Origin of the sequence: Knoellia altitudinis, from assembly GCF_042666355.1 — a bacterium.
Taxonomy (GTDB): Bacteria; Actinomycetota; Actinomycetes; order Actinomycetales; family Dermatophilaceae; genus Knoellia; species Knoellia altitudinis.
The window spans coordinates 1,486,353-1,543,093 of record NZ_JBHTDK010000001.1 but is presented as its reverse complement, the minus strand read 5'-3'; the positions used below and the strand labels follow the sequence as shown (position 1 = coordinate 1,543,093).

Here is a 56,741-nt window from a genome sequence, read left to right as displayed (position 1 = left end):
GGGGGCAACATCCAGCGCGTCATCCTCGCGCGGGCCTTCGCCCACGACCCCAAGCTGCTCCTGCTGCACAACCCCACCCGCGGTCTCGACATCCGCTCCACCCAGTTCGTCTACGACCGGGTGCGACGGGCGGCCGCGGGGGGCTGCGTCGTCATCGTCATCTCCGAGGACCTCGACGAGGTGCTCGCGCTGTCCGACCGCGTGACCGTGGCCTACTCGGGCCAGCTCGTCGGCGAGTTCGCGCGGGGTGAGGCCAACCCCTACGACCTCGGCCGCCTCATGACGGGGGTGGGCGCGTGAGCACCGACGTCACCGATCGCGGCGACGCGACCGAGGTGACCGACGTCGCTGTCGCCCCGCCGCTGGGACAACGAGCCAGATCCATCGCGTATGCCGCCGTCCCCTACGTCATTGCCGTGCTCGCTGCGTTCGTGGTCGTCGGAGTGCTCATCGCGCTCCTGGGGCACGACCCGGCCAAGGCGTTCCGGGCGGTGCTCACCAACTCGTTCCGCAACGAGACCGGCATGGTCCAGACGCTCCACAAGTGGGCGCCCCTGACCCTGCTCTCACTGGCCTTCGCCATCCCGCTCGGCGCCGGACGGTTCAACATCGGTGGCGAGGGGCAGATGATCCTCGGCTCCGTAGGGGCGGCCGCTGTCGGCATCACGATGTCGGACCTGCCGCTCGTCGTCCTGCTTCCGCTCGTCATCGTGGCCGGGGTCCTCGCGGGAGCCGTGTGGGCGGCCATCTCGGCCTGGCTGATGGAGTCGTTCCACATCAACGAGATCCTCTCGACGGTGCTGCTCAACTTCGTGTCGTTCGAGGTGCTCGACTACATCGCGTCGGTCGTCTGGTCCGACCCGGGTGCCGGCGGCGCCGTGACCCTGCCCGTCGGCGAGGGCGCCGTGCTCCCCGGCATCGGACGCCCTCCCATGCACACGGGCGTGCTCATCGTCGTGCTCGTCTCCGTTGTCGCCGCCGTCATGGCCAAGCGCAGCGTGGCGGGCTTCGAGCTGCGGGCAGTGGGTCTCAACGAGCGCGCGTCCAAGCTCCACGGAATCCGCACCGGTCGCGTCGCGGTGACGTCGATGGTCGTGGCCGGCGCCCTTGCCGGTCTCGCCGGCGCGATCGAGGTCGCCGGGGTGCACCAGCGCACCCTCGAGGGCATCCAGTCCAACTTCCTCCTGCTCGGCATCATCATCGGACTCATTGCGCGTGGCTCCCTCACGGCCGTCCCGTTCGTCGCGTTCGGCATCGCCGTCCTCGAGGTCGGTGCCGGGTCGATGCAGCGCGTCTCCGGCGCACCGGTCGAGATCGTCCTCATCCTCGAGGGCCTCATCCTGCTCTTCCTGCTCATGTCCGACGTCGCAACCGAACGCCTGCGACGAGCCCGGGCCAGTCGCTCGGCCCGCCGGGTCAGCGCCGATGCCGGTCCCACCGCGACGACTGGAGCGGCAGCATGACCGAGTTCCTCACCCTCACCGTCACCGCGATGGTCCCGTTCCTCTTCGTCGCGCAGGGCACGATGCTCAGCGGACGTGCGGGCGTCTTCAACGTGGCCCAGGAGGGCCTCATGCTCCTCGGTGCGGCCGTGGGCTACGTCGTCTCGCTCAAGGCGGGCGGCAACCTCGTCGGCCTCGTGGTCGCTGCCCTCGCGGGGGCGGCCGTCGGGTTCGTCCTCTCGTGGGCCACGACCTCGCTGCGGCTCGACCAGTTCGTCGTCGGGCTGGCGCTCTTCTTCCTGGCCGGCGGCACTGCGTCCCTGCTCTACCGCGTCGTCATCGGCGACGACGAGCCACCGCGGATCGCCCCCCTCCCCGACCTCGTCCTCGGCCAGGACGCACTCGTCTTCGTGGCGATCGGGCTGTCAATCTTCCTCTGGTGGTGGCTCTACAAGACCGACGCCGGTATGCGGCTGCGTTCCGTGGGTGAGAACCCCAAGGCTGCCGACTCTCTCGGCATCAACGTCAACCGCACACGCATGTGGGCCGGCACGGTCGGCGCCGCCCTCATGGCCGTCGGCGGCGCCTACCTGCCGATGGTGTTCTCCGGGGTGTATGCCGACGGCATCGTCGCCGGGCGCGGCTGGCTGGCCATCGCCCTGGCCTTCTTCGGTGGCTGGCGGCCACAGTTCATCCTCGCCGGGGCGGCCTTCTTCGCCGGCATGGAGGTGCTTGCCCAACGCGCTCAGGTCAGTGGCATCGGCATCCCGCACCAGTTCGTCGCGATGCTCCCCTACGTCGCCACCCTGCTCGTCATGGGCTTCGCCTTCAGGTGGGCGCTCGTGCCCCAGTTCCTGGGCAAGAACTACGACCGCGAGTCGCGCATCGTCGGCTGACTCCAGGAGCTGGGGCGGACCGGCTCAGCCCAGGGCGGCGTCGGTCAGCTGGTCGGCCACCTTGGCGAAGAAGTCCTGCATCTCGCCCTCGCGATAGCTCGCCGACAGCTCGGCCGCGGCCAGCGCGCCACCGAGGAGGGTCTCGGGGATCGCCTGCTCGCGCAGGTGGGCGTCACGAGCCGGCGGTGACGGCTGGGGCCAGCGCCGCGGCCAACCCGTCCCGCACCAGTCCTCGATGTCCGCCATGAACGCCTCACGGGCGTCACCGTCGCGGCCACCGATGACGATGATGCCGCGCGCCATCACCTGGAGCAGCAGCCGTCCGGCGTCGACCGGCGGGAGTGGCTGGGGGTTGAGGGCCACGGGGCTGATGCGGTCGCGAAGCCCGCGGGGCCCGCCACCGGCGAGCTCCCAGATCCTGTCGTCGAAGTGCGCCAGGTACTCGAGGCGGTCCGACGACGAGCTGATGCGGGCACGAGCGATCACCCTGACGGCGTCATGTGCAGTGGGCATGCTTCCTCCTGCGAGTCATGGCGTCCGGGTCCGGACGTCACTCTGGAGGAGGTCGCATGCGCGGTCCAGATACCGCGCCGCGTCAGTCGCGTGTGGGCAGGCGCTCGTCCAGCCACGCGAGCACGTCGGCGGTGACCTCGTCACTGTTGGTCTCGTTGAGAAGCTCGTGGCGAGCCTCGGGATAGATCGTCGTGGTGACGTCGGTGACGCCGGCCTGGCGGTACTTGTCGCCGACCTCGCGCGGACCCTTGCCTTCGTCGCCCACGGGGTCGAGCTCGCCCGACATCAGGAGGATGGGCAGGTCCCGGGGGACGGCGGCGAACGCACCTCTGCCGTTGACCTGCTGGACCCCACCGAGCAGGTCTGCATAGAAGGCAGCCGTGAACACGTTGCCGCACAAGGGGTCTGCGACGTACTTGTCGACCTCGGCCTCGTCCCGCGACAGCCAGTCGAAGTCGGTGCGGTTGGGCTTGAACCTCGTGTTGTACTGGCCGAAGGTCAAGGTGTTCATGAGGCCGGACGGGTGGCGTCGCCCACGGAGCCGAGCCTGGACGGCAGCCAGCCGCTTGCCGACGGAGGCCAGGGGACCGGGGTCGCCCGCGGTGCCACTGAGGACGAGGGCTGCCAGCCGCGCGCCGTGCTGGGCGGCATACGCGCGGCTGAGGAACGACCCCATGCTGTGCCCGAAGAGGACGAGCGGCACGCCGGGGTGCTCGGCCTGGGCGAACTCGCTCACCGAGCTCAGGTCGCTGACGGCCGTCATGAACCCGTCGCGGTCGGCGAAGTAGCCGTGGTCGGCAGCCGAGGCCGTCTGGCCGTGACCGCGGTGGTCGTTGGCGTAGACCGCGTAGCCGGCGCCCGTCAGCGCCACCGCGAACCGCTCGTAGCGCGCGGCGTGCTCGGCCATCCCGTGCACGACCTGCACGACGCCGCGTGGCGGCCTGTCCGGCAGCCACCGGTGGGCGTGCAGCGGGGTACCGTCCTGGGCGCTGACGGCCAGGGTGCTCGACTCCATTGAAGGCTCCTGTGAGTGAGGCGGGTTCGCGGGGCCGACGCTACCCGTCGGTTCTGGTCGCAGGGCCGGGATGTGAGGAGTCCGGCCGTCAGGCGAGGCGCGTGAGGTCGCCCCAGGACTGGCTCCACGGCCGCACGAGTCCGCGACAGAGGCGCACCGGGGCGCCGTCCTCCTCGTTGTCGATGTCGGCGGGTGACTCGAGCCGGGCAGTGATCGTGCACGTCTCGAACGTCGACGCCAGCTCGGGCTCGGGCCAGAATCCGATGACGATCGCCGTCGTCGCCACGGGGGGAGGTGGCCCCCACTCCGCGTAGCCGTTGTGTCCGGAGTAGGCCGGCGGCAGCAGCTCGCGATCGGCGTCGCTCTGCCGCCGCGCCAGGCTGATCGCGCCGGCCTCACCGTAGTTGCGGGCGAGGACGATGGCGTTCCCACGGTCCGGGAGCGCTCGGCTCACCTCGCGGATCGTGTCGACGTATGCCGGCCAGCCCACCGTCTCGCCCGTGTCCGGGTTGACCGCGGTCGCCACCTCGAACACCGGCGAGCCCGGCGGCGCGAGAGGCAGCGAGAAGAACGCGGTCGGGATGGACACGACGGCGAGGGCCACGGCTGCAAGGCGGGTGCGGTGGCGCGCGTCGAGCCAGTCGAGGGCGGGCATGACTCCGGCCGCGAGGACAGCAGGGAAGAAGCCGGCCGGGTAGTAGGCCTTACCACCGGAGACGACGACGAAGGCGAGGAACACGGCATACGCGATCGTCAGCCACCGAAGGTGCGGCCGCCTCCAGAGATGGACCAGTCCGAGCACGAAGGGGATCGAGACGAACGGCCCCACCATGAGGAACGACAGCGGGATGACGGTCGCGCGCTCGGCCGACGAGGTCGATCCGCCGGCCGCGACACTTGCCGCGACCTCGTTCATGGGCCAGCCGTGAGACGCCTGCCAGAGGAGGAACGGTGCTGCCAGGAGCACTGCGAGGGCGGCGGCCAACCACGGACCGGGTGCGAGCAGGGCCCGACGTCGCCCGGTGACCACGATGCCAACGGCGCAGGCCGCGAGCACCGTGAGGACGAGAACCTTGACCTCGGCCGTGATGCCCGCGGCGAGCCCGACGAGGAGCCAGGAGGAGAGTCGCGGGTTCTGGAGGGCGCGGATGAGCAGCCAGATCGTGGTGGCCGTGCCGAGCAGGTCGAACGTCGTCGTCGAGAACAGGTGTCCGGTGCCGGGGACGATCGAGGTGACGGCCGTGACGACGGCGGCCGCGACCTGGTGACGGTTGCTGCCGCCGAGCTCGCGGCAGGTGAGTGACGCGATGACCGTCGTGAGCGCGGCGGCGACGGCCGGGAGGATGCGGAAGGCCCACAGGTGCCCGCCGACGACGGCGTGCCAGGCCGCGGCGAGGATCGGGACGAGGACCGGCTGGTCGGGTTGCCCGGGGGCGAGGTGATGCCCGGCCTCGATGAAGTAGAGCTCGTCGCGGTGGTATCCGTAGCGGCCGCCCACGGCGACGAGGACCACGCCCAGCACCAGGGCCGTGACGAACGCACCCCGCGGGACTCTCACCAGCTCATGCTGGCAGGTCCCTCCGTCCCTTCGTCACCCAATGGGGCGGTTGGGCACGCAATGACACAGGTATGCCGTCCGCGCCGGGTCCCACGCTCTGCGTGGGTGTGCGCGGACGGCATGCCGAAGGGTTCGTGCTGGGGTCAGCCGCGGTAGCCGCGGGACTGCGACGAGAAGGTCGCTGCGCCGCCACCACTGCGACCACCGGACTGGCCGCCGGAGCGACGGGGCCCGCCGGAACGCTGACCGCCGGTTGCACCCTGGCCGCCACCGGTGGACGAGCCACCGCGTGCGGCACCAGAGCGAGGGGCACCGGAGCGAGGGCCGCCGGTGCGGGGGGCGCCTGAGCGACCGCCACTGCGAGGGCCGCCGGAACGCTGACCGCCACCACCGCCGCTCCGCTGACCGCTGCCCTGGGTGGAGGCGCCGGGGACGATGAACGCGCCCGGGAAGGTGCGCTCGCCCGGAGCCAGCTCGGTGAGCAGCGGGTGGGTGGCGTTGACCTTGGTCGTGGTCGGCTTGATGCCGGCCTTGCGGGTGAGGTCGCGGACGTCGCGGATCTGGTCGTCCATCATCAGCGTCACGACGGTGCCCGAGTTGCCCGCGCGAGCGGTGCGACCGGATCGGTGCAGGTAGGCCTTGTGCTCGACCGGCGGGTCGGCGTGGATGACGAGGCTGACGTCGTCGACGTGGATGCCACGGGCGGCGATGTCGGTCGCGACGAGCGTGTGGGCCGTGCCGGCGTGGAACGCGTCCATGGTGCGGGTGCGGGCGTTCTGGCTGAGGTTGCCGTGCAGCTCGACCGCGGGAATGCCCTCGGCGTTGAGCTGGCGGGCGATCTTCTTGGCGCGGTGCTTGGTGCGGGTGAAGACCACCTTGCGGCCGGGGGCGGCGACGAGGTCGACGAGCACCTGCAGGTGGCCGTCGGAGGTGACGTGGAGGACGTGGTGGCTCATCGTCGAGATGGGCGACTGGGCCGAGTCGGCCTCGTGCGTCACCGGCGAGGAGAGGTAGCGCTTGACGAGGGTGTTGACCCCCGCGTCGAGCGTGGCCGAGAAGAGCATGCGCTGGCCCTGGCTCGGGGTGCGGTCGAGGATGCGCTTGACGACCGGGAGGAAGCCGAGGTCGGCCATGTGGTCGGCCTCGTCGAGGATCGTGATCTCAACGGCGTCGAGGTTGACGTGACCCTGGTTCATGAGGTCCTCGAGGCGACCCGGGCAGGCGACGACGACGTCGACACCGCGCGAGATGGCCGAGACCTGGGGGCCCTGGCCGACGCCACCGAAGACCGTCTTGGACGTGATGCCCAGCGGCTTGGCCAGCGGGGCGAGGGCCTCGTCGATCTGGGTGGCGAGCTCACGGGTCGGCGCAAGGATCAGCGCACGAGGGCGCTTCGGCTGGCGACGACGGCCGCCCTCGGCAGCGAGCCGCGCCAGCATCGGCAGGAGGAACGCGTAGGTCTTGCCCGAGCCGGTCCGGCCGCGTCCGAGGACGTCGCGCCCGGCGAGGCTGTCGGGGAGGGTCGCGGCCTGGATCGGCGTGGGCGACAGGATGTCGCGCTCGGCGAGGACGCGGACCAGGGCTTCGGGGACGCCGAGACGGCCGAAGCCGGCGGTGTCGTCGGCGGCGTTGTGGCCCGAGTTCTGGGCAGGGGTGTTGCGGGTGTCAGTGGACACGAAGGAAGACTCCAGAGAGTTCTGATGCAGTCGGTTCTGCCCGGCGCGTTCCGAGTCGCGACGAAGGACCAACATCAGTGTTGTCCCCGTCGATCTCTGAAGTCGCGGCGCATCGGCATCGACAGTGAGAAAGGAGAAGCAGATCCGAGGCAGAACAGTGCGGACCGCTGAGACGACTCTAGTGCCTCGGCGTGCAATCTCTTGCATCGCCCGGGCTGGCCACGGTGCGGAAGGCGGCGCGGAGCGCCGTGACGTTGACCCTAGTATTGCGCCGTGGCAATGAGGCTGGTGGCGGGCGTCGACGTCGGGGGAACCCGCGTCAAGTCGATGCTGTGCGACTTCGACGGCTCAGTTGTGTTGTCCCACACCGCTTCCACACCCGAGCGGCCCGGCGACGGCATCGTCGACGTCATCACCGACACGGTGTCGGCGCTCCTCGAGCTGGCGCGGGCCGACGGCGTCGACGGAGCCCTCACTGCCATGGGTGCGGTCGTGCCGGGGCTCGTCGACGAAGCGACCGGCTCGGCCACGTGGTCGGCCAACCTGGGCTGGCGTGACCTTCCGCTGCGACAACGACTTCAGGACCGCTTCGACGTGCCGGTGGCCATGGGGCACGACGTCAGGGCGGGCCTGCTCGCAGAGTTCCACCTCGGCGCCGCGATGGGTGCACCGGACGCCCTCTTCGTCCCCTTGGGCACGGGTATCGCGAGCGCGCTCCTCGCCTCCGGGCGCGTCGTGGCCGGGTCGGAGTGGACCGGCGAGATCGGCCACGTCATCGTCGAGCCCGACGGGCCGCTGTGCGGCTGTGGACGTCATGGCTGCCTCGAGGCCGTCGCCAGCGCCGCAGCCCTGGGGCGGGCCTGGCGCGAGCTGGGGCGCGACGGTGACGCCGAGATCCTGAGCCGCGCCGTCGACGCCGGAGACCCCGAGGCCATCCGCATCTGGCAGGGCGCGATCGACGCCCTCGTCCGGGTCATCGGTCCGGTCTGTGCGGCCGCCGGAACTCGCCTCGTCCTCATCGGGGGCGGCCTTGCGCTGTCCGGTGCCACCTTGCTGGACCCGCTGCGCGACAGGCTGGTCCACGCCATCGGCCATGAACGCGTCACCGTCACCCAGGCCGCCCTCGGCGACCGGGCCGGTGCCCTCGGAGCAACCCTTCTCGCCATGGAGGCGGCCACGTGATCTTCACCCTGACCCCCAATCCGGCCATTGACATCACGTATGCCGTGCCGAGACTTCACGTCGGAGAGAGCCACCGCGTCTCGGTCACCGGCACCCACGCCGGGGGCAAGGGCCTCAACGTGGCCGGGGTACTGGCCTGCATGAGTGTCGAGCACGTCGCCATCGCGCCCGTGGGCGAACGCCACCGCGGGTTCTTCGCAGAGGACGCCGCCCAGCGTGGGGTGCGCCTGCGGGTCGTCGACTCGCCCGTGACCACGCGGCGATCGGTGGCCGTCTTCGGCGCGGACGGGCTCGCGACCGTCCTCAACGAGCAAGGGGCCTCCCAGCCCCAGCAGGTCTGGGACGAGCTGACCGCAACGGTGCGCAGCAGCTGCCGCCCGGGCGATGTCCTCACCATCTCGGGCAGCCTGCCGCCGTCCACTCCGGACGACGCGATCGTCGAGCTGTGCACTGCGGCTGCCGGAGCCGGGGCCGAGCTCGTCGTCGACGGACGGGGCCGGTGGGTGAGCGAGGTCCTGGCCGCGACACCGGCCTTCGTGAAGCCGAACGCCTCGGAGGCCGCGTCCATGACCGGCATCGACGACCCGACCGAGGCGGCGCACGCCCTGGTCGCCGAGGGAGCCTGGGCGGCACTGGTCTCGCGCGGGGCCGACGGGCTCATCCTCGTGACGGCGACCGGGCGGGTCATCGAGGCCCGACCCCGCACGCCTGAGGCGGGCAACGCGACGGGGGCCGGCGATGCCCTCACCGCCGCCATCTCGGCCGGACTCGACGGCACGCCGCGCGACGAGGTCGACTGGCCCGAGGTGCTGCGTGTGGGCGTCGCCTGGTCGGCAGCAGCCGTGCGTCAGACGGTCGCGGGTGTCATCGACCGCGCCGACGTCGAGAGCCTGCTCGGCGACGTCGACATCACCGAGCTCGCCTGAGGGACTGGTGGCCCGCCAGGAGGCGGAGGAGGCGCTCGGCCTCGTCGGCGACGGCATCGCGCGCCGCACCGAGGTACTTGCGGGTGTCCACCGTCGCGGACTGCTCGAGCCGGGCCACCATCGCCTCGGTCCACACCTGGTTCAGGTGGGTCGCGATGTTGACCTTGGTCATCCCGGCGGCCACGGCCGACACCAGTCCGTCGTCGGGCACCCCGCTCGACCCGTGCAGCACGAGCGGCACCGGCACCCGGGCCGCGATGGCAGCGATGAGGTCGGTGTCGAGGACGGCGACGCGCTCGGTCATCGCGTGTGAGGAGCCCACGGCGACAGCGAGTGCGTCCACGCCGGTGTCGGCCACGAACCGCGCGGCATCGCCCGGGTCGGTCCGCACTCCCGGGGCGTGAACCCCGTCCTTGCCGCCGACCTCCCCGAGCTCGGCCTCGACACTGATGCCGGCCGCGTGACACTGCTGGACGACGCGGCGCGTCGTCTCGCGGTTGGCGTCGTCCGAGAGCTTGGACCCGTCGAACATCACCGACGTGAGCCCGAGCCGGACGGCCTCGTCGACGAGGGCGACGTCCTCGGCGTGGTCGAGGTGCACCACGACGGGCTGCGAGCAGGCCCGCGCGATCGCCAGGGTCGCGGCCGCGATGGGGGCCAGCGAACCGTGGTAGCGCACGCAGTTCTCACTGATCTGCATGACGACCGGCAGCGAGGAGCGCTCTGCCGCAACGGCATACGCCTCGGCATGTTCGATCTGGATGATGTTGAAGGCGGCGAGGGCGCGGCCGGCCACCCGCGCCTCCGCCAGGAGGGGAGTGAGTGGTGAGAGGGTCATCAGCCGACGGCGGCCGCGTCTTCGAGGATGATCGACCGGGTGAGGTTGCGCGGCTCGTCGGGGTTGATGCCGGCGGCGAGAGCACGCGCGAGGCAGAAGCGGTGAAGGCGCACGAGCTCGGCCATCGGGTCGATGTCACGGTGCTCGAAGTGCCCGCCGGTCGCGCGGACCTGCTCGGCGAGTCCCTCGGGCACGTCACCGATCGCCCAGGTCGCCCGACCCGGTGCCGCGATGCTGATCGGACCGTGGCGGTACTCCATCGCCGGGTAGGCCTCGGCCCAGAACTGCACGGACTCGCGGAGCTTGAGGGCGGCCTCGTTGGCGAGCCCGTTGGTCCAGCCCCGCCCGAGGAAGCTCACCTGCTCGACGTCGAGAAGACCGGCGTATGCCGTGGAGTCCGGCTCGGCGAGCACCTCGCGTGCGTCGCTGATCGCCTGGTCGAGCGACTCGCCGAGAGAGGCGCGGAGCAGGGCGAGCACGGTGGTGGCGAAGCGGGTCTGCACGACCGACTGCTCGTCGACCTCGGGCAGGAGGATCGTCGACTCGGCAGCGTCGGCGACGGCGGTCCCCGCGGTGGCGACCAGGGCGACGTGGGGCGTGCCGGCGGCCTTGAGCTCCTCGACGACCTCGATGACCTCGGTGGTCGTGCCCGAGCGGGTGATGACGACGACCCGGTCGTAGCCGCGCGCCAGCTGGTGCTCGCTCGCGGCGAACGCGTCGGTGACGCCCTGTCCCAGGGACTCGCGCAGGACGGCATACGCCTGACCCATGAACCATGAGGTGCCGCAGCCGATGGTCGCGACGCGCTCACCCGCCCGGGGCAGCACATCGGCCACCTCGGGCAGTCGCGTGACCACCGCGGCCCAGTTGTCGGGTTGGGTGGCGATCTCCTGCTCGAGAAACGTCATGGAATGTCCTCACGTCAGATAGGGGTGCGCGAAACTGCTTGAGTCCTAGCGTAAGTGTGCAAAGTCATGCACCACAACCCCACGTGAATGCGTGAAGTGCGCGCTACAGTCCAGCCATGTCCTCGCGCACTGCAGCGGTCGGCGATGCACCCCGCCAACGAGCCTCTCGCCTGTCGGCCATTCTCGACCTGCTCGCCACCGAAGGACGCCTCAGCGTCACCGACGCGGCTGCCCAGCTCACCGTGTCCGAGGCCACGATCCGGCGCGACTTCGCCGAGCTCGCCCGCCGTCAGCTCGTCACCCGCAACCACGGTGGCGTGGTCGCGACGTCCGTCGCCTATGAGCTGCCCTTCCGCTATCGCACGAGCCAGAACGACTCCGACCTCGACCGCATCGCCGCAGCCGCGGTGGCGCTGGTGGAGCCCGGCGCCGTTGTGGCGATGAACGGTGGGACGACGACGACGACGGTCGCCCGCAGCCTCACGGCGCGTGAGGACCTCAGCTCGCGCGGCCTCACCCTGGTCACGAGTGCCCTCAACATCGCGGTCGAGGCCGTCCTGCGCCCCCACGTCCGCTGCGTCTGCCTCGGCGGCATCCCACGGCCCGAGTCCTACGAGGTCACCGGACCCCTGGCCACCGCCGGCCTGAGCCAGCTGTGGATCGACGTTGCCATCCTCGGCGTCAACGGCCTGTCCGCGCGGGAGGGCGCGACCTGCCACCACGAGGACGAGGCGGCTGTCTCCCGGCTCATGGTCGAGCGCGCGCGCGACGTCATCGTCGTGGCGGCCGAGTCCAAGCTCGGTGAGCGCGCCTTCACCGAGATCTGCGACGCCGCGCAGATCACCCACATCGTCACGACCGCCGATGCCAAGGACCCGCGGGTGGCCGAGCTGCGCGAGAGCGGTGCCACCATCCACTGCGTCTGAGGTGCGTCGCGTCGTGAAGGTGCGTCGCCGGGAGAACCGTGGGCTGCGGCTAGGGTCGGTGCATGACTGAGCAGACCTTGTCCGACTTCTCCGCGACCACCCTCGAGGGGCAGCCGCAGGACCTGAGCGACTACGCCGGCCAGGTCGTGCTCGTCGTCAACACCGCGTCGGAGTGTGGTTTCACCCCACAGTTCGAAGGGCTCGAGCAGCTCTGGCAGGCGCACAAGGACCAAGGACTCGTCGTCCTCGGCTTCCCGTGCAACCAGTTCGGCGGCCAGGAGCCGGGTGAGGCGGCCGACATCGGCGCCTTCTGCCAGCGCAACTACGGCGTGAGCTTCCCGATGTTCGACAAGGTCGAGGTCAACGGCGACGACGCCCACCCCCTCTTCGAATGGCTGCGTCACGAGAAGGGTGGCCTCCTCGGCAGCAAGATCAAGTGGAACTTCACCAAGTTCCTCGTCGGTCGTGACGGCCAGGTCATCAAGCGCTACGGGTCCACCACCAAGCCCGAGTCCCTCACGGCCGACATCGAGAAGGCCCTCGCGGCGAGCTGATCCGCGGCACCTCGCAGCCGAGTCCTAGGCTGAGGAGCATGGCCACTCCTCCTCTTGTCGACCTGCACTGCCACGGCGCCCTGGGGCACGAGTTCGGGCGCGACACGGACGGTTCGTCGAGAGCTGCCGCGCACCACCGGGCGGGGGGTGTCGGCACCCTCGTGGCCTCACTCGTGTCGGGCCGACCCGACACCCTCATCGGTCAGGTCGCGACCTTGGCGCCCCTCGTGGCCTCGGGTGAGCTTGCCGGCATCCACCTCGAAGGACCGTTCCTCTCCGAGGAGCGCCGGGGAGCGCACGACCCCTCGGTCCTCACCGACCCGGATCTCGCCCTGGTCGAGTCACTCGTGGCTACCTGCGCCGAGGCCGGTGCCCCGAACGCGTTGGTGCAGTGGACCTTTGCTCCTGAGCGGACCGGCTCCGGTGAGCTGGTCGCGGCACTCGCGCGACACGGCATACTCCCCGCTGTCGGCCACACGGACGCTTCCGCCGAGGTGGTGACGTCGATGCTCGCGTCGATCGCGGACACGTGCGGTCGTCCGCCGCTCGTCACGCATCTCTTCAACGGTATGCCGCCCTTCCACCACCGTGCCGGTGGTCCCGTTGCCGCTGCCCTGGCCGCGGCGGGCCGGGGAGAGTGCGTCGTCGAGCTCATCGCCGATGGAGTGCACCTGTCGGCCGACGTCGTGCGGATGGTCTTCGAAACCGTTGGGCCGCAGCACATTGCGCTCGTGTCCGACGCCATGGCGGCGACGGGTCTCGGCGACGGGGCCTACACGATCGGCACGCTCGAGGTCGAGGTGGCCGACGGTGTGGCGCGGCTCGCTGACGGAGGTTCGGGCCGAGGGTCGATCGCCGGCTCGACGTCGACCCTGGCCGACTGCGTCCGCTGGGCCGTCGAGGTCGCGGGGCTGCCCGAGGCCGACGTCCTCACCGCCGCGACGACGACTCCGGCGTCGATCCTGGCCTCCTGAGGTCTTGCGCTGGCTCGAGTGAGGCGCTGCCCCGACTCAGCCGGGACCGACGCCGTGCTCTGCGAGCCACGCGTCGGCTCGCCGCCGTGACGCCTGGGCGAGCCACGCCTCCTGGACCAGCTCGACGATCTCGTCGCGCGACACGTCACCGAGCCGGCTGGCGCGCACGAGCACGGACGGGTGTCCGTCGAAGTGCGACGTCGTGAAGAAGGGGCCGTCAGCGTCCTGGACGAGCGCCTGCTTGTCACCCTCGCCGCCGACCCAGATGACGATGACGTCGTCGTAGGGCTCACCCGTCACGGGGTCGAGTGCGTCCTTGCGGGGGTTGCGGAAGAAGACGAAGGACTTGCCGCCCACCTGGTAGACGGGGTTGTCCCTGGCCCATTCGACCCTGACGTGAGGCATCGCCAGGGCGGCCTCGTGCACGTCATCCGCGGTGGCCGGGCGGGACTTCTGGGTCATGACCCGAGTCTGGCACCCGGGCGGGAACAGCCGGGGTCAGGCGGCGGGGTCAGGCGGGGGTGAGGATGCGCAGCGACGACTCGATCGCGACCTCGTTCCACGCGCTCGCACCGCTGATCATGTAGTGGCCGCGTGGGCCCATGTCCACGAGCTCCGCGTGCTCGGCCACCGAGCGGGCCCGCTCGACGAACAGCTGTGTCTGGGCGAACGACGTGAGCCGGTCACGTCGTCCATGGGCTGCGATGAGGGATCGCCCGGCGAGGGTCTTCACGGGTTCCGACCTCGACCACCACGGTGCCAGCCCGACCACACCCACGACCGACGGGTCGTCGGCGACGTGGACAGCGACCCGTGCGCCCATCGAGTGCCCCAGCAGGATGACCGGCCGGTCGCCGTGCGCGGCTCGCACCTCGGCGAGCGCCCAGCGGGTGTCGGAGAGGCGGTCGGCACCGCCGTTCCATCCGCGCTGGCGATAGCGCAACAGCCACACGTCGGCGCCACCAGCGTGGGCCCGTCCGGCGATCGCACGTGCCATCCAGGCCGTGCGCTGCCACGACGCGCTGCGGTCGTCGACGATCTCGCGCGAGCTCGGCTTGCCGCCGTGGAGCATGAGGATGGTCGCGCTCGAGGTATCAGGTGCGTCGAGACGCATCAGCGAGGGTGCTTCGGTGGCCACGGATCCTCTTCGGAGTCGGGACGGTGGGCGGATGGGTCGCCAAGGACTTGGCACTCCTGAGGTTGAACGAACAGCCCTGCGTTTTGATTGCCTGAGACTTCTGGGCCACGCTGAGCGCGCGGGTTCCGTAATGGCCCTCGCAGCTGTGCGCCCGAACTGTCTGCTGAGGAGACTGCGATGACCGAGCTCGTCCACCTGTCCACCGACGATGCCGTCGCGACGATCACCCTCGACAGCCCGCACAACCGCAACGCCCTGAGCCGGCAGCTCGTCACGGAGCTCACTGCCCACCTCGAGACGGCCGACGTCGACCCTGCGGTCCGGGTCATCCGCCTTCGCTCGGCGCATCGCGTCTTCTGTGCCGGTGCCGACCTGTCGGAGGCGGCGCAGGGCCAGAGCGGTGCCACGGCTGCCCTCGTCGCGATGCTGCGACGCATCGTCGCGGCGGACACGCCGGTCGTCGTCGAGCTCGCTGGTCCGGTCGTTGCCGGGGGTCTCGGCATCGTGGGCGCGGCCGACATCGTCGTCGCCTCGGACGACGTCACGGTGCAGCTGACCGAGGTTCGCTTGGGCCTCGCGCCAGCCGTCATCTCGTTGACCCTGCTGCCCAGGCTCACCTCTCGTGCCGCGTCTGAGCTCTTCCTGTCGGGGCGCCGCATCTCGGCGGCCGAGGCGGCAGCGGCCGGCTTCATCTCCCGCGTCGTCGCGCCCAAGGACGTCTTGGTAGAGGTCGACAGCGTCGTCGCTGACCTGGCACGCGGCACGGCCCAGGGGCTGCGCGAGACCAAGCGGCTGCTCAACCGCAACCTGCTGGCCCACATCGATGCCGAGGGCGGCGACATGGCCGAGCTCTCCGAGCGCCTCTTCAACAGCGACGAGGCCAAGGCCGCCATGAGGGCCTTCCTCAAGCGTTGACGCGGCGTCCGCGGAACCGGCCGGCTGTACCGCCCGGCGCTCGACTGAGGCACGAGTGCGCCGAGGCTCTGGGCGGCCGACTGAGAACTAGGGTCACCTCATGCCCGACTTCACGTGGCTCCCGGCCAACCAAGCGGCGACGGAGGACGTCGAGGCGGTCTTCGCCACGGGTGGGGCGCACAAGTGCCGGTGCCAGGCGTTCAAGGTGCCGGGCTGGATCTGGCGCGACACCACGCAGGAGCAGAGGGACGTCGCGTTGCTGGAGCAGACCGCCTGTGGCACCGCCGGGCCGACCTCCGGGCTGATCGGCTACGTCGACGGGGAGCCAGCCGGGTGGGTCGCGGTCGAGCCGCGCGAGAGCTACCCCAGGCTGTGGAGCCGGAAGCAGGCATGGATGCGGATGGACCCCGAGCTCGAGGGCGTCTGGTCGGTCACCTGCTTCGTCGTGCGCAAGGGCTGGCGGAAGTCAGCGCTGACCTACGAGCTGGCCGCCGCCACCGTCGAGTACGGCCAGCACGTCGGTGCCCGCGTCCTGGAGGGGTATCCGATCGAGCCGCCGCCAGGCAAGGCAGTGATCTGGGACGAGGCCTCGGTGGGGCTGGTGCAGGTCTTCGTCGAGGCGGGCTTCGAGGTCGTGGCCACGCCCACCCTGCGACGGCGCGTGGTCCGGAGACAGCTGATCTCCGACTCCTGATGGTCGCCACGCCGGACCCACGAACGCCTCCGTCCCTGACCGTCCTCTCAGGTGAGTCAGGGACGCAGGAGGGCGCGGAGGGACTGGATGGTGTCGGCCTCTGATGCGGGCTTCGGGTCCCCCGCGAGTGCTCCCCCCACCGGGCTCGCCGCCGTGGCCGTGGGGGCACCGTCGACGCGGTAGCGCTTGACCCGCGCGAACCTCAACGCCACACCGCCGGGGTAGCGCGAGGAACGCTGCACCCCGTCGATGGCGATCTCGACGACGATCTCGGGCCGCATCATGAGCACCCACCCGTTGTCGTCCACGGCGTACTCCGGAAAGGTCTCGGTCTGCCACCGCAGCAGCTCGTCGGTGAGGCCCTTGAACGTCTTGCCCACCATGACGAACCCACCCGCCGGCCCGAACTCGCCCGCAGGGTCGCGCGCGCCGAGGTGGAGGTTCGAGAGCCACCCCTTGCGCCGCCCCGACCCCCGCTCCACACCGAGCACGACGAGGTCGTAGGTGTGCACCGGCTTGACCTTGACCCAGTGCTTGCCACGCCGGCCGGCTGCATAGATCGTGTCGACGCCCTTGACCATCACGCCCTCATGACCCGCGGCCAGCGCATCCGCCGCGATGCGATCTGCGACAACGGGATCCGTGGTCACCTCACCAGCGATCCGGCATGCCGGCGCCACCCGTCCCAGCACCGCCAGCCGTTCCGAGAGGGGTCGGTCGATGAGGTCCTCGCCGTCGACGTGCAGGACGTCGAAGAAGCGCGGGGCGAGCACCTGCTCCCGGATGACGTCGGCGCGCTTCTCGTCCGAGCCGAACCGGCTCATCGTGTCCTGGAACGGTCGCGGCGACCCGTCGTCGTCGAGCATGAGGGTCTCCCCGTCGAGGATGATCGACTCGACGGGCAGCCCCAGAGCAACCTCGACGATCTCGGGCACCCGTGCGGTGATGTCGGCCAGGGACCGCGTGAACACCCTCACGTCCGAACCGCTGCGGTGCACCTGGATGCGCGCACCGTCGAGCTTGTGTTCGACCGAGGCCTCACCCGTCACCGCCATGGCAGCAGCCACATCGGCAGCCGTCGACGCCAGCATCGGCTGGACGGGAGTCAGGACCGCCAGACCGACGTCAGCAAGGGCCTCCGGTGATGCCAGAGCCAGCTTGACCGTCCCGGACAACGAACCACTGAGCATCACCGCCCGCCGGACGTCGGCAAGTGGCAGTCCCACTGCCCGGGCCAGCCCGTCGGTGAGCACGCCCTCGAGGGCGCCTGTGCGCATCTCACCGGTCAGGGCCCGGACGAGATAGTCCTGCTCCACGACCGTCGCTCTCTCGAACAACGACGCCAGGGCTGCGTTGCGCGTCCCCACCGATCCCGACCCACCGAGACCGGCGATCGTGTCGAGCACCGCGTCGACGTCCCCGATGCTCAGCTGGGCCTGCGTCGCAGGCGTCGTCGCGTCGCGCGCCGCCAGGACCGTGCGGTAGCCGAGTCCGATGGACCCCTGACGAATCGCCCCCAGGAGCAGCCCCACCGCAGCCTCCGCCTCGTCGGGCCCGAGGTCGCGCAGCACCGCAGCCAGGACCTCTGTCTTGGCCGTCCGCGAACCCGTGGCCACGAGAGCGTCGGTCGCCTCGACAAGGCGGGCAAGCGGCATACCCGCGCCTGTGAAGACGCCGCTCACTCGGAGGCGGCCTGCTCGCCGGCGATGTTGACCATCCACGAGATGCCGAACTTGTCGGTGAGGACGCCGAACTCGTCGCCCCACATCTGCTTCTCCAGCGGCATCATGACCCGGCCACCGTCGGCGAGGCCGTCCCAGTAGCCCCTGAGCTCGCCCGCGTCGTCGCCGGAGAGGCTGATCGAGATCTGTGATCCCTCCGAACCGGGCATGCCGGGAGGGGTGTCGGACGCCATGAGGGTCATGCCGCCGGCCTCGAGCTGGCCGTGCATGATGCCGTCGGCGCTGGCCTCGCCCGGGTCACCGAAGTCACCGAACGTGCTGAGGGTGAGCTCGCCGCCCAGGACGCCCTTGTAGAACTCCAGGGCCTCGCGCGCGTTGTCCTTGAACTGGATGTAGGGGTTCAGTGTGGTTGCCATGTCGCTGACGCTAGACCCGCAGACCGACAGCTCGCAGGCTCATGGGCCGGAAAACGCAGTGTTCCGCCCGGAACAGCTCCGGGCGGAACACTGCGTTCCCGTGATCAGGCGGGAAAGGGCGGAGGGCTACTTGCCGTGGCGGCGGTAGGCGTGGATGACGCCCGGGCGGGGCTGGCCGTCGCCGCGGTAGGGGAAGTTCGAGACGACGTTCTCGGGGCTGGCGCCGGACACCTCGCCCGGGTGCTGCACCGCGACGATGACCGAGTCCTCGCTGATGATCGTCGGACCGCAGCACTCGGCGCCCACCGGCACCGAGAGGAACTGCTGCAGCCTGCCCTTGTCGGCGCCCTCGAGCGGCATGACGTAGAGCGCGTCGCAGTAGTTGAGCGTCCCCGGCATCCCGTCGGTCGAGATCCACAGGTTGCCGGCCTTGTCGAAGGCGACGTTGTCGGGGCAGCTGATCGGGCTGACCTCGGACTTGTCGTAGCCGTTGAAGTAGGTCTGCGGGTCGTCGGGGTTCCCAGCGACGAGCACGATCTTCCAGGTGAAGGTCAGCGCCGCGTGGTCGCCACCGGCCTCGGTGAACTCCGTGACGTGACCGTGCTTGTTGGCCGCACGCGGGTTGGCCTCGTCGATCTGTGCGGGCGTGCGGGCCGTGTTGTTGGTCATCGCGGCATAGATGCGGCCGTTGACCGGGTTGGGCTGCACGTCCTCGGGACGGTCCATCTTGGTCGGGCCGACCTTGTCGGCCGCGAGGCGCGTCCAGATGAGGACCTCCTCGACGGAGTAGCCGGGGACCTTGGAGACGCCGCCCACGACGAGCGGCAGCCACTGGCCGGTGCCGTCGTACTCACCATCGGCAGCACCGTCGCCGGCGAGCTTGGCGACGTAGAGGTCACCCTCGGAGAGCAGCGTGAGGTTGTGCTTCTTGTCGCCCGCCTTGTACTTCTTCTTCGAGAGGAACTTGTAGATGTAGTCGAAGCGCTCGTCGTCACCCATGTATGCCGCGACGCGACCGTCCGCGGTGAGCGTCACCGTGGCGCCCTCGTGCTTGAAACGACCGAGAGCCGTGTGCTTGACCGGCGTGGACGTGGGGTCCTCGGGGTCGATCTCGACGATCCAGCCGAAGCGGTTGACCTCGTTGGGCTCCGTGGTGACCTGGAAGCGGTCGCGGACGCGCTCCCAGCCGCGGCCCGACGACGTGATGCCGTAGCGCTTGAGCTTGCCCTCGGCGTCGGGGGCGCCGGTGGAGTTGAAGTACTGGTTGAAGTTCTCCTCACCCGACAGGTAGGTGCCCCACGGGGTCTCGCCCCCGGCGCAGTTGTTGAGGGTGCCGAGCACGAGCTCGCCGGTCGGGTCCTCACTCGTCCGGAGGTGGGCGGAGCCCGCCGCGGGGCCGTCGACGGCGAAGGGGGTGTCGGTGTGCAGGCGACGGTTGCGCTTGCCACCCTGCACCCAACGCCACGGCGAGCTGGCGTTGCGGCGGGCGACCTCGGTGATCGTGACGCCGTGGGCGGCGAGGACGATCTCGAGCTGCTCGTCGGTGAGGTCGGCCGACGACTTCACGCCACGGAACATCAGCTCGTCGTTGGTGTACTCGTTGTTGAAGGCGAGCAGGCCCTTGTGGGCGCCCTTGTTGCCGGCGCCACCCTGCATGAACTGCGTGTAGTCGGCGTTGTAGCCGGCCTGCTCGCGCTGGGCGGCCGCCGTCTGGTTGTCGAAGTCGAAGGCCGGCGTGCCCGCGAACAGCGGGTCGCCCCACGAGATGATCGGCGCCCAGTCGAAGCCCTCGGGGACCTTGACCGCGTCGACGGTGGAGGGGGTCGGCGCGATGCCGGTGAAGCCGAGAGCGCTGCCCTTGGCGGCCTTGCCCGGCTTGCCGGCAGCAGCGGGGGCGGGAGCGGCGGCGACGGACGGCATACCCCACGCCGTGAGCCCGACGACCGCGGCGCCGGCACCGCCGGCGCGCAGGGCGGCTCGACGCGAGACGCCGGCAGCGACGATGTCGCCGAAGTACTCGTTGTCGGAGGTGTTGGGCACGGCCTGGTCGCAGGCGTCGCCGCAGCGGTACTTGCAGGTCATGGAGCTGCGTCCGCCCTCGTGGGAGCGGGTGAACAGGGGGAGGAGGCGGGCGGGAGTGGTCACGTTCAGATCCTTCGTCCAGGGAGCGGCACGGATGCAACAGCCGATGTGCCAAGTGACGACGCTATGGAGTGCGCGGGCCCATCACCGGACGCTGCGGTGAACACCGGATGACGGCTTGTCGACCAGCCGACGGCGCGGTAGGCAGGGGGCATGTATCTCGAGAACGTCGTCATCGATGCCCAGGACCCGCAACGGCTCGGTCGCTTCTGGGAGTCGCTGCTCGGCTGCACGACCCTGACCGACGACCCAGGTGGCTCAGGCGACGCAGGCAGCTTCGAGACGCGGCTGACCGTGGCCGACGGGCCCACGCTCGATCTCTGCTTCGAGCAGGTGGACGAGGCGCCCACGCCGGACCCCCGGCTCCATCTCGAGGTCTTCGGGGGAGCGCCGGCCGAGCAGGCGCGTGTCGTCGAGCGCGCGCTCGCCCTCGGTGCCCGCCACCTCGACCTCGGGCAGCGCGACGTGCCGTGGGTGGTGCTCGCCGACCCGGAGGGCAACCCGTTCTGCGTCATGGAGGACCGAGCGGAGTATGCCGTGTCGGGCCCGTTGTCGTCGTTGCCGCTCGAGAGCGCCGACGTCGAACGCGACCTGCGCTTCTGGTCGGAGCTGTCCGGCTGGACGCCGACGGACAGCGCGATGCCGGGCGCGCTGCGTCACCCCAGCGGGCGCGGACCTCTGCTCGAGCTGTGCCCGGAGCGCCGGGCCAAGGTCGCCGGAGCCAAGAACCGCGTGCACCTCGACCTGCGACTCGAGGTCGGTGAGGAGCTCGACGACGCCTTCGGTCGGCTCGTCGAGCTTGGTGGCCGCGAGCGGGCGCACGACTGGGGCGAGCTGCCGTGGCGGGTCTGTCTCGACCCCTCCGGCAACGAGGTCTGCCTGCTGCCTGCCCGCCCGGCGGCTTCCGAGGTCAGGGGCTGACGCGCAGCAGTCCGAGCTCGACGAGCGAGGCGATGCCGTCGTGGACGGCACGGCCCGCATCAGGGTGCTCACCCAGCTCGGCGACCACGGCGGCATACGCCGCGTCCCTCGTGGTCGGAGTCTCAGCGGTGCGCCACAGCACCTCGCCGACGGGACCGAGGCGGACCGGGGTCTCGTCGACGAGCACGAGCGTCCCGCCCTCCCCGGTGACCGCGTCCCGCCAAGGAGCCCGCACCACGGTTCCTTCCGGCGTGTCCGTCCCGAGCTCACCCAGTTGGACGCCTGGGGACGGGGTGCTGGTCCATGGTCGCCGCTTCGTTTCCGTGTTCCCGTCCAGGAGGGTGCCGACGACGTCGAAGCAGTCGCTGATCTCGCTGTAGCGCAACAGGAACGGGCCGCCGGACCCGCTCACGACCTCGGCCAGCCGGTGCAGGGGCCGGTCCAGCGCGGGCAGCGACGAGGACTGCGCGATGACGGCCAGGAGCGCGTCGATGAGCGTCAGTGGAGCGAGCTCCGGCACCGTCCGCGTGGGATCGCGCTCCAGGACGACGACAGCGGTCAGGTATGCCGGGTCGCTCGACTTGCGCAGCCCCAGCTCGTCCGGACTCCACTCACCCTTGTCCCACGGCGCCTCCGGGTCGGTGACGACCGAGACCGGCTTCGGGTAGGCCGCGACCCGGCCATCGGCCTCGACCGCCACCGTCTCGTCCGACAGGTAGCCGAAGTGGGTCCCCAGCACCCGCGAGGCCGTCGACTTGCCGGCTCCCGACGGGCCCACGAGGGCGATGGCGCGCTCGCCCCGGCTCAGCCCCGCCGCGTGCAGCAGCACCGCCGACCCGCGACGACGCTTGAGCGAGGCCAGCGTGAGGGCACGCGACACGGCATACGGGCTGCCGTCGGTCACCACGAAGGGCGCGACGCCCGCATCCTCCGCCCGCGCGCCGAGGACGCGGCAGCGTGCCCAGAGGAGGTGAAGCCGCTCTCGCTCCTCGGCGCCGAGTGCTCCGGTGTCGAGGGACCACCGCGCGCCGAAGGCGTCCACGACGTAGTCCTCGCTCACGCTCCGTACAGCCTTCCTGTCGGCCATCCGATGGCGTCATACTGATGCCGGCCCTGTCAGAGGAGGATGCCTTGACCGACATCGACACGAGTACCCACCCCCACGAGGAGATGCTCCTCGAGGTCTCTGGAGTGCTGTCGTCCGTGGACGGGGTCCAGGACTACCTCGACCGGGTCGTGCACGCCGTGCGGCGGATCGTCACGGGCTGCGACGAGGTCGGCATCACGCTGCTCGTGGACGGGCGCGCCAGCACGGCGGCCTACACGACGGTGACGACCCTCGAGATCGACGCAGTGCAGTACCAGCTGGACGAGGGGCCCTGCCTCGAGGCCGCCCGCACGCAGACCGAGGTCGTCGCGTCGCTGGGAGAGGCCGACGAGCGCTGGCCTCGGTTCGCCGAAGCCGTCCGCGCCGACGGGATGAGGTCGCTCATGGCCCTGCCGCTCGTGAGTGACGAGGAGTGCGTCGGAGCCCTCAACCTGTATGGCAGCGAGGTGCAGGCGTTCGACAGCTTCGAGGCGTCGGTGGCACGAGTCGCCGCAACCCGCGCCGCCGACGCGATCGTGGCAGTGGTCCGGCTCGACGGCGCGCAACGCCTCGCCGGTCAGCTCGAGCAGGCCATGGCGAGCCGGGCGGTCATCGAGCAGGCCAAGGGCGCGCTCATGGCGATGCGGGGGATCGACGAGCACACGGCCTTCGAGTGGCTGCGGGAGTCATCGCAGAGCCGCAACGTCAAGGTCCGCGACCTGGCCGAGCAGGTCATCGCCGGCGTCCGTGGCGCCAGTGGTGCGAGCAACGTCACCGGTGTCGCGGAAGGCTCGACCGGCTGACGGGTCGGTCGCACTAGAGTCGGTCCATGGCCCGCCCGCACCTCGCTGCCCTCATGGAGGACGCGTGGAACCGTCGCAAGAGCGACACCCTGCGTGACCGCGGCTGGGGCACCAAGATCGTTCCGCACACGGGCTACGGCAGCGTCGGATTCGTGCGCGTCCTGGCCCGGGTGCTCATGTCGCGCGAGCCGATGCGGCCCGTGTCGGGTGATGCCGCGGGCTCGGTCCAGTCGCTGAAGTCGGCTGATGACGAGACTCGCGGGTGGCGGGCGTTCGTCACCGCACCTGCCATCGACGTGCCCGTGACGATCCGCATCGGTGAGCGCGAGATCGACGGACGCACCGACCGCTCCGGGCTGGTCGACCTCGTCGTCCACGGCCACGGGCTCGGCCCCGGCTGGCACCAGGTCGAGATCGCCTCGCCCCTGGCTCGTCCCCGCACGGCGTCGGTCCTCGTCATCGGCACCCGCCAGACGTTCGGCCTGGTCAGCGACATCGACGACACCGTGCTCACGACGTCGCTGCCGCGCCCGTTCATCGCTGCCTGGAACACGTTCGTCAAGGCCGAGGGCACCCGCAGCCCGGTGCCGGGGATGGCGACGTTCTATCGGGACCTCATCGCCTCGCACCCGGGCATGCCGGTCATCTACCTCTCCACCGGCGCGTGGAACACGGCGCCGTCGCTCACGCGCTTCCTCCGTCGCAACGGCTACCCGGCGGGTCCGATGCTCCTCACAGACTGGGGACCGACGCACTCGGGCTGGTTCCGCTCCGGGCAGGACCACAAGCGGTCGGCCCTCGCGCGCCTCGCCCGCGAGCTGCCGCACGTGAGGTGGCTGCTCGTCGGTGACGACGGCCAGAACGACCCCAAGCTCTACACCGAGTTCGCCGCCCGGCGCCCGGACTCGGTGCGGGCCATCGCGATTCGCCAGCTGAGCGTCAGCGAGCAGGTCCTCTCGCACGGCCTCCCCGTCGCCAACGACGACCTGGCCCCGGCGCCCACCGAGGACATCGCCGCCCCTGTCGTGCGTGCCCCCGACGGCTACGGCCTGTCCCGCCTCGTCGCCCCTATCGTCGAAGGTGATCCGATCGATCCCGAGGCCGGCGCGCGAGCTCTCGAGGCCTCCGACATGTGGGGAGTGTGAAGCGATGCCCGAGCTGCCCGAGGTCCAGGCGCTGGTCGACTTCCTCGGGGCGCGCACGGCCGACCTGGCCGTGACGGGCGTCGAGCTCGGGTCGATCTCGGTGCTCAAGACGTTCAACCCCCCACCCGAGGCCCTCGTCGGCGCGCCCGTCGACGCGGTCTCGCGGCATGGCAAGTTCCTCGACCTCGACTGTGGCGGAACGCATCTCGTCTTCCACCTCGCCCGGGCCGGGTGGCTGCGCTGGTCGGACGCCCTCTCGGCGACGCGGCTTCGGCCCGGCAAGTCGCCGATCGCGCTGCGCGTGCGGCTGTCCGACGGATCCGGCTTCGACCTCACGGAAGCCGGGACGAAGAAGTCGCTCGCGGCATACATCGTCTCCTCGCCCTCGGACGTGCCGGGGATCGCGCGGCTGGGACCGGATCCGCTCGCAGAGGCGTTCTCGCTCACCGCCCTTCGCGAGATCCTCGCGGGGCGCAACGCCCAGCTCAAAGGGGTGCTCCGGGACCAGTCGATCATCGCCGGGGTGGGCAACGCCTACTCGGACGAGATCCTGCACGTGGCCAAGCTGTCGCCCTTCGCGATGGCGGCGAAGCTCGACGACGAACAGACCGAACGGCTGTATGCCGCGTTGCGCGACACGCTGTCCGCTGCGGTGGGTGCCGCGACGGGGAAGCCGGCGGCCGAGCTCAAGGACGCCAAACGGCAGGGGATGCGGGTGCACGGGCGCACCGGTGAGACCTGCCCCGAGTGTGGCGACGTCGTGCGCGAGGTGTCGTTCGCGGACTCGTCGCTGCAGTACTGCGCGACCTGCCAGACCGGCGGCAAGCCGCTCGCCGACCGGCGGACGAGCAAGTTCCTCAAGTAGCCACCCGCCCCGCGCCCGCACCCCCTGCCGCATTATCGGGTGACCCGATAAAGGGGCGCTCGACCCGGGTTGCCAACTCGGGTGGAGCGGCACAAAGTCGGGTCGGGCTGCGCCTGAGCGCCCGTCCGGACCGGGGGCACGTGCCTTGCTGACACTTCACCCGATGTCTTTGTGGGATTCCCCCGCACGTCGCTGACGGACCGAGAGGGTCGTGGGCATGGACACCACTCGTCGCACTGCCCTCCGCGCCGGCCTCGTCGTCGGCTCGGCCGCCCTCGTCCCCGGCGCCATCCTGCTGGACCAGCGGCCGAGCGCCGCAGCGGTCATCCCCCGCTCGGACCCGTTCACGCTCGGCGTCGCGAGCGGCGACCCGGAGCCCGACGGCTTCGTGATCTGGACCCGCCTGGCCCTGGAGCCGCTCGCAGCGGACGGACTCGGGGGTATGCCCTCCTCGACCTACCAGGTCAACTGGCAGGTGGCGACGGACGAGGGTTTCACCGACGTCGTGCGAGCCGGAGCGACGACCGCCTCACCCGCGTGGGCCCACTCGGTCCACGTCGAGGTCGCCGGGCTGCTCCCGGGCCGGGAGTACTGGTACCGCTTCCGCCTCGGGAAGCACGTCTCGCGGTCGGGGCGTGCCCTCACCACACCGGCGCTCGGGAGCTCGCCGTCCTCGCTCGAGATGGCGTTCGTGTCGTGCTCAAACCTGCCCGCCGGCTACTTCACGGCCTACCGTCGCATGGCCGAGGAGCGTCCGGACATCGTCCTGCACCTCGGCGACTACCAGTACGAGGGCGCAGGCACCGGCATCGGCCGTCAGCACGCCGGCCCGGAGACCAAGACGCTCGCGGGCTACCGGCAGCGGCACGCGCAGTACAAGACCGACCTCGACCTGCAGGAAGCCCACGCGGTCGCCCCGTGGCTCGTCGTGTGGGACGACCACGAGGTCGACAACAACTACGCCGACGACCTCGCGGACCGCCCCGTCGAGCAGCCCGGCTTCCTCGACCGTCGCGCCGCGGCATACCGGGCGTACTACGAGAACATGCCCCTCCGCCGCCGGTCGGTGCCGGCGGGCCCGGACCTCGACCTCTACCGTCGCAGCGGCTGGGGCGACCTCGCGACGTTCCACATGCTCGACACCCGGCAGTACCGGTCCAACCAGGCGTGCGGCGACGGCTACAAGAACTGCCCCGAGGCCGACGACCCGACGCGCTCGCTGCCCGGTTTCAAGCAGGAGAAGTGGCTGCTCGACGGCTTCCGCGACTCGCGGGCCCGCTGGGACATCCTCGGCCAGCAGGTGTTCTTCGGTCGGCGCGACAACAACCCGGACCCCGCGACCACCACCGTGGGGATGGATGCCTGGGACGGCTACCGCGCCTCGCGCCAGCGGATCACGCAGGGCTGGGTCGACGCCGAGGTCCGCAACCCGGTCGTCCTCACCGGCGACGTGCACGCGCACTGGGCCAGCGACCTCTACCTCGACTACGACGAGGCGGCGAGCACCGAACCGGTCGGCTCCGAGCTCATCACGTCGTCGATCACCTCGGGTGGCGACGGCTACGACGAGCCCGACGGCACGCACCCCTGGGCCGAGTGGAACCCCAACCTGCGCTTCTGGACGAACCTGCGCGGTTACGTCTCGACGACGATCACCCCGACCGAGATGACGGCTCGCTTCCGCTGCGTGGACAGGGTCACGACCCCCGGGGCCGAGGCGTTCACCCGCGCCACGTTCGTCCTCGAGGACGGGGTGCGCGGACTCCAGGAGGTGCAGGCAGCCCCGGTGCCACAGCTGCGCTCGAGCCGCACCGCCCGCACCGACGAGCAGAAGATCGCCGACACCATCGCCTCCGAGACCCACGGCGGCTGACGAGCGGCCCCTGGGTCTGGGTTAGCGTCATGGCATGAGCGACTTCTCCCAGATCCAGGTGGCCGACCTCGCTGACGACGCGGTGCTTCTCGACATCCGTGAGCAGGACGAGTGGGACCGCGGCCACGCGCCCGGTGCCCTGCACATCCCGATGAGTGAGCTGCCCGCCCGTGTCGACGAGCTCGCGCCGTTCCTCGAGCGCGAGGAGGCCGTCATCGTCACCTGCCGCAGCGGCGGCCGGGTCACCCGGGTCCTGCCGTGGCTGGAGCAGCAGGGCTACGACGTGGCGAACCTCGACGGCGGGATGCGCGCGTGGCATGCCGCGGGCAAGCCCTTGCAGACCGCCGACGGCAGCGCCGCGCAGGTGCCCTGACGCTGTCGGACACAGACCAGCGGGTATGCCGTGGGGCACCGTTCCCGTGAACGGTGCCCCACGGCATACCCGGCTGTTGACGGTGTCGGTCAGGCGCGGAAGCGCGCAAACACCTCGTACATGAAGTCCGTCCCCGTGGCGAGGGCCTCGACGAAGATGCGCTCGTCGTTGCCGTGCATGCCGATGAGCTGGTCGTTGTCGATGACGTAGGGGTAGACGCCGTAGCCGGGGATGCCCTTCTCACGCCACGGCCCCAGGCTGGTGCCGGCCTCGAAGAGCGCCGGAGTGAAGACGGCCCCGGGGTAGGTCTTGACGGAGGCCTGCGAGATCCCTTGGAAGAGAGCCGTGTTCATGTCGGCAGGCGGGGTGGCCCAGCGCTTGTCGAGGGCGGCGAGGGTCTGCTCCTCGGTCTCGCCGGCCGCTCCCGCAATCGTGACCTCGATGCCGCGCTCGTCCATGAGCGAGCGAATGCTCGCGAGGAAGTCGCGCGGCTTCTGGCCGCCCGGGATCCCGCGGCAGTTGACCCGCACGTGAGCCTCGGACGGGATGACGTTCTCCTTGTAGCCCGCGTCCTCGATGACGAACGCCATCGTCGTCCGGAGCAGGGCGGCATGCAGGTAGGGATAGTCCGAGAGCTTGACGACGAGGTCCGCCGCACGCTCGAGGGAGCGCTGGCTGCGTGCCTTGAGCATGAGGCGCAGGGCGCTCGCGAGCTTGCGGTCGTCGGTCGCGCGCGCGAGGGCCTCGAAGTAGGCCCGGGTCACCTCGGTGAGGTGCACGGGGGCCTTGACGTCCCCGAGGTCGGCGACGGCGCGCGACAGGCCGACGATCGCCGAGTCCGGCATCGGCTTGCTCGAGTGGGTCGCCGTGCCGCGCGCCCGCAGGTCGAGGTTGAAGTAGACCTTGTCCTGGCGGGTCACCGTGATCAGCATCGGGGTGGTCTTGTCGGACTGGGCGAGGAACCAGCCGCCCTCGGTGAGGACCATGCCGCAGTCGACCTTGTCCCAGTGGTTCTGGGTGAGCCAGCCGGAGCCATAGCTGCCGGCCTCCTCGTCGCAGTCGGTGAGGACGATGATGTCGCGGTCGAACTCGGCTCCCTCGGAGAGGTGGCGGAGCAGGGCGGCGACGGAGGCAGCGTTGGCGCCCTTCATGTCGAGGGCACCGCGGCCATAGACCTCACCGTCCTTGACGGTCCCGGCGAAGGGGTCGACGCTCCAGTTCTCGCGCTCCACCGGAACGACGTCGGAGTGGCCGAGCAGGAGCAGTGGCTTCTGAGTCGAGCCGGCCCTGCCGGGGATCCGGGCGATGAGGTGGACGTTGTCGGGCTGCGGGGTCGGGATGATCTCGGCCGGCACGCCGGCGTCCTCCCACACGGACTTCAGCCACTCGGAGTGGGGGCGGGTCTTGCCACCCTCGCCGAAGTTCTGGGTGTCGAAGCCGATCATCTTCTTGAGCAGGCTCAGCGGGTCGACCGGGCCTGCGGCGGCGCTTGCGGCTCGCCCGGCACCCGGGGTGGCTCCGGCTCGCAGCTGGCCCCCCGCATGGGTGGCGAAGGCCGCGAGGCCGGCGGCCCCTCCGACCCCGGCGACGAACGCTCGACGGTTGAGCTGCCCTCCAGAGCGCTCCGGACGTTGCTGCTGGACCATGGAAATCTCTCCGATCAGACGGCGTTGTGCTGACCGGTTCGACGGTGCGCGGTTACGCCCAGGTAGTCACCCAAGGCCGGGTCAGGGTCGCCGAGCGGGCCGTCCCGGGGGTCTCACCGGTCGGTTCGCCGCGGTGATCGGTCGGGCCAGTGGTCACTGGGTCAGGGGCTGGATGGCGCTCGTGATGCGCACGTGGTCCGGAGAGAGCCACGGGCGCACGATCTCGAGGATCTGTGCCCGCGTCGTTGAGTCGACGAAGGCGGCCTCGACGTCGAGCGTGCCGTCCGATCCACCACCGATGGTGTGCAGGCCGAGGTCCTGGGACTTCTGGCCCAGAGCCTCCTGCGCTGCCCTGACGTCGGCCTGGATCGGCAGGTTGCGCTGCTCGACGCACAGCCCGCCCTTCCAGACCCTGCGGATCTCGCTGTGTGCGACGGCAGCATCTCCGGTCACGAGAACGTTGAAGAGGGACGACCCGTCCGACACCCACGAGCTGACATAGCCGTCCATCGTCGGCAACAGCTCGTGCAGGACGTTCTGGTCATCGGACCCGCCGCCGCCCTTGCGGCCACCGCCGGCATACGGGTCCTCACAGAGCTGGGGGAAGTCGACCGGACCAGGGGTGGGTCGGCTCATCCCGGACGGCGGGTTCTGCTGGAGCGGCTGGGTGAGGGTGAACGTGCCCGGCTTCCCGTCCCGGGGAGCGAAGCGGCCGACCGCCCACACCTCACCGGAACTCCAGATGACACCGTTGGCACGCTCGGCCTTCACGGCATTCCAGTCGACCTCACCCACGAGCTCGGGTCCTCCGCAGTGCGGGGGGTGGATGGCAGGCATCGGGCCGATGCAGATCTCCACGGGCGCGGTCTTGTTGAGCTGGATGAGCGTGCCGTGGGCGACGACCTCATCGGTGAGCTCCATGTCCGGACCGCTGGACGGAGTGGACGAGCTCGGAGAGGACGTCGCGCCCGGAGGACTGTTCTGCGCCGTGCCGCACGCGGACGGTGTCGTCACGACACCGACCACCAGAACCACCGTTATGAGTCGTCGTCGCATGTGCCTTGGACGCGGTGCGGCAGGTGCAGGTTCCCGAAGGGCAACGCAGCAAAAACGGAAGCACTTCCGCAATGACATACCGCAGGGTATGTTTTGCGAGCACGCCTGCCCGTGCATCGGAGCGCCGACGGACCGAGTGGTCGTCGGCAATCGCATGACTTCTGGCGGGCCCACGGCGACGATTCGCCTGTGGGCCACGACTGGAGGGGCGGCCGGGACGGTGCGCCGAGTGCCTGCGGGCACCGGCGCACCACCTGGTTGCGACAGCCAAGTTCGATCAGCGGCGCAGGGCCACGGAGCCCCAGAGTGCAGCCACCCCCGTGAGAAGCAGCGCCAAGGTGACGGGCCAGACAAGCGACGCACCGATGACGGCGGCCGGGATGCTGATCGCGGTCAGTGCCCCCGCAGCCGAGGTTCCGATCCAGAACAGGACTCGATGACGGACTGGGATGCCGGGGATGCTGCCGGCGATGGCCGCCCACACGACGGAGCTGAGCGCGACGAGAAACATTGCGTCGACGTCAGCCGATATGCCCACGATGACAGCACTCGGCGCGACGAGGGCAAAGCCGACGAAGGCGTATGTCGCTTGCCGGGTCACCTTGGGCAGGAGGCCCCTGCCGTAGCGGCTGCACATGATGACGGTGTTCATCAGGGGTTCGAGCAGCCACGTCAGGGCGACGAAGGAGACGAGGACTGCAAGGACGGCCTGGGCCCAGAGGGCGTCGTCAAAGGTCTGGAGGAAGCGGCTGAGGAGCAGGGGAGCAACGGTGATCGCCACTCTGGTCGGGTCGGTCTGACCGTTGAACCAGTCGCAGAAGCTCCACAGCACCCGGTAGAGCGGGTTGCGCGCCTTCATCGCGACTGCGAGCTGCTCCTTGGTCACCGCGTTGGTCGGGTCGAGACGAACCGCATCGCGCGAGGCGTCGAGGGCATCCGCGGTCGCGCCACTGCGCATCGACTGAAGGCTGCGTATGTGGTGCGCGGCCGCGCACTCGGGGTCGAGCGCCAAGGCGTCGGCAATGGCCGACTCAGCCTCGTCGTCCCGGCGGAGGTCGTGAAGAGCTCCGGCAATCGCGGCCACCACCTCGGCATCCTCGGGGTCCAGCGCCCTTGCTCTCTCGAAGCTGATGAGCGCCTCCGCGGGTCGGTCCTGCTGGTGCAGGAGAGAGCCGCGGTGGCGGTGCAACCTCGATGCCTCGGGCGCGAGCCGGAGTGCGGAGTCAATGGTTCCCAGGCCCGCGGCCAGGTCACCGATGGCTCCTTGCGCCAGGCTTCGGATGTAGAGGACGAAAGGGTGGTCCGGAGCGAGGGAAAGGGCTTGGGCAGACGCCTCCATGGCCTCGTCGAGGCGCTCCTGCATGAGGAGGGCACGAGTGAGATCGACGTGCATCTGCAGATCGTGTGGCGAGCTGGCGAGGCCGCGTCGCAACTCCCGCTCAGCCTCGGCGGGTCGACCCAGCTCGAGCAGGGCTACGGCCCGGGCGCCGGCGGATGAGGCGGTGTCGCTCATGAGGTCCCAAAAGTCGCAGTGTCGCGCCCAAATGTACCGACGTGACTGGCCGCTGACGGTGAGTTGGGGGACATCGCGAGAACACGGGCGGCGGCCTGCCGCTGCCACTAGCGTGCACGTGTGTCGAACGAACCGATCATCGCTGCCTTGGCTCAGGCGCTGGCCTCCGATCCGGCCAACATCGAGGTGCGCGCACATCTCGCCCTCCTGCTACACCAGGACGGGCGCCAGGCGGAGGCCAAGACCGAGGCGTTGACGGTGCTCGCAGAGCGACCCGACCATCTCGGGGCCCTGCACATCGCTGAGTCCGCGTCCCGGGCCGAGGGTGATGTTCTTCGAGCCAACGCCTACCTTCGCCTTCTTGAGGGTTTGGATGGTTCGACTCGTGCGGGTGTAGCACCCGCAGGCCGTCCTGACCGCGGCGGCGGCCATGGCGACAGCCCGGACGAGTCCCCTGACGAGCCGGCCCACACAGGGCTGGTGCCTGACACCGCCTCCGAGATCTTGGCGGCGTGGGAGGAGACGAGCGGCGTACCCGACCCAGATCTCGGCCAGCTTTCTCCGCCCGGCGTGACCTTGGCCGACGTCGGTGGGCTGACGGAGGTCAAGAAGCGCCTCAACCAGTCCTTCCTCATGCCGATGCGCAACCCCGAGCTGCGGGCGACCTTCAGCAAGTCTTTGCGCGGTGGGCTCCTGCTTTGGGGGCCTCCCGGTTGTGGCAAGACCTTCATCGCGCGTGCGGTGGCCGGTGAGCTCGGTGCCAGTTTCTACGAGGTCGGTCTCGCCGACGTTCTTGACATGTACATCGGCAGCAGCGAGCGCAACCTCCGCAGCGTCTTTGAGACGGCGCGCCGCAACCGACCCTGCGTCCTCTTCTTCGACGAGCTGGATGCGCTGGGGCAGAAGAGGTCGCACCTGCGCGGCGCCGGCGCGATGCGTGGTGTCGTGAACCAGATCCTTGCCGAGCTCGACGGCGCGTCCACCGAGAACGAGGGCGTCTTCGTCCTTGCGGCAACGAACCACCCGTGGGACATCGACTCGGCGCTGCTCCGCCCGGGGCGCTTCGACCGGACCTTGCTCGTCCTCCCCCCGGACCGCGAGGCGCGTGAGGCGATCTTCGCCCTGCACCTTCAGGGTCGACCTTCCGAGCGCATCGACCTGGGCAGGCTGGCCAAGGCGACCGAGGGTTTCTCGGGCGCCGACGTGGCCCTGGTGTGTGAGCAGGCGACTGAGTCCGCGATGGAGAACTCGATGGCCTCGGGATTCGTGCGGCCCATCACACAGTCGCAGGTACTTGAGGCGGCCGGGCAGGTCAGGCCGAGCATCGGGGAGTGGATGGAGACCGCCCGCAACTACGCCCTGTATTCGAACTCGAGTGGCAGCTACGACGAACTGAACGCCTATCTCAAGAAGCGTCGCCGCTGAACCCTGCTCGGCGAGCCGAGCAGGGGCGCTCAGTAGTCGTCGTATAGCGAGTTGGACGCTCGAAGCCGCGCTCCGTTCCGTAAGAGCCGAGCCCCCGAGAGGCGCAGCGCAACCGCAGCGGTTTCGCAGCGGCATACCGGACTCTCTGAACTGCGGGCACCCGCCCGGGACCGGCGAGAACCACTGTCTCGCCCTGATGAAGGAGAGCCTTGTGAAAAGGATCGCGTATGCCGGTCTCGTCGGATCGCTGCTCAGCGCGGCCGTGCTGACCGCGACCGCAACCTCTGCGCAGGCCGCTGCGCGTGACGGTGTCTGTCAGACAGGCGAGTTCTGCCTCTACTACAACAGCGGCCAGCTCGGGTCGGTCTCTGACTTCGCGGGGTCGATCGACGACTACGGCGCCTCTCAGCCCGAGTGCTACGACTTCAAGGGTGCAGGAGCAGGCCAGGGCCTGTGCGTCAAGAACGCTGCCGCCTCGGTGTGGAACCGCACGTCGGGCAACGTCACGGTCTTCTTCAACAGCGGCTACGGCGGGGCGAGCCAGAGCGTCGGCAGCGGCGTCAAGGCCAACCTGAACGCGACCCTGAAGAACCAGAACGCCTCGCACCGCTTCGGTGGGTCGACGGGCAGCAGCTATGGCGCTCCGGGCACCAACCCCCACCCCGAGGCGATCACCCGGGCCCCCAGTGCGACCGCGCGCACGCAGTTCGTCGACAACGAGATCGCCCGCCTCACGGGCGAGACCCAGTGCTTCGTCGGTGACTACCGCACCTACCAGGAGTCGACGTCGAACCACAACACCGGGAACGCGCTCGACTGCACGATCTCCAGCGCCATCGGCACCTACCCGAACGCCACCCAGAAGGCTCAGGGCTGGAAGCTCGCCGAGTGGGTCAAGCAGTACGCCGTCCGTCTCCAGGTCCGCTACGTCATCTGGGACGGCAAGATCTGGAGCGTCGGCCGGGCCTCCGAGGGCTGGCGCACCTACACCGGTGGCTCCGGTGTCACGGGTGGTCACTACGACCACGTGCACGTGTCGATCCAGAACCGCTACGGCGACTGACGGGTCGTGCACGACGCCGTGTGCCGCGCACCCTCCCTGGGGCGCACGGCACACGGCGGTCGGGCGACACGGCATACCTGCTTATTCGGATGTATGCCGTCCGCGCTAGACATGCGGATACGGTGCCATCGTGGACCCGATCAGGAACCCCTATGCCCCTGGCGCCGGGCAGCGCCCGCCCGAGCTCGCGGGCCGTGACGAGCAGCTCGACGCCTTCGAGGTCGTGCTCGAACGCATCTCGCGCGGACGGCCGGAGCGCTCCATCGTCCTGACCGGGCTGCGAGGTGTCGGCAAGACCGTGTTGCTGAATGCGTTGCGGTCAGCCGCTGTTCGCGCGAAGTGGGGCACGGGCAAGCTCGAGGCGCGTCCTGACCAGTCGCTGCGGCGGCCGCTGTCGTCGGCCCTGCACCAGGCCGTCCGGGAGCTGGGTCACTCCAATGACGACGAGGTGCAGCACGTCCTGGGCGTGATCAAGGCCTTCGCCCAGCGAGACGCACCAGCCGGCGCGAAGCTGCGTGAGCGGTGGAACCCGGGCATCGACGCGCCGGCCGCGTCGGGCCGGGCCGACTCGGGTGACATCGAGATCGACCTCGTCGAGCTGCTCACCGACGTGGGTGGCCTGGCCTCGGACACCGGTCGCGGCATCGCTGTCTTCATCGACGAGATGCAGGACCTCGGGCCCGATGACGTCTCGGCGCTCTGCGCGGCCTGCCACGAGATCTCCCAGTCGGGGCTGCCGGTCATCGTCGTCGGTGCCGGGCTGCCGCACCTGCCTGCGGTGCTGTCGGCGTCGAAGTCCTACTCGGAGAGGCTTTTTCGCTACTCACGGATCGATCGGCTCCCACGTGCGGCTGCCGACGCGGCACTCGTCGTGCCCGCCGAGGAGGAGGGCGCAGCCTACGAGTCGGCGGCACTCGATGCCATGTATGCCGCGACCGGTGGCTATCCCTACTTCATCCAGGCCTATGGCAAGGCGGCGTGGGACCGGGCGCCTCGCTCACCCGTGACCGTGGACGACGTGCGGGTGGCGGCACCCGAGGCGGAGTCGGAGCTGGCGGTGGGCTTCTTCGGGTCGCGGTTCGAGCGGGCGACACCGGGGGAGCGGGAGTACCTGCGCGCCATGGCCGACGTCGCGGTGGCGATTGCGGAGGACGCGGCGCAGGAGCTCGACGAGATCGAGTCCGTGCCGACGTCCGACGTCGCCACGTACCTCGGCCGCAAGCCGCAGTCCCTGTCACCGGCGCGTGACGCCCTGCTCAAGAAGGGGCTCATCTACTCGGGTGAGCGGGGTCGCATCGCGTTCACCGTGCCCCACTTCGGCCGCTACCTGCGCGAGCAGACCGCCTGACAGAGCACGCGGCCTCCTCTTCCCTCAAACCAGGAGGGGAGAGGAGGCCGCGGGCTCGGCCGGTCATCCGGTCAGTCGGTCATCCGGTCAGTTCTTGGGCACCGCCGCGATGAGGGCACTCAGGGCGCTCGCCTGGGTCCGCCAGTCGAACACGTTCGGGTGCGCGACGCTGTCGGCCCCCGCCCAGCGCTGCCCGAGACGACCCTCGCCGTCACGGCCTGCGGTCCACACGCTCGTCGCCTGCCGGTCGACGAACGCCTGGTGGCGCGGCTCCTTGACCGTGTCGTTGAGGTCCATGAAGTAGCGCATGAAGATGCCCTTGAACTGCTTGGCGTTGTCGTCGCAGCTCGCGTCGACGGCGTCGCACTTCTCGGTCAGCACGCCGTCGGTGACCAGCGCCGGCGAGGTGATCGCCGAGTCGGCCAGCCGACGGGAGGTCGCGAGCACCTGGGCGTCGCCGGTCGCCCGCCAGAGCTCGAGTCCCGCACCGATGAAGAGACCCTGGTTGTAGCTCCACACGGTGCCGCCGTTGTTGGCGCAGGCCCCGGTGAGGCCGTCGTTGACGAGGCCGTCGGCGTTGACCATCCCGCTGCCCATCAACCACTTCCAACCGGCCTGTGACCGTTCGAGCCACACGGTGTCACCCGCGATGCGGTTGTGCAGCTCGGCCGTGAGCCGGACGTACAGACCCGTGGTGACCGCGTTCTTGTAGGTCTTCTCCGCGTCCCACCACACGCCACCGCCACACGTCGTGTCCCAGTAGCCCTGGACGTAGTTGCCGATGGTGACGGCCATGTCCAGGTACTTCCTGTCCTTCGTCAGGTCGTAGGCCTGCAGCCAGGTCAGCGCCCACCACTCGGAGTCGTCGATGGCCCGTGAGGTGAAGTTGCCCAGCAGTGGGTCGCCCGACAGCTCTCCGGCGGGGAACACACCCTTGTTCCTCTCGAACGTCCGGTCCATCTCATCGAGGTACTGCCGGTCGCCGGTCCTTTGCATGTAGTCCCCGACGGTCTCCAGGGCCACCGCTGAGTTCCACCAGCTCGACGGGAACCACGCCTTCTCCGGATCGTAGGACTCCATCAGCACGCCCACGGCGTCCTTGGTCCGGGTGACCGAAGGTGGGGTGGCGAGCAGGGCGTCGATGAGTGGGAGCAGGACTCCCTTCGCCTTCTCACTCACCTTGTTGGTCCGTGCGCCGGCGACGGCTGAGCGCAGCGCCGTGAGCTGCGTCCGCAGCTCGACCGCATGGCTACCGGCCTCGGCCTGCTGGGCCTTGGTCAGGATGCCGAGCAGCTCGGTCGCGGTGCTCTTCTGGATATCACCGCTTCGCTCCAGTGCGGCCACCTGCTCCCGCAGCTGCGGGAGACCCGTGGCTGGGCTCATCCACTGTGAGAGCACCAGGAGGATCGCGTCACGCGCGGCGGGCTCGATCCGGTTGGACGGGGACTCGACCAGCATCGCCCGGACCTTCTCCAGCGTGGCCATCACGGCCGCCGTGTTGTTCGCCGCCTCGGCCTGGGCGGCCTGGGTGAGCAGCTGCGAGAGGTCCCGGGCGGTGCTGGGGTTGAGCCCGCCACCCTTGCGCGCCTGGTCGACGGCCGACTGGAGCTCCGCGACCTGCGGTGCCCGCGCCAGCAGCTGCACCTCGGCAAGTGAGGTGGAGGCCGTGCCACGGCTTCCGGTGACCGACAGCCGGTAGTGGCGGTAGATCCCGGGGGTGGTGACCGCGAAGGGTCTGGTCTGCAGGCGCCACTGGAACTTCTCGTTCGTGCGCCTGTCCAGCGGGGTCCAGGTCGTGCCGTTCTGGGAACCCTCGAGGACCCAGCTGCTCGGCTCGTCCTCGGTGGCCGGGGAGGTGAGCGTGTAGCTCGTCACCCGTGCGGTCGCACCGCCCAGCCCGTAGCTCACCTTCGGGGACGTACCTGCGAACGTGACCCGGGTGCCGGAGGTGTCGTCGAACAGCGATGCGACGTCCTTGCCCGTCTCGCTGCTGCGGGACGTGCCCTTGCCCGGTCCGGTCACGTCCGTGAGCGGGTTCGGGACCCGGGTGCCCTCCGTGATGGAGGGCGGCGCGTCGTCCGGACCGGTGCCCCACGCGGACGGTGTCGCGCCCATGTCGAACTCGATGTTCCCGCCGGCGACGATCTGGTCGTGGGACAGCCAGGTCCGCGACTGCGCGACCCCGTTGACGCGCACGCCCTGGACGTAGACGTTGGAGGCGCTGTTCCTCGGTGCGCTGATCACGAGGGACTTGCCGCTCTCGAGGTGCAGCGTCGCCTTGGTGAACTGTGGGGACCCGATGGCGTAGGTCGGGGAGCCCATCTGCAGCGGATAGAAACCCAGTGAGCTGAACACCTGCCACGCCGAGAGCTCGCCGTTGTCCTCGTCGCCCGGGTAGCCCTGTCCGATCTCGCTGCCGGTGAAGCTGCGGGCGAGTGCCTCGCGGATGGCTGCCGCCCCCTTCGACGGCTCGCCGGCGTAGTTGTACATGTAGGGGATGTGGTGTGAGAGCTGGTTGGACAGGCCCCACTGACCCTGACGCACGTCCCGTGCCTCGAGCATCTCGTGGATGGGGCGGCCGTAGGAGCCGGGCAGCTCGGCGGTCTCAGGGGTGGCGAAGAACTCGTCGAGCTTGTCGCCCAGGGCAGACCTCCCGCCGAGCAGGTTGGCCAGTCCCTTGCCGTCCTGCGGGGCGTGGAAGGCGAAGTTCCACCCGTTGGACTCGGTGAACTCGAAGCCCCAGACCTTGGGGTCGAAGTCCGCCGAGGACTGCCTCCAGGCGCCGGTCTCCGTGCGGCCCTGGAAGAAGCCGATCTTGGGGTTGAAGAGGCGGACGTAGTCCTGGGCCCGGCTCAGGAAGTAGTCGTAGTTCTGCTTGTACTCCGCGTGACGCGGGTCGCTCGCATCGGTGCTGTCGTAGAGCTTCTTCGACAGGTTGGCGATCCCGTAGTCGTTGACGTAGCCCTCGAGCGACCAGGACGCGCTCTCGTGGACCGAGGTCGGTGTGTATCCCAGGAAGAGGCCCCGGTCCGCACCCTTGCGGCCGACGTTCTCGTTCGGCGGCGCCACCTCCGCGTTCTTCAGCGCCGCGTCATACATCGTCTGCACGTCGATGCCCGGCACTCCCTTGAGGTAGGCGTCGGCGAACGCCACGTCCGAGCTGGTGCCCGTCATGCTGTTCGCGTAGCCGGGAGCCGACCAGCGGGAGACCCATCCGGAGTCCTTGTACTGCTGCAGGAAGCCGTTGACCATCTCTCCGGCCTGGGTGGGATAGAGCATCGAGTAGGCAGGCCAGGTCGTGCGGTAGGTGTCCCAGAAGCCGTTGTTGACGTAGACCTTGCCGTCGGTGACGCGGGCGCCCGTGGTGGTGGGGGTGGTGGCGCCGGGTGACGGGTCGGTGGAGACCGAGGACTGCACCGCGTGCTTGAGGACAGGAGCGGCGGCGGTGCCGACGTTCTCGTGGCCGGAGTTCGGGTAGACGCTCAGCCGGTAGAGGTTCGAGTAGAGCGTGGTCCGCTGGTCAGGAGTGGCGCCCTCCACGTCGATGACACCGAGCTTCTCGTCCCACATGGCCTGGGCCCGCTCCCGCACGTCCTCGAAGCTGTCGGCCGGGGCGATCTCCAGCGCGAGGTTCTTCCTGGCCTGCTCGAGGCTGATCAGTGAGGTGGCGATCCGCATCGTCACGGTCCGGTCGGGGCCCGCGTCGAAGCGCAGGAAGCCGGTGACGTCGCCCCCGCCCCCTCCGTCGAGCTTGCCGCTGTCCGTGACCGCGGCGTCGAAGGTCGCGTGGACGAACATCCGCGTCATGCCCAGGGAGTTGTCGCCACTGCCCACATCGGTGTAGCCGGAGATCGACCGGTCGGCGGGGTTGAGGGTGAGCCCACCGGCGTCGTTGATGTTGTCCAGCACCAGGCTCGTCTGGTCGCCGGGGTAGGTGAACCGCATCATCGCGGCGTGGTCGGTCGGCGTGATCTCCGCCTTCAGGCCGTTGTCGAAGGTGACGCCGTAGTAGTGCGGCTTGGCCACCTCGTTGTCGTGGCTGAAGGTCAGTGAGCGAGCAGCCCGTCCGGCTGCGGGGACGCCCGCCTTGGCGGACGGCATGACCTGGAAGGTCTGGCGGTCGCCCATCCACGGACTGGGCTGGTGGCTCAGGGCGAGCGCCTGCAGCTGAGGGCGGTTCTTCGCGTTGTTGCCCCTGGCGTAGTCGTACAGCCAGCGCGTGGTGCCTGCGTTCGTCACGGGAGTCCAGAAGTTGAACCCGTGCGGGACCGTGGTGGCGGGGATCGTGTTGCCCCGGGAGAAGCGGTCGCTCGAGTTGGTGCCCCGGGTGGTGATGACGTGGTCCGAGGGTCGGGGCGACGTGGTCGCCTCTTGCGCTGCGCCCACCGAGATGTCGTCGATCCAGCCGCCGAAGTCGGCGGGGCCCTGCGGCTTGTCGTAGGCCACCACGATCCGGTCGACGGTCTTGCCCGCGGCGACGGCGCCGATGGAGGAGACCACGGAGTTCCACTGGTTGGCGTAGAGGACCTTGGCAGCACCCTGTCCCTGGGGGCTGAGCTCCCTGCCGTGCTGGTCGCGCGCCTGCAGGTTGCTGAGGTGCGTCCCGTCGGTGAAGGCCAGGTCCACGGCCGCGTGCGTGCTCGGGTAGCTCAGGTCGCCACCGGTGAGCTCGGGGAAGATCTTGTAGGCGAGCTCGGTGGTCGCGGTGACCGGGAGGTCGACGTCGAGCACCTTGTTGTAGGAGTACCCGCGTCCTTCCGCCGTGTGGGCGCCCATGTAGTGCAGGGCAGCCGTGCCGGTGAACCCGACGTTCGGCCGGGAGTTGTAGGCGTCGCCAGGGCCCGAGCCCACGGTGGTCGTCATGTCCGTGGGCGGGATCGCCTTGGTCGACAGCATCCACTCGGCGAGCTGCGTGCCGTCGTCACCGGCGTTCGCCGTGATGTTCAGGCGGTAGAAGCGGTATGCCGTCGTGTTGGTGAAGGAGTACTGCCGGGTCTGGAAGCGGTTGGGGAAGCCCTGGTTGGCGCGGGTGTCCAGAGGCGTCCAGCTGGTGCCGTTGGCGGAGCCCTGCAGGGTCCAGTCGCGTGGGTCCCGCCCTGGTGCGTCGTTCGCAGATCCGAGTGCGTAGGCGACGACGGCCGCCGGTGCCGCGAGCTCGTAGGTCACCCAGTTGCTCCGACCTCCGGCGAGCCACTTGGTGCCGACGTCGCCGTCGGCCAGCTTGGCGGCGGTCTCGTTCGGCGCGTTCTCCCGGCTGGCAGTGACCTTCACGACCTGGTCGGTGACGTTGCCCGGGAAGTCGACGGCGCCCGGGACCAGCTTCTGCACGGATGGGGCGGAGACGACGGCGTTGATCGCGCCGCGGGCACGCGTGCGGATCTGGAACTGCGGTGTGCCGCCCCGGCTGCCGGGAGTCGTGAGGTCCACGGTCAGGGTCTGGGGCGTGTCAGTCAGGGTGACGGCCTCGCCGCCGACGTCGCTTGACCCGCTGTAGACGTTGAGGAAGAGCTCTCCAGCGCCCTGCAGGGTGACCTGGGCACGGTAGGTCGTCCCCAGCGCGAGCCCGGGCATCGGCACCTGGATCCAGGTCTCGCCCTGGGACTGCATCGACCACCGGACCGCTGGCTCTCCGGCCGCAGTGGTGGTCGAGGCGATCGTGCCGGGAACGGACCCGACACCGTTCTGGAAGGGACCCTCCCAGCCGAGCTGGTCGGTGGGGGCCGCGAGCAGGTCGGGGCCGGTGACGGTGCTGGGGCCGCGACCCAGGATGGAGGCGCCGGTGACGCCGGCCGCTCGCGGTCTGCCCTGAGCGTCGAGGTCCGGCGTGTCGACCCAGTTCGGCTGCGGGTCACCCTCCTCGAAGGAGGTCTCGAAGGCCGGAGCAGCGGCGTTGACGACCGCGGCACGTGGCTCGGACGCCGCCGCGGCCGGTGCTGCCGGTGCTGCCGGTGCTGCCGACGCTCCCGCGGAGGGCAGGACCGGGCCGAAGGCAGTGGCGGCGAGGACGATGATGCTGAGCGAGCGGGTCACGGTGCGCATCTGGCTGTTCCTTCTGGGGCGACGACGATGTCTCGCCCGAGAGTCGTGGCGTCAGCCAGACCGCGTCAACCGGAGACGCGGGTACTGTCCGATCCACTCGCACCATCGGACAGTACGAACGCACGGCACCCGCCGAGGACGCCTGCGGACATCTTCGGCGCCGACGTATCTGGCAGCCGTCTTCTCACTCCTTCCCCACGAGAACCCGTCGTTGTCGTCGCACTGGAGGTCGTCATGCCCGGTTGGTACGTCCACCTGGAAGCTGCCCACGACTCTGCGGACCGACTGCGGACGGGGGCGGTGCCCGCGGGCTTCCCCATCTCGGTCTTCGACGCCCAGGCGATCGGCGAGCACTGCCACACCTGGCGCAACTACCTCGAGCTCGGCGCGCTCGGACCCGACCTCTTCTACCTGCTGCCCGACTTCAAGAACACGACAGGCCAGGTCATCCGTCAGGTCGTGCAGTGGGCGCTCGACGTGTGGCAGGTCATCGACGCCGAGTTCGTCGCCAAGTGGGAGAAGTGGATCGACCCGATCTCGACGAACACCTCCCAGCTCGCCTCCCAGCTGACCGGTGGTCTCTCGAACCAGCTGGCCCAGGTCCTCGACGAGCTCATCTCCTCGCTGCTGTCGGCGTTCAAGGGCCTGCTCGCAGAGATGGGCGACTGGTTCGGCGTCCTCACCTCCGGTGTGCCGCAGGGGTTCGGGGACGACGCGTTCTACTGGTCCGACATGTTCCACTACCGGCGGACCTACCAGTTCCCGTTCGTCCTCTTCCAGCAGGCGCAGCAGGCCCTGGCCAATGCCGGGAACGACGCCGAGCGTCAGGACGCCGAGGCGAGGATCGCGTTCGCCGTCGGGTGGATGTCGCACTGCGCGACCGACGTCACCGGGCACGCCTTCACCAACGCCAAGTCCGGCGGCCCATACCGCGACCACTGGCAGCGCCACCACCTCGTCGAGAACCACATGGACTCCGAGAACTACGGCGCGCGGAACCCGGGGCCGCTCTACGGGGAGTACGGCACCTCGGCGCTCCACTTCCGCCTCGCCTTCCGCCACCGCGACGACGCGCCCTACAACGGTCGTGACGACGCACCGGCATACGACTACTGGAGCGGTTTCCCGGCATACGACAACGACGACGGACCGACAGCGACGGCAAACCGGCGCAGCTTCTTCGACCTCGAGACAGGGCCGTTGCCGAGCCATCTCGTCGGGGGCCTCCTCGACGCGATGTCCTCGGTCTACGGGTCCGAAGGGCCGCACATCCTGCTCCAGGACCCGCAGTTCTCGGCGACCGATCCGGCCACCGGCGACCCCGACGGCCGTCCGAACGAGGACGCGATGGCCCAGATGTGGGAGATCGTCTACCGCTACCTCAAGATGACGAGCTCGGACGCCATCAGCCTCCGGCTCCCGCCACCTCCGACCGTCTTCACCGACCACTCCTTCCCGACCCCTCCCGGCGGTGGGGGTTCCGGGATCGACGACGACCCGGGCCGCGGCGCCGACGTGGACGACGACGACTCGTTCACGCTGCTCGACCTGCTCCTGGCGCTCTTCGCGTGGATCGTCTACATCGCGCAGGTGGTGGTGTGGCTGGCCACGGTCCTGCCCGGGCTCATCGTCGACGTCACGACCTTCCCGGCCCGCGTCGTCATCTACTGGGCCGTCATCGTGCCGCTGTGGAACACCTACCTGCTCGCCCGCCGCGCCCTGGTCATGTCCGGCTTTGCGATGCCCAAGCCGGCGGAGATCAACACGGGCCTGACCACCCTCGGCAACGAGGGGACCTACGACATCGCGTCAGCCCTGGACAACCCCTTGGGTATGCCGTCCGCCCCCAGACCGGTCACCGAACCTTCCGGGCGACTCACCGCGGCGCACCCGCGCGGGCTGGACCGTGCCTACCCTCGCGGCATCGTGCGCGACCTGCCCAGCGCCATCAGCCGGTCGGACATCACCGGGGCCTTGGGGCTCACGGGTCCGCTGCGCTACCGCGCCGATGCTCCCGGTGACGAGTTCAAGGCGTCGGAGTGGATCGCCCCGTGGCGCTACCCGCTGACCAACCAGGCCGGTGACGGCGTCGCCCAGGAGGGCGCGGAGACCCACGTCGGCCCCTACGTCGTCGGCTCCAACTCGACGATCCTGCTGTCCGGGCTCCTCGGTGACGACGGTGCGCGCGCATCGTTGGAGAAGGCGGCGTCACCAGCCGAGACCCTGGCGGCCCTCGACACCCACCTCCCCTCGGACGAGCACCTCGGCGGGCCGGTCGACTACGGGCTCTACCTCGTCGGTCGGATGGTGGCCAAGTCCGGGCAGTCCCAGTTCGACGTCCCCGACTTCAACCTCGACGCCGACCGCGGCTACGCCTGGCACTGCTGGGACTGGGACCGGGGCAAGGAGACCTGCCGCCCCGACATCAACCAGGAGTTCGGCGAGGACTACTCCTACCCGCAGCCGTGCACCTCGCCGCAGGGCTTCCACGCGGACCACGACCTGCCCTCGCAGCCCGGCCTCTGGTACGTCGAGTCACAGGACCTGGCGGTCCACTACCTGCCCGGTGACGGTCCCCCGTCCTGCCTGGAGCAGCACGACCACGACCCCGTCACGGATCCCCGGTGGCGAGACCAGCTCCGCGAAGGGAGGGGATGACCATGTCGCGCAGGACGAAGCGAGACGACGACGACCACCCGGTCCTCACGCCCAAGGAGGACGAGGCCCAGCGGGGCACCGACCCGCCCGGCTCGTTCGGGCACGTCGACCTCCCGGACGGTGAGCTCGACCCGGACTGGCAGCCGGGTCAGGCGGGCGACGAGGCCGAGTCGCTCATCAAGGAGATCGGCGGCGAGCACCGACCGCGTCGCGAGGACGTCTACCCCTACCTCCTCATCCGGGCGTTCAGTCCCGGTGACCGTGGAGCGAGGCCGACATGGCCGCCACGGCCGTGCTGGGAGTCACCGGACATCGCCCTCATCGACGCCGGCTGGACCGGCCCCTACGACCCCAGCCAGCTCGTCGCGAGCCCGACCTCCGGTCGCAGCTACCGGGTCTTCGTCCGCATCTGGAACCTCGGCCTCCTCCCGGCGATGGGCGTCCACGTCCGCGCCTGGGCGGTGAACCCCGGCTTCTTCGGCGGGGACCCGAGCAACCCGGCATACCAACCTGTCCTCATCGGCGGAGCGATGGTGCACCTGGAGGACCGCACGCGTCCCGGAGCGATGGCCGTCGTCGAGCTCGACCACACCTGGGACATCCCCCCGGACCTCACCGGTCACGAGTGCCTCATGGCGACCGTGAGCTGCCCCCTCGATGAGTGGAACGGCGTCCTGGACGCCAACAACGACCGTCACGTCGGGCAGCGCAACCTCACGATCCTCGCCGGAGCGCAGAGCGCGAAGGAGATGCTCTTCACCCTCGGCGCGGCCGTGACCAGGTCCGGCACCCTGGAGCTCGTCCACGGTGGCGCTGCCGTCGTCCCGCTCCTGCGCGGAGTCCTCGGCACGACCAAGTCGGAGTTCGGGTCAGCAGCACGGCTGCGCGCCCCGGACATGAAGTCCCTCCGCCTGGGCGTCGACATCGGCACGGGCCGGCATCTGCTCACGATGTTTGCGGTCGAGGGCGGGTGGCTGGTCGCGGACAGTGCGCGGGTCTGGACGCTTGCCATCGAGCACGGCCTGGTCCGGGACCGTGGCCGCCACCGCACCGGCGGCGACGGCGACGGACATCCCTTCGCCGAACCGAACGGGAGTCGCCGACTCATCGAGGAGCTCGGGCCCGACTACTACGGCGAGATCGGCGTCGTCGTGGACGGCGACTCCGGCAGCGCCCTGCTCGAGGGCCTGCTCCATCTCTGGGACCTGCAGAGCCTCGACGCCGTCGACCTCGCCCGGGCCATCGCCGGCGACAAGCCGGGCGCCCACCTGCTCCGGTTCGCCCACACCGACCCCGAGCTCGAGGAGGTCGGTGGCTACTCGCTCACGGTCATCGGCTGAGCACGGCGGCTGACGCGCGTGAGGAGGACCCCCACGATGGCGAGCCCACCGCCGACGAAGGTGAGCGCCGGCGGCACCTCCGCCAGGAGGGCCCACGCGATCAGGGCCGCGATGAACGGCACGAGGAAGGTCGTCAGGGTGACCTTGCCGGCGTCGCCGCGCGAGAGCACGTAGGCCCAGGTGGTGAAGGCGATGGCGGTCGGGAAGATCCCCAGATAGGCGATCCACCACAGCGTGCTGGCGTCGGCCACCGTGACCACCTCGACGAGGTCACCGGCCCACGGCAGGCAGACCACCGTCCCGATGACGCACGCGATCCACGTCACCTCGGGACCCGGCATACGTCCGAGCAGTGGTTTCTGCGCCAGCACGCCGATCGCATAGGTGACGGCCGCCAGCACGGCCAGCCACACCCCCACGGTGTCGCCCGAGCCGTCGCCCGAGAAGCCGCGGGCGATGATCGCGACGCCCACGAAGCCGACGAGCATGCCGGCGAGCAGCCACCGGGTCAGGCGCTCGCCGAGGAAGACGGTCGCCAGCAACGCCACGATCAGCGGGCCGATCTGGACGATCAGGGCCGTGGTGCCTGCGTCGATCCGGCGCTCCGCCTCGTTGAGGGCGAGGTTGTAGATCCCGAACCAACCGATCCCGCAGACCACGAGGAGCCACCAGTCGCGGCCCTGGGGCCAGGTCGGCCGACGTCGAAACACCAGGAACGACAGGGCAGCCGAGGCAACGAGCAGGCGGCCGAGCGAGAGCGCACCGGCGGGCACGTCCCTGCCGAGGTGGCGGATGGCCACGAACGCCGACGCCCAGAGGACGAGGGTGACGCTCATGGCGACCAGGACCCGCCAGTCCAGCGCTCCCGCACCGCGGCCCGGGTGCGCGGTGTCGACGGAGCCGACCTCCGACTCTCGAGGAGCGGGTGCGGCGCCGGCGGAGAGGGTTGTCACTCGCTCAACGGTAGGCGGAGGCCGGGACACTCTTCGAGCGGATTCCGGCCAGATGAGGGCGAGTTGCCGCCAGGAGGAGCGGCCTGCCGCCCGCAAGACCGAAGCGGCACACCCCAAGGGGGGTGGTCGCGGCTCGTCGAGCGTCCTAGCGTGAAGGGGTTCCCCAGACGCAAGGGGTGGCAGAACCATGAGCCCGCCTGACGACACGGAAGGACCAACGACATGAGAGCACTCACCTGGCACGGCCCGGAGGACGTCCGCGTCGAGGAGGTCCCCGACCCACGCATCGAACAGCCCAACGACGCCATCATCAAGGTGACCTCCACAGCCATCTGCGGTTCCGACCTCCACCTCTACGGACCGCTCGGCCCCTTCCTCTCGGTCGGTGACGTGCTCGGGCACGAGACGATGGGAGTCGTGGAGGAGGTCGGCCCCGAGGTCACCCACATCCGCGCCGGCGACCGGGTGGTCATCCCCTTCAACATCTCCTGCGGTCACTGCTGGATGTGCACCCGTGGCTTCATGGCGCAGTGCGAGACGACGCAGGTCCGCTCGCAGGACAAGGGCGCCGCGCTCTTCGGCTACACCGAGCTCTACGGCTCGGTCCCTGGCGGCCAGGCGGAGTACCTGCGCGTGCCGCAGGCGCAGTTCGGCCCCATCCCGGTGCCGGAGGGTGTCAGCGACGAGCGCTTTCTCTATCTCTCGGACATCCTCCCGACCGCCTGGCAGGGCGTGGAGTTCGCCGCGGTGCCGGAGGGCGGCAGCCTCGCGGTCTTCGGGCTGGGTCCGGTGGGACTGCTCGCGGTCGCCATCGGGGCGCACCGTGGGTTGCAGGTCGTGGCCGTCGACAACGTGCCGGAGAGGATGGCCAAGGCTGAGCAGTACGGCGCGACCGTCATCAGCAGCTCCGAGGACGACGTGCCCGCCGCGATCCACGAGCTCACCGACGGCCGTGGTGTCGACGGCGCCCTCGACGCGGTCGGCATGGAGGCCCACGGGAGCCCGGCCGCCGCCGCCGCCATAAAGGCAGTGGGCCTCATCCCCGACAAGATGGCCAAGCCCCTCATGAAGAAGGCCGGTATCGACCGGCTGGCAGCCCTGCACAACGCCATCCGCGCGACCCGCCGCGGTGGCACCGTGTCGATCAGCGGTGTCTACGGCGGGATGGCCGACCCGATGCCGATGATGGAGCTCTTCGACAAGGGACTCACGCTGGCGATGGGTCAGTGCCACGTCAAGCGGTGGGTCGACGACATCGTCCCCGTCGTCATGGAGGACGGCGACCCGCTCGGCCTCGAGACCCTCGCAACGCACCGGCTGCCTCTGGACGATGCGCCGGCGGCATACAAGACCTTCCAGAAGAAGGAGGACGGCTGCATCAAGGTCGTCCTCAAGCCCTGACCCACCGCAGCCGCCCAGATGCTGGTCGAGCACGGCGATCATCCTTCCCAGGAAGGGTGGTCGCCTGCTTGGTCATGGTGCCCCTGGCACCTCGCGCGCCCGTTCGTCCGCGGGGAGGAGCCGTGGTTCGACCCGTCCGTCGAGCCAGGCCGTGATCATGTCGCCGAAGAGGTCGGGGTCCTCGATGCTCCACACGTGGTGCATGCCGGGAGCAAGGCGGGTGTGGGCCCCTGAGGGCAGGTCGGTGACGGTGTTCATCGATGTCCTGACGACCCGGGCCTCGCGTTCTCCCGCCACGAGGAGCATCGGTCCGGCGTAGGCGTCGAGCCCGGTCGGCGACGCCCCCGCGTGGATCTCGTCCAACATCCCCCGCGCGGTGTCGCGCCTCACGGAGAGCCCGTGGCTGACATAGAGACCGCGCGAGTCCGGCGGGAGCCGGAACGCCGCCGCCTGAGCCCGCCAGAACCAGGGCCTCTCCCACAGTGCGAGCTGGAGCCGTGCCGACAACCGGTGGAGTCCGCGAACCGGCTGCAACGGCGCCCCTGAGGCCAGCACGGAGGCGACGGATCCGGGATGCCGGGCGGCCAGGTGGAGCGCCACCAGACCTCCGAGCGAGAGACCGACGACGTGGAAGCGACGGTGGCCGGTCAACGCCTCCACCCGGTGCACGACGTCATCCGCGGCGCCACCCAGCCCCGGCCATGTCTCCTCGGTGCGTGAGCCGAAGCCGGGCAGGTCCGGAGTGATGACCGTGCGATGGGAGAGAGCCGCCAGCTGTGGCTCCCACATCCAGCTCGCGACGTTGCCGCCGTGCAGCAGGACCACCGGCAGGGAGTCCCGGCTTTGCGAGGGCCGGGAGGCAGGGTGCAGCTGGGCAAACGGCTCGGTCAGCGCCCCAGTCACGACAGGGCCTTCTCGACGTCGTCGAGCCATTCCAGCTCGGCGCGAGCGTGGCGCACCCCGTTGTCCACCGTGGCGAGCCGCAACCTCGCGGCCCGGTCGACCGGCTCTGCCTGGCTCTCGCGGATCGCCGTGACCGTGTCGAGGAGGCTCTGCGCCGCCTCGCGTCTGCGCCCCAGCAGGATCGCTGTCTCCTCGGCGTCGAGGTCGCCGGCAAAGAAGACCCGTGCGAGGAAGGAATCGCGGGACGTCTGCCGGTCGAGGTCGGAGACCAGCCATGCGTGCAGCGCCTCCTCGCCGGCGGCGGTGATGCTGTGCTCCTGGCGATGCGGCCCCGCGGTGCCTCGCGTCGTCCGGACCTCGACGAGGCCCTGGTCCACGAGTGCGGCCAGGGTCCGGTAGATCTGTGCCTTGTCGGCCGCCCAGAAGTAGTTGACGGAGGAGTCGAACCGGCGCTTGAGGTCATAGCCGGACATCGGGGCGAGCTTGAGGAAGCCCAGGATCACGAACTGAAGAACCATGCGACTAGTAGACGTCACAACTAGGGGACTTGTCTACTAGTTGGCGGAGGTCGCGGAGGAGGGGCGTGCTCCGACGACGCACGGCTCCCGACGCTCAGCCTGCAGCCACACCGAACCAGCGCACAAGCGCCTCGGGGAGATCCGGTCCGCCGTCGCCCGACCAGACGACGTGTCCGTCGGGCCGCAGCAGCAGCGCCGGCGCCCCGAGCTCGTCGCTCCGCTCCGCGACGAGGTCGACCCGGTCAACCCACCCCTCGAGTGACAGCGCTCCCGTCTGGTCCACAAGCACGCCACGACCGCTGTGCAGCAACGGATACAGCCTCCTGCCGCTGGTGAAGGTGACGTCGCGCTGACGGCGACCGAGCAGGTCAGAACCCTCGCCCACGGCATACCGGACTCCCAGAGAGGTGATCTTCCCGAGGAGGTGGGCGTGCACACCCGGGAGCTCCATCACCTCGGCGAGGAGCGTCCTGACGGCCTGCGCGCCGGGCTCGGGCGACTGGAGCTCGGCCTGTGCGCGCGTCACCGTGAGGACCTCCTGGGCCACGGGGTGCCGCTCGGACTCGTAGGTGTCCAGCAGACCCTCTGGCGCCGTGCCGCAGACGGTCGCCGCGAGCTTCCAGCCGAGGTTGAACGCGTCCTGCAGGCCGGGGTTGAGGCCCTGCCCACCCTGTGGCGGATGCACGTGCGCGGCGTCGCCGGCCAGGAGCACCCGCCCGATGCGGTAGTGCTCCGCGAGCCGCGTCGCGTCGCCGAAGCGCGACAGCCACCTCGGCGAGTGTGCGCCGAAATCCGTGCCGGCATATGCCGTGAGCTGCGTCCGCAGGTCCTCGAGCGTGGGCGGTGGGGCACCCTCGTCGGCGACCTCCGCGGCCGCGACGATGCGATAGACGCCGTCTCCGACCGGCCCGGCCCCGAAACCGCGATGAGTCTGATGGACGCGCTGGATGACGGCCATGACCTCGTCGAGCGGAGTCGTCAGCTCGGCCTCGCCGAGGATCCACTGTCGACGCGCGGGCTCCCCCGGGAAGGGGATGTCGAGCAGCCGCCGCACTGCGCTCCGACCCCCGTCGCAGCCGACGACCCAGCGTGCCCGGAGGGTCGTGCCGTCGGAGAGCCCGACGTCCACGCCCATGGCGTCCTGACTCACACCGATGGCCTCGACACCCCGGCGGATCGGGATGCCGAGCTCGTCTGCGCGCTCGCGCAGGGCTTCCTCGACAAGTGGCTGCGGGATGGCCAGCGTGTAGGGGTATGTGGTGTCGAGCTCGACCGGCTTGCTCGTCCTGATGCCGGCGAAGAAGCCGTCGGCCGGGTGGGTCGTCCCCTGCGGCAGCAGATCGTCCAACAGGCCGCGCATCTCGAGGATCTCGATGCTGCGGGCATGCAGGCCCATGGAGCGGACCATCGGATTGGGTTCGAGGTCCCTGTCGAGGACGACGACATCCACCCCGTGGAGCTTGAGCTCGTTCGCCAGCATGATGCCGGTCGGCCCGGCCCCCACCACGATCACGTCGTGCATGCGTCTCCCCGTCCCATGAAGTGGTTGCGCGCCAACGACTTTCGCGCGGTACGGGCCCCATGGTGAACCAAGACCGGGGCCTTGCGGCAAGCCCCCTGGTGCGCTATATCTTGGTAGTGGCAGGGAGACTCATGTCCCTGCCTTCGTCATGTCGCACCGTTCGCCGGGCGCCATCCGGGGGGCGGGTCCTCGCCCACGCGACCGTCGACAGCCTCGCGCAGCAGGTCGGCATGTCCGGTGTGGCGGCCGTACTCCTCGATCAGGTCGAGCAGCAGCCGGCGCAAGTTGGCGTGCTGGCCGTGCGCGCCCACATGCACGGGCTGGTCGAGCCCGCCGGTCTCGAGCCGCTCGGCCGCCGTCGCGCGCGACCGTGCCACGGCGTCCTCCCAGAACGCATACAACGTCGCTGGGTCGTCGTCGTCGGCCGAGGTGTGCTCCCAGTCGTCATCCTCGTCCCAGCCGTTGTCCTGCCAACGCCGACGGCATCGGCTCGTCCGCCAGCTTGCTGCGGAACGTCTGGTCCTCGACGACCGCCAAGTGCTTGAGCAGCCGCCCGAGGGTGAGCGACGACCTGCCGATGCGCAGGCACAGTGCGGCGGCAGGCAGACCATCCGCCTTCCACCGGAACGTCCACCGCAGCCGTTCGAGCGCCGCCAGCACCTGCTCGCCTCGGCCCCCGCGAGAGGCGGCTCCCACGGTGTCTCCTCGCTGCCCGGCACCGGGTCGGTCATGACTCCTCCCGTCCCGTCGAGCTGCCGGTATGCCGGGTGGCCGGGTCCGTCGCGAGCCGCGCTTCCAGCGCGGTGAGGTCACGTTCGGCGAACTGCCGGTGCCACCACTCCTCGTCGAGAAGGACGTCGAGGCAGTGCTTGACCACGAAGGTCTCGCCCTCGGGTGGCCAGCCGGCTCCCACGATGGGTGAGGTCGTCTCACCGAGCTGCTCGTCAGTGAGGGTGGCGAGCAACGTCCGCACCCTGTCGAAGCGGCCGTCTCTGAGCACCAGGGCCTCGTCGAGCGTCGGCCTTGCGTCGCGATCACGGGGGACCGCAGGGATGTCGGGCATCTCGTCGAACGGGAGGTCGAGCGGATGCCACGGTGACGGTTCGCCGAGGATGGCGCGGCCGAGCCAGGAGTCAGTCGCCATGGACAGGTGGCGCAGCGTCTCGATGAACGACCACTCCTCGGCGACGCTCTCGTGCAGCAGGTCCGGATCGACCGCCTCGAGCCGTCGAGCGCGAGCGACCGTGCCCGACCAGAGCCCGTCGATGACCGACCACGCCTCCCGGAATCCGTCGGCGTCGCTGGGCCGCAGCTGTCGTCGCTCGGGGTGGAGCCGGTCGAGCTCGGCCTCGACGAGGGGACCGATGTCGACCCCGTTGACCCGCACGTCCTCCATCGGGCCCCACATCTCCACCTGCTGGAGCTCGACGCCTCGCATCCGGACGTTGCGAAGTGACGCATTGCGGATGTCGACGTCAGCAAGGTCGACCGAGCGGAAGGTCGATCGACTGAGGTCGACCCGGTCGAACCGTGAACCCGAGAGGTCCACGTGCTCGAAGCTCGTGCCCAACAGCTGCTCGTCCCGGAAGGTGCGTCCCGTCGGCTCCGTCTGCGTCATGGACGGAACGGTAGAACCCGATCCGGACGATCTGCGTCCGGTTCAGGTTGCGGTGGTGTCGATCTGTCGGCTGGCCGGTGAAGCCGGGTGGCGAGCTGAGACAGCCAGGGCAAGGGTGGCAAGCCTTCCGGCTCGTCGGTCGGATCGAGGGTGGGGCAGGTCCACCTCCAGGTCGAGCCGCTCGACGTTGAGCCGCTGCCCCGAGACTGGAAAAGGCGGGCCCGACGCGCCTAGGTTGTGTTCGTGGTGGACAGGGCGACCACGCGACGTGAAGGAGCGACGATGGGCGGGCACCCGGCATACCTGCAGACGGTGCTGGACTGCGAGCGGCCCCGAGAGCTGGCCGAGTTCTATCGGCAGCTGCTCGGGCTCGTCTACCGAGCAGGCGACGAGCCGCCGACCGACGGCAGCGTGGACGATGCTGACTGGCTCGTCCTCACGCACCCCGACGGCACGCGCGGGCTCGCGTTCCAGCAGGTCGGGCGGCTCGAGCGGACCACCTGGCCCGAGCACACGGTGCCGCAACAGCTGCACGTCGACTACGTCGTCGACGACGTCGAGGAGCTGGAGCGGCACAAGGACGAGGCCCTGCGTCTCGGCGCCGAGCTGCGGCTCGACCGCACCGACGACGACGAGGAGCCGCTCTACGTCCTCGCCGACCCGGCCGGGCACCCGTTCTGCATCTTCGTGGGGTAGGACAGACTTCGGGGCATGGTCGAGGCGGTCAACGAGCTCCTGCTCCGGAACGCAGGAGCAGCGTGGGTCATCCCGGCGATGTTCCTCTTCGCCGCCTTCGACGGCATCCTCCCACCCATCCCCAGCGAGTCAGCCCTCATCGGTCTCGCGGCGGTGGGGGGTTCGACGGGGGAGCCGAACTGGCTGGCGCTCGGCCTGGCCGCCGCGGCCGGTGCCTGGATCGGGGACAACGGGGCCTACCTCCTCGGGCGACACGGCCACCTCGACCGATTCATGGAACGCACGGATCGGCGTCAACGGGCGATGGAGTGGGCGAGCACGCAGCTGGACCGCAAGAGCGCGGTGATCATCGTCGTGGGCCGCTACGTCCCGATCGGGCGGGTCGCCGTGAACCTGACCGCGGGTGCGTCGCACTACCCGCGCCGCCGCTTCTCGCTCCTCACCGCCTTCTCCGCGGTGATGTGGGCCTCCTGGTCAGTGGCTCTGGGGACCTTCGCGGGGAGCTGGGTGCAGGACAACCCGCTGCTCGCCGCGGCCCTCGGCATCGGGCTCGCCCTCGTCGTGGGGCTGCTCATCGAGCGGTTCGTCTCCCGGGCCACGAGAACGGACGCTGCGTAGCCAGTGGGCGGCGATCTCGCGAGCGTCGGGTGAACACGGCGGCTCCCGTCGGAGGTGCGGGTCCGGGGCGGTCAGACTGCTGCCATGGTCGAGGCGGTCAACGGCTTCATCGAGCTCCACTCGGGTTCGCCGTGGCTGATCCCTGCCCTCTTCGTCTTCTTCGCCATCGACGGGGTGCTGCCCCCGTTGCCCAGTGAGGGAGTCCTCATCGGGTTGGCCGCGGTCGGCGCCTCGTCGGGCACACCGCACTGGCTCGCGTTGTTCGTCGCGGCCGCGGCGGGCGCGTGGGTGGGCGACAACCTCGCCTACGTCCTCGGGCGGCGCGCCCGCCTCGATCGGTTGCTGGAGCGCACCGCACGCGGGCGGCGGGCACTGGTCTGGGCGCGCGGCCACCTCGACCGACGTGGGGCCGTCATCGTCGTCGTCGGGCGCTGGGTCCCGGTCGGTCGCGCTGCGGTCAATCTCGCAGCCGGTGCGACGGGCTACTCGCAGCGCCGTTTCGCCGGGTTCACGGTGCTCTCGGGTGTCGTCTGGTCGGCGTGGTCGGTCGGGGTGGGGACCCTCGCGGGCCGCTGGGTGCGGGACAACCCGCTCCTCGCAGCCCTCGTGGGCGTGGCCGTCGCCATGGTGGTGGCCGTCGTCATCGAGCGCGCCACCCGCCTGATTCCGGCGCCGAAGCGGGTCGCTGCCGACCGCCTGTGAAGGCGTGGTGAGTATCGCCCGCACGGCGTTGCCGGGTGCGCATCGAGCACAGAACGATGACAGAGTGACATGGAGTCAGGCCGGGCAGTCCGCCCGGATCACGGAGATGATGAGGGGTTGTGCAGGTGCGTTCGCGTGGGTGGGGATTCAAGCTGGGGGTCACGGTCGTCGTGCTGGCGGTGCTTGTCGGGGGAGGCGTGTGGGGCGGTATGACCTGGCTGTCGCGCGACAAGGAGGCGGCCAGAACAGCCGTCGACCGCGTCGCGACCGGCCTGGCCGATGGCAAGGTGGCGTCGGGCAGCACTGTCCCGGACGATGCCCGGACGGACGTCGCCGAGATCCTCAAGGGCATGGGCAAGGCCGAGCACGCCGTCACGGTCGCTTCGATGACCGAACCGGACGGCGGCACGGCGCAAGCCACGTTGAGGCACGTCTGGACCCTGCCCGGGACCGACGAGCGATGGACCTACGAGACGCCACTGACGGTGCGCAAGGCCGACGGCACGTGGGCGGCAGAGTGGTCGCCCGCGATCGTCGCCCCCGACCTCGTCGAGGGTGAGACCCTGCGGATCAGGCGGGAGCAGCCGGCGCGGGCCGAGATCCTCGGCGCCGGGGGCCAGCGGATCGTCCGGCCGCGACCCGTGTCACGCATCGGCATCGACAAGACGAAGGTCACCGCGCCCCAGGCGCTCGCGTCCGCACCGCTGCTCGCCGATGCGGTCGGGATCAACGTCGCGAACTACGTCACGGCCGTCCGGAACGCCGGACCTCAGGCGTTCGTCGAGGCGATCACGGTGCGAGAGGGCAGCCCGCAGGAGGCGTCGGCCCGAGCGCTCGACGCGCCCGGCGTCTTCTTCGTCGCCGACACCATCCCACTCGCTCCCACCTCCACGTTCGCCCGGCCCCTGCTCGGGGTGGTCGGTGACGCGACCGCCGAGATCGTCGAGAAGTCCGAGGGCCGCGTCGCCGCGGGCGACGAGGTGGGGATCGGCGGAGTGCAGGCGGCATACGACACGCAGCTGGCAGGCCAGCCGGGCCTGACCGTCGTCGCGAACGGTGGACCAGAGGATCGCACCCTCTTCACCTCCGAGGCCACGGCCGGCAAGCCCGTCACCCTCACCCTCGACGTCGCGCGGCAGCAGGCCGCCGAGGACGTCCTGGAGGAGGTCGAGTCGGCCTCGGCCATCGTCGCCGTCCAGCCGTCCACGGGCAACGTCCTCGCGGCTGCGAGCGGCCCGGGAGGCAAGGGTGTCTCGACCGCCACGCAGGGGCGTTACGCGCCGGGCTCGACGTTCAAGGCCGTGTCGACGTTGGCCCTGCTGCGCGCCGGGGTGACCCCGGCCAGCAGGGTCGTGTGCACGCCCACCATCACCGTCGACGGACGCTCCTTCAAGAACGTCGACACCTATCCGGCATCCGCGCTGGGCTCGGTCCCCTTCAGCACGGCCTTCGCCAACTCCTGCAACACCGCCTTCATCCGCGCGGGCGAGGAGCTCCCCCCGGCCGGGTTGCCCACCGCCGCAGCCGCGTTGGGCCTCACCGCGGAGCCGACGCTCGGGGTGCCGGGATTCCTCGGCTCGGTGCCACAGCCGCAGCCGGGCACCGACCGGGCCGCGTCGATGATCGGCCAGTCCAAGGTCCAGGCGTCACCGCTCGGCATGGCGACCGTCGCGGCGTCGATCGCCGCGGGCAAGCCCATGGCCCCTCGGCTCGTCACCGATGAGGCGGCCACGACCACCGCGCCCAAGGCCCCCGCCGATCCGGTCACGGCCGCCGAGGGCGCGCAGCTCAAGGCCCTCATGCGTGGGGTCGTCGAGCAGGGCAGCGCGGACTTCCTCGCCGACGTGCCGGGCGCCCCTGTCGTCGCCAAGACGGGCACGGCCGAGTTCGGTCCCGCGGACGCTCTCAAGGAGCACGCCTGGATGATCGCGATCCAGGGAGACCTGGCCGTGGCTGTGTTCGTCGAGGAGGGCGAGGGCGGCGCGACCACTGCCGGACCCCTGCTCGAGGAGTTCCTCCGCGCCGTGGCCTGACCTACCGCAAAGGAGGTGGGGCGATCGCCCCGCTTCCCGTGCAGTGGCCCGCGATGTCAGGAGCCGCTGACCTCAGCGAGCCGCCGCAGGGCCTCGCGCCGCTCCTCGGCGTGGTCGACGATCCGCTGCGGATAACCCTGTGCGTAGCCGTCCTCGTGCTCCCACGGCTGGTGCGCCGCCTTGCCGCTGAGGTGCGCGAGCTCGGGCACCCACCGCCGCACGTAGGC

The 56,741-nt window shown here is 70.2% G+C and carries 49 protein-coding genes and 1 pseudogene (2 of these 50 cut by a window edge); 26 read left to right on the top strand and 24 right to left on the bottom strand.

The genetic code is table 11. The annotated features are described in order from the left end of the window. The 3 genes in view from ACFQW8_RS07280 to ACFQW8_RS07270 are tightly spaced (each overlapping or abutting the next) and all read left to right on the top strand, a layout consistent with a single transcriptional unit that may run on beyond the window. Positions 1–300: the final stretch of an ABC transporter ATP-binding protein gene (locus tag ACFQW8_RS07280; RefSeq protein ID WP_380086314.1), read on the top strand. 1,278 nt of this gene lie to the left of the window's left edge; 300 of the gene's 1,578 nt are visible here — the last part of the coding sequence; the start codon falls outside the window, past its left edge; it ends in the stop codon at positions 298–300. Next, positions 297–1,463, top strand: coding sequence for an ABC transporter permease (locus tag ACFQW8_RS07275; RefSeq protein ID WP_380086313.1), 1,167 nt, complete (start codon positions 297–299; stop codon positions 1,461–1,463). The genes ACFQW8_RS07280 and ACFQW8_RS07275 overlap by 4 nt, the downstream gene beginning before the upstream one ends. Beyond that, positions 1,460–2,338 (top strand): ABC transporter permease, encoded by an 879-nt coding sequence (locus ACFQW8_RS07270; RefSeq protein ID WP_380086312.1) that lies wholly within the window; start codon positions 1,460–1,462, stop codon positions 2,336–2,338. Before ACFQW8_RS07275 ends, ACFQW8_RS07270 begins: the two co-directional genes overlap by 4 nt. 24 nt (positions 2,339–2,362) lie before the next feature. Here ACFQW8_RS07270 and ACFQW8_RS07265 read toward each other — a convergent pair whose 3' ends face one another. The 4 genes from ACFQW8_RS07265 to ACFQW8_RS07250 all read right to left on the bottom strand — a co-directional run bounded on the left by ACFQW8_RS07265 (position 2,363) and on the right by ACFQW8_RS07250 (position 7,100). After that, entirely contained in the window at positions 2,363–2,851 is a 489-nt protein-coding gene (locus ACFQW8_RS07265) for a hypothetical protein (RefSeq protein WP_380086311.1), read from the bottom strand. An 82-nt stretch (positions 2,852–2,933) separates the two neighbouring features. After that, positions 2,934–3,866: an alpha/beta hydrolase gene (locus ACFQW8_RS07260; protein WP_380086310.1), complete on the bottom strand. Its 933-nt coding sequence runs from the start codon at positions 3,864–3,866 to the stop codon at positions 2,934–2,936. A gap of 88 nt (positions 3,867–3,954) precedes the next feature. Beyond that, a complete protein-coding gene (locus tag ACFQW8_RS07255) occupies positions 3,955–5,424 on the bottom strand; it encodes a glycosyltransferase family 39 protein (RefSeq protein ID WP_380086309.1) in 1,470 nt (489 codons plus the stop codon). Positions 5,425–5,567: 143 nt separating this feature from the next. Beyond that, a complete protein-coding gene (locus ACFQW8_RS07250; protein WP_380086308.1) occupies positions 5,568–7,100 on the bottom strand; it encodes a DEAD/DEAH box helicase in 1,533 nt (510 codons plus the stop codon). Between the two features lie 279 nt (positions 7,101–7,379). On the opposite strand from ACFQW8_RS07250, the gene ACFQW8_RS07245 reads away from it, so the two are divergent. Both ACFQW8_RS07245 and ACFQW8_RS07240 read left to right on the top strand, forming a co-directional pair. Beyond that, on the top strand, positions 7,380–8,282 hold the full coding sequence (locus ACFQW8_RS07245) for an ROK family protein (RefSeq protein ID WP_380088620.1): 903 nt from the start codon (positions 7,380–7,382) through the stop codon (positions 8,280–8,282). Then, complete coding sequence (locus tag ACFQW8_RS07240) at positions 8,279–9,208, top strand: 1-phosphofructokinase family hexose kinase (protein ID WP_380086307.1); 930 nt, start codon at positions 8,279–8,281, stop codon at positions 9,206–9,208. Before ACFQW8_RS07245 ends, ACFQW8_RS07240 begins: the two co-directional genes overlap by 4 nt. Here the strand turns inward: ACFQW8_RS07240 and ACFQW8_RS07235 are convergent. After that, on the bottom strand, positions 9,192–10,046 hold the full coding sequence (locus ACFQW8_RS07235; protein ID WP_380086306.1) for a class II fructose-bisphosphate aldolase: 855 nt from the start codon (positions 10,044–10,046) through the stop codon (positions 9,192–9,194). The two genes, ACFQW8_RS07240 and ACFQW8_RS07235, sit on opposite strands and share 17 nt — an antisense overlap. Next, entirely contained in the window at positions 10,046–10,954 is a 909-nt protein-coding gene (locus ACFQW8_RS07230; RefSeq protein ID WP_380086305.1) for an SIS domain-containing protein, read from the bottom strand. The genes ACFQW8_RS07235 and ACFQW8_RS07230 overlap by 1 nt, the downstream gene beginning before the upstream one ends. A gap of 116 nt (positions 10,955–11,070) precedes the next feature. On the opposite strand from ACFQW8_RS07230, the gene ACFQW8_RS07225 reads away from it, so the two are divergent. From ACFQW8_RS07225 to ACFQW8_RS07215, 3 genes are all read left to right on the top strand, one after another. Continuing rightward, positions 11,071–11,880 (top strand): DeoR/GlpR family DNA-binding transcription regulator, encoded by an 810-nt coding sequence (locus tag ACFQW8_RS07225; protein WP_380086304.1) that lies wholly within the window; start codon positions 11,071–11,073, stop codon positions 11,878–11,880. Positions 11,881–11,942: 62 nt separating this feature from the next. Further along, positions 11,943–12,434: a glutathione peroxidase gene (locus ACFQW8_RS07220; RefSeq protein ID WP_380086303.1), complete on the top strand. Its 492-nt coding sequence runs from the start codon at positions 11,943–11,945 to the stop codon at positions 12,432–12,434. A gap of 38 nt (positions 12,435–12,472) precedes the next feature. Then, entirely contained in the window at positions 12,473–13,408 is a 936-nt protein-coding gene (locus ACFQW8_RS07215; RefSeq protein ID WP_380086302.1) for an N-acetylglucosamine-6-phosphate deacetylase, read from the top strand. 36 nt (positions 13,409–13,444) lie between these two features. Here ACFQW8_RS07215 and ACFQW8_RS07210 read toward each other — a convergent pair whose 3' ends face one another. Beyond that, entirely contained in the window at positions 13,445–13,870 is a 426-nt protein-coding gene (locus ACFQW8_RS07210) for an MmcQ/YjbR family DNA-binding protein (RefSeq protein WP_380086301.1), read from the bottom strand. Positions 13,871–13,919: 49 nt separating this feature from the next. After that, the gene (locus ACFQW8_RS07205; protein WP_380086300.1) at positions 13,920–14,546 is read right to left on the bottom strand and encodes an alpha/beta fold hydrolase; all 627 of its coding nucleotides are present in this window, start codon (positions 14,544–14,546) and stop codon (positions 13,920–13,922) included. Between the two features lie 177 nt (positions 14,547–14,723). Here ACFQW8_RS07205 and ACFQW8_RS07200 point away from each other — a divergent pair, with 177 nt between their 5' ends. Beyond that, positions 14,724–15,461 (top strand): enoyl-CoA hydratase-related protein, encoded by a 738-nt coding sequence (locus ACFQW8_RS07200; protein WP_380086299.1) that lies wholly within the window; start codon positions 14,724–14,726, stop codon positions 15,459–15,461. Between the two features lie 100 nt (positions 15,462–15,561). After that, on the top strand, positions 15,562–16,155 hold the full coding sequence (locus ACFQW8_RS07195; protein WP_380086298.1) for a GNAT family N-acetyltransferase: 594 nt from the start codon (positions 15,562–15,564) through the stop codon (positions 16,153–16,155). Between the two features lie 56 nt (positions 16,156–16,211). Here the strand turns inward: ACFQW8_RS07195 and ACFQW8_RS07190 are convergent, their stop codons facing one another. The 3 genes from ACFQW8_RS07190 to ACFQW8_RS07180 all read right to left on the bottom strand — a co-directional run bounded on the left by ACFQW8_RS07190 (position 16,212) and on the right by ACFQW8_RS07180 (position 20,398). Continuing rightward, positions 16,212–17,810 carry an ATP-dependent DNA ligase gene (locus ACFQW8_RS07190; protein ID WP_380086297.1) on the bottom strand — a complete coding sequence of 533 codons (1,599 nt, stop codon included), beginning with the start codon at positions 17,808–17,810 and terminating at the stop codon, positions 16,212–16,214. Between the two features lie 23 nt (positions 17,811–17,833). Continuing rightward, positions 17,834–18,253, bottom strand: coding sequence for a VOC family protein (locus ACFQW8_RS07185; RefSeq protein WP_380086296.1), 420 nt, complete (start codon positions 18,251–18,253; stop codon positions 17,834–17,836). Between the two features lie 126 nt (positions 18,254–18,379). Continuing rightward, positions 18,380–20,398, bottom strand: a complete 2,019-nt coding sequence (locus ACFQW8_RS07180) for a PhoX family protein (protein WP_380086295.1) — start codon at positions 20,396–20,398, stop codon at positions 18,380–18,382. A 150-nt stretch (positions 20,399–20,548) separates the two neighbouring features. On the opposite strand from ACFQW8_RS07180, the gene ACFQW8_RS07175 reads away from it, so the two are divergent. After that, entirely contained in the window at positions 20,549–21,316 is a 768-nt protein-coding gene (locus ACFQW8_RS07175) for a VOC family protein (RefSeq protein WP_380086293.1), read from the top strand. On the opposite strand, the gene ACFQW8_RS07170 is transcribed toward ACFQW8_RS07175, so the two are convergent. Then, entirely contained in the window at positions 21,306–22,376 is a 1,071-nt protein-coding gene (locus tag ACFQW8_RS07170; RefSeq protein ID WP_380086292.1) for a hypothetical protein, read from the bottom strand. The two genes, ACFQW8_RS07175 and ACFQW8_RS07170, sit on opposite strands and share 11 nt — an antisense overlap. A gap of 71 nt (positions 22,377–22,447) precedes the next feature. Here ACFQW8_RS07170 and ACFQW8_RS07165 point away from each other — a divergent pair, with 71 nt between their 5' ends. From ACFQW8_RS07165 to ACFQW8_RS07145, 5 genes are all read left to right on the top strand, one after another. Further along, positions 22,448–23,206 carry an ANTAR domain-containing protein gene (locus ACFQW8_RS07165; protein ID WP_380086291.1) on the top strand — a complete coding sequence of 253 codons (759 nt, stop codon included), beginning with the start codon at positions 22,448–22,450 and terminating at the stop codon, positions 23,204–23,206. A 26-nt stretch (positions 23,207–23,232) separates the two neighbouring features. Beyond that, positions 23,233–24,351: an App1 family protein gene (locus ACFQW8_RS07160; protein WP_380086290.1), complete on the top strand. Its 1,119-nt coding sequence runs from the start codon at positions 23,233–23,235 to the stop codon at positions 24,349–24,351. A 4-nt stretch (positions 24,352–24,355) separates the two neighbouring features. After that, positions 24,356–25,216, top strand: a complete 861-nt coding sequence (locus ACFQW8_RS07155) for an Fpg/Nei family DNA glycosylase (protein ID WP_380086289.1) — start codon at positions 24,356–24,358, stop codon at positions 25,214–25,216. 217 nt (positions 25,217–25,433) lie between these two features. After that, on the top strand, positions 25,434–27,089 hold the full coding sequence (locus tag ACFQW8_RS07150) for an alkaline phosphatase D family protein (protein ID WP_380086288.1): 1,656 nt from the start codon (positions 25,434–25,436) through the stop codon (positions 27,087–27,089). 34 nt (positions 27,090–27,123) lie between these two features. Next, positions 27,124–27,462, top strand: a complete 339-nt coding sequence (locus ACFQW8_RS07145) for a rhodanese-like domain-containing protein (protein WP_380086287.1) — start codon at positions 27,124–27,126, stop codon at positions 27,460–27,462. 89 nt (positions 27,463–27,551) lie between these two features. On the opposite strand, the gene ACFQW8_RS07140 is transcribed toward ACFQW8_RS07145, so the two are convergent. The 3 genes from ACFQW8_RS07140 to ACFQW8_RS07130 all read right to left on the bottom strand — a co-directional run bounded on the left by ACFQW8_RS07140 (position 27,552) and on the right by ACFQW8_RS07130 (position 31,677). Further along, positions 27,552–29,108 (bottom strand): M20/M25/M40 family metallo-hydrolase, encoded by a 1,557-nt coding sequence (locus tag ACFQW8_RS07140; protein WP_380086286.1) that lies wholly within the window; start codon positions 29,106–29,108, stop codon positions 27,552–27,554. A 153-nt stretch (positions 29,109–29,261) separates the two neighbouring features. Further along, on the bottom strand, positions 29,262–30,029 hold the full coding sequence (locus ACFQW8_RS07135; protein WP_380086285.1) for a hypothetical protein: 768 nt from the start codon (positions 30,027–30,029) through the stop codon (positions 29,262–29,264). Positions 30,030–30,441: 412 nt separating this feature from the next. Next, a complete protein-coding gene (locus ACFQW8_RS07130; protein ID WP_380086284.1) occupies positions 30,442–31,677 on the bottom strand; it encodes a tetratricopeptide repeat protein in 1,236 nt (411 codons plus the stop codon). A gap of 120 nt (positions 31,678–31,797) precedes the next feature. On the opposite strand from ACFQW8_RS07130, the gene ACFQW8_RS07125 reads away from it, so the two are divergent. The 3 genes from ACFQW8_RS07125 to ACFQW8_RS07115 all read left to right on the top strand — a co-directional run bounded on the left by ACFQW8_RS07125 (position 31,798) and on the right by ACFQW8_RS07115 (position 35,513). Then, on the top strand, positions 31,798–33,102 hold the full coding sequence (locus ACFQW8_RS07125) for an AAA family ATPase (protein WP_380086282.1): 1,305 nt from the start codon (positions 31,798–31,800) through the stop codon (positions 33,100–33,102). Between the two features lie 211 nt (positions 33,103–33,313). Beyond that, positions 33,314–34,165 (top strand): peptidase inhibitor family I36 protein, encoded by an 852-nt coding sequence (locus tag ACFQW8_RS07120; protein ID WP_380086281.1) that lies wholly within the window; start codon positions 33,314–33,316, stop codon positions 34,163–34,165. Between the two features lie 130 nt (positions 34,166–34,295). After that, positions 34,296–35,513, top strand: coding sequence for an ATP-binding protein (locus ACFQW8_RS07115; protein ID WP_380086280.1), 1,218 nt, complete (start codon positions 34,296–34,298; stop codon positions 35,511–35,513). 87 nt (positions 35,514–35,600) lie between these two features. Here ACFQW8_RS07115 and ACFQW8_RS07110 read toward each other — a convergent pair whose 3' ends face one another. Continuing rightward, a complete protein-coding gene (locus tag ACFQW8_RS07110) occupies positions 35,601–41,552 on the bottom strand; it encodes a GH92 family glycosyl hydrolase (RefSeq protein ID WP_380086279.1) in 5,952 nt (1,983 codons plus the stop codon). Between the two features lie 234 nt (positions 41,553–41,786). Here ACFQW8_RS07110 and ACFQW8_RS07105 point away from each other — a divergent pair, with 234 nt between their 5' ends. Then, positions 41,787–44,210: a zinc dependent phospholipase C family protein gene (locus ACFQW8_RS07105; RefSeq protein ID WP_380086278.1), complete on the top strand. Its 2,424-nt coding sequence runs from the start codon at positions 41,787–41,789 to the stop codon at positions 44,208–44,210. Positions 44,211–44,212: 2 nt separating this feature from the next. Next, on the top strand, positions 44,213–45,550 hold the full coding sequence (locus ACFQW8_RS07100) for a hypothetical protein (protein WP_380086277.1): 1,338 nt from the start codon (positions 44,213–44,215) through the stop codon (positions 45,548–45,550). Here the strand turns inward: ACFQW8_RS07100 and ACFQW8_RS07095 are convergent. Further along, on the bottom strand, positions 45,526–46,503 hold the full coding sequence (locus ACFQW8_RS07095; RefSeq protein WP_380086276.1) for a DMT family transporter: 978 nt from the start codon (positions 46,501–46,503) through the stop codon (positions 45,526–45,528). The genes ACFQW8_RS07100 and ACFQW8_RS07095 overlap by 25 nt on opposite strands. 222 nt (positions 46,504–46,725) lie before the next feature. Here ACFQW8_RS07095 and ACFQW8_RS07090 point away from each other — a divergent pair, with 222 nt between their 5' ends. After that, positions 46,726–47,904 (top strand): zinc-dependent alcohol dehydrogenase, encoded by a 1,179-nt coding sequence (locus ACFQW8_RS07090; protein ID WP_380086275.1) that lies wholly within the window; start codon positions 46,726–46,728, stop codon positions 47,902–47,904. Positions 47,905–47,976: 72 nt separating this feature from the next. Here the strand turns inward: ACFQW8_RS07090 and ACFQW8_RS07085 are convergent, their stop codons facing one another. From ACFQW8_RS07085 to ACFQW8_RS07060, 6 genes and pseudogenes are all read right to left on the bottom strand, one after another. Next, entirely contained in the window at positions 47,977–48,807 is an 831-nt protein-coding gene (locus ACFQW8_RS07085; protein WP_380086274.1) for an alpha/beta fold hydrolase, read from the bottom strand. After that, complete coding sequence (locus ACFQW8_RS07080) at positions 48,804–49,325, bottom strand: PadR family transcriptional regulator (protein WP_380086273.1); 522 nt, start codon at positions 49,323–49,325, stop codon at positions 48,804–48,806. The genes ACFQW8_RS07085 and ACFQW8_RS07080 overlap by 4 nt, the downstream gene beginning before the upstream one ends. Positions 49,326–49,419: 94 nt before the next feature. Next, a complete protein-coding gene (locus ACFQW8_RS07075; protein WP_380086272.1) occupies positions 49,420–50,847 on the bottom strand; it encodes an FAD-dependent monooxygenase in 1,428 nt (475 codons plus the stop codon). A gap of 146 nt (positions 50,848–50,993) precedes the next feature. Next, a pseudogene (locus ACFQW8_RS07070) lies at positions 50,994–51,257 on the bottom strand (mycothiol transferase); the annotation flags it as partial. 34 nt (positions 51,258–51,291) lie between these two features. Further along, positions 51,292–51,543 carry a mycothiol transferase gene (locus ACFQW8_RS07065; RefSeq protein WP_380086271.1) on the bottom strand — a complete coding sequence of 84 codons (252 nt, stop codon included), beginning with the start codon at positions 51,541–51,543 and terminating at the stop codon, positions 51,292–51,294. Between the two features lie 31 nt (positions 51,544–51,574). Then, positions 51,575–52,465, bottom strand: a complete 891-nt coding sequence (locus tag ACFQW8_RS07060; RefSeq protein ID WP_380086270.1) for a DinB family protein — start codon at positions 52,463–52,465, stop codon at positions 51,575–51,577. Positions 52,466–52,747: 282 nt separating this feature from the next. Between ACFQW8_RS07060 and ACFQW8_RS07055 the strand changes: the two genes are divergently transcribed. The 4 genes from ACFQW8_RS07055 (at position 52,748) to ACFQW8_RS07040 (ending at position 56,514) form a co-directional block, all read left to right on the top strand. Continuing rightward, a complete protein-coding gene (locus ACFQW8_RS07055) occupies positions 52,748–53,161 on the top strand; it encodes a VOC family protein (RefSeq protein WP_380088618.1) in 414 nt (137 codons plus the stop codon). A gap of 15 nt (positions 53,162–53,176) precedes the next feature. Next, on the top strand, positions 53,177–53,779 hold the full coding sequence (locus ACFQW8_RS07050; protein ID WP_380086269.1) for a DedA family protein: 603 nt from the start codon (positions 53,177–53,179) through the stop codon (positions 53,777–53,779). A gap of 84 nt (positions 53,780–53,863) precedes the next feature. Next, a complete protein-coding gene (locus ACFQW8_RS07045; RefSeq protein WP_380086268.1) occupies positions 53,864–54,481 on the top strand; it encodes a DedA family protein in 618 nt (205 codons plus the stop codon). Between the two features lie 125 nt (positions 54,482–54,606). Continuing rightward, entirely contained in the window at positions 54,607–56,514 is a 1,908-nt protein-coding gene (locus ACFQW8_RS07040) for a penicillin-binding transpeptidase domain-containing protein (protein ID WP_380086267.1), read from the top strand. 56 nt (positions 56,515–56,570) lie between these two features. On the opposite strand, the gene ACFQW8_RS07035 is transcribed toward ACFQW8_RS07040, so the two are convergent. Next, positions 56,571–56,741 carry the end of a cryptochrome/photolyase family protein gene (locus tag ACFQW8_RS07035; RefSeq protein WP_380086266.1) on the bottom strand. The gene runs 1,197 nt beyond the window's last position, so the window shows 171 of its 1,368 coding nt (coding positions 1,198–1,368); its start codon lies beyond the right edge, outside the window; the stop codon is at positions 56,571–56,573.

What these genes read in the sequence shown, in the direction of transcription:
- ACFQW8_RS07265 (WP_380086311.1), bottom strand. Translation starts at nt 2,851, where the DNA reads ATGCCCACTGCACATGACGCCGTCAGGGTGATCGCTCGTGCCCGCATC.
- ACFQW8_RS07090 (WP_380086275.1), top strand. Translation starts at nt 46,726, where the DNA reads ATGAGAGCACTCACCTGGCACGGCCCGGAGGACGTCCGCGTCGAGGAG.
- ACFQW8_RS07235 (WP_380086306.1), bottom strand. Translation starts at nt 10,046, where the DNA reads ATGACCCTCTCACCACTCACTCCCCTCCTGGCGGAGGCGCGGGTGGCC.
- ACFQW8_RS07175 (WP_380086293.1), top strand. Translation starts at nt 20,549, where the DNA reads ATGTATCTCGAGAACGTCGTCATCGATGCCCAGGACCCGCAACGGCTC.
- ACFQW8_RS07150 (WP_380086288.1), top strand. Translation starts at nt 25,434, where the DNA reads ATGGACACCACTCGTCGCACTGCCCTCCGCGCCGGCCTCGTCGTCGGC.
- ACFQW8_RS07200 (WP_380086299.1), top strand. Translation starts at nt 14,724, where the DNA reads ATGACCGAGCTCGTCCACCTGTCCACCGACGATGCCGTCGCGACGATC.
- ACFQW8_RS07080 (WP_380086273.1), bottom strand. Translation starts at nt 49,325, where the DNA reads ATGGTTCTTCAGTTCGTGATCCTGGGCTTCCTCAAGCTCGCCCCGATG.
- ACFQW8_RS07110 (WP_380086279.1), bottom strand. Translation starts at nt 41,552, where the DNA reads ATGCGCACCGTGACCCGCTCGCTCAGCATCATCGTCCTCGCCGCCACT.
- ACFQW8_RS07195 (WP_380086298.1), top strand. Translation starts at nt 15,562, where the DNA reads ATGCCCGACTTCACGTGGCTCCCGGCCAACCAAGCGGCGACGGAGGAC.
- ACFQW8_RS07160 (WP_380086290.1), top strand. Translation starts at nt 23,233, where the DNA reads ATGGCCCGCCCGCACCTCGCTGCCCTCATGGAGGACGCGTGGAACCGT.
- ACFQW8_RS07215 (WP_380086302.1), top strand. Translation starts at nt 12,473, where the DNA reads ATGGCCACTCCTCCTCTTGTCGACCTGCACTGCCACGGCGCCCTGGGG.
- ACFQW8_RS07185 (WP_380086296.1), bottom strand. Translation starts at nt 18,253, where the DNA reads ATGGCAACCACACTGAACCCCTACATCCAGTTCAAGGACAACGCGCGC.
- ACFQW8_RS07270 (WP_380086312.1), top strand. Translation starts at nt 1,460, where the DNA reads ATGACCGAGTTCCTCACCCTCACCGTCACCGCGATGGTCCCGTTCCTC.
- ACFQW8_RS07220 (WP_380086303.1), top strand. Translation starts at nt 11,943, where the DNA reads ATGACTGAGCAGACCTTGTCCGACTTCTCCGCGACCACCCTCGAGGGG.
- ACFQW8_RS07140 (WP_380086286.1), bottom strand. Translation starts at nt 29,108, where the DNA reads ATGGTCCAGCAGCAACGTCCGGAGCGCTCTGGAGGGCAGCTCAACCGT.
- ACFQW8_RS07050 (WP_380086269.1), top strand. Translation starts at nt 53,177, where the DNA reads ATGGTCGAGGCGGTCAACGAGCTCCTGCTCCGGAACGCAGGAGCAGCG.
- ACFQW8_RS07060 (WP_380086270.1), bottom strand. Translation starts at nt 52,465, where the DNA reads ATGACGCAGACGGAGCCGACGGGACGCACCTTCCGGGACGAGCAGCTG.
- ACFQW8_RS07075 (WP_380086272.1), bottom strand. Translation starts at nt 50,847, where the DNA reads ATGCACGACGTGATCGTGGTGGGGGCCGGGCCGACCGGCATCATGCTG.
- ACFQW8_RS07055 (WP_380088618.1), top strand. Translation starts at nt 52,748, where the DNA reads ATGGGCGGGCACCCGGCATACCTGCAGACGGTGCTGGACTGCGAGCGG.
- ACFQW8_RS07130 (WP_380086284.1), bottom strand. Translation starts at nt 31,677, where the DNA reads ATGAGCGACACCGCCTCATCCGCCGGCGCCCGGGCCGTAGCCCTGCTC.
- ACFQW8_RS07225 (WP_380086304.1), top strand. Translation starts at nt 11,071, where the DNA reads ATGTCCTCGCGCACTGCAGCGGTCGGCGATGCACCCCGCCAACGAGCC.
- ACFQW8_RS07210 (WP_380086301.1), bottom strand. Translation starts at nt 13,870, where the DNA reads ATGACCCAGAAGTCCCGCCCGGCCACCGCGGATGACGTGCACGAGGCC.
- ACFQW8_RS07155 (WP_380086289.1), top strand. Translation starts at nt 24,356, where the DNA reads ATGCCCGAGCTGCCCGAGGTCCAGGCGCTGGTCGACTTCCTCGGGGCG.
- ACFQW8_RS07135 (WP_380086285.1), bottom strand. Translation starts at nt 30,029, where the DNA reads ATGGAGCTCACCGATGAGGTCGTCGCCCACGGCACGCTCATCCAGCTC.
- ACFQW8_RS07105 (WP_380086278.1), top strand. Translation starts at nt 41,787, where the DNA reads ATGCCCGGTTGGTACGTCCACCTGGAAGCTGCCCACGACTCTGCGGAC.
- ACFQW8_RS07245 (WP_380088620.1), top strand. Translation starts at nt 7,380, where the DNA reads ATGAGGCTGGTGGCGGGCGTCGACGTCGGGGGAACCCGCGTCAAGTCG.
- ACFQW8_RS07100 (WP_380086277.1), top strand. Translation starts at nt 44,213, where the DNA reads ATGTCGCGCAGGACGAAGCGAGACGACGACGACCACCCGGTCCTCACG.
- ACFQW8_RS07260 (WP_380086310.1), bottom strand. Translation starts at nt 3,866, where the DNA reads ATGGAGTCGAGCACCCTGGCCGTCAGCGCCCAGGACGGTACCCCGCTG.
- ACFQW8_RS07145 (WP_380086287.1), top strand. Translation starts at nt 27,124, where the DNA reads ATGAGCGACTTCTCCCAGATCCAGGTGGCCGACCTCGCTGACGACGCG.
- ACFQW8_RS07230 (WP_380086305.1), bottom strand. Translation starts at nt 10,954, where the DNA reads ATGACGTTTCTCGAGCAGGAGATCGCCACCCAACCCGACAACTGGGCC.
- ACFQW8_RS07045 (WP_380086268.1), top strand. Translation starts at nt 53,864, where the DNA reads ATGGTCGAGGCGGTCAACGGCTTCATCGAGCTCCACTCGGGTTCGCCG.
- ACFQW8_RS07190 (WP_380086297.1), bottom strand. Translation starts at nt 17,810, where the DNA reads ATGCCGCTTGCCCGCCTTGTCGAGGCGACCGACGCTCTCGTGGCCACG.